This window comes from Quadrisphaera sp. INWT6, from assembly GCF_015390235.1.
Classification (GTDB): domain Bacteria; phylum Actinomycetota; class Actinomycetes; order Actinomycetales; family Quadrisphaeraceae; genus Quadrisphaera.
Map to the genome: position 1 here is coordinate 634,388 of NZ_VUOH01000002.1, position 56,661 is coordinate 691,048.

Genomic DNA, 56,661 nt, shown 5'->3' on the forward strand with positions numbered 1-56,661 from the left:
GTGTGGGTCCGCGACGGCAGCGCCGCCACCGCAGCGCTGCTGGCGGGCTGGGACGGCGAGCGGTGCCGCCTCCTGTGCGAGCCCGCGGCGGCGGGCGCGCGGGCCGACTTCCGCACCGCTGACGGCACGGGCGTCCGCTACCTCGGCTCGTGCCTCCTCCCCGCCGGCCTCGTGGCGCCGCTGGAGCCGGTGCCGTCGGGCCTGTACGAGGTGCTCTGGCGCGGCCTCGACGCCGCGGGCGCGCTCGACCTGGCCGTGGTGGAGCCCGGCGGGTCCGTCGACTGCGGCACCCCCGCCGACTACCTGCGCGCCAACCTCGCCGCGACCGGCGGCGGGAGCGCCGTGTCGCCCGGCGCCGTCGTCGAGGGCCGGGTGGAGCGCTGCGTCGTCTGGTCCGGCGCGGTGGTCGAGGCGCACGAGCACCTGGTCGAGGTGGTCCGGGCCGGCACGGCCGCCTCACCGGTCACCGTCGACGCGTCCGGCGCCTCCTCGGCCGCTGGCCCGCTGGCCGCCCGGCGAGGACGCCCTAACCTGCAGGCATGACCTCCTCCAGCGCCGTCCCGGCCTCCGGTGAGCAGCACGAGATCACCGCGGGATCGCTGCGCGCGGTGGTCACCGAGGTGGGCGGCGGCCTGAGGTCGCTCACGGTCGACGGCCGCGACCTCGTCGTGCCCTTCGACGTCGCCGAGCCCCGCCGCCACTACCGCGGGGCGGTGCTCGCCCCCTGGCCCAACCGCACCGGCGACGGCCGGTGGTCCTGGCGCGGCGCCGAGCAGCAGCTCGCCCTCACCGAGCCCGACCGCGGCTGCGCGCTCCACGGCCTCGTCGTGTGGCAGCCGTGGGACCTGGCCGAGCGCTCCGCCGACTCGGTCACCCTCACCACCCGGGTCTGGCCGCAGGCCGGCTACCCGGGGCTGCTGTCGCTGGCGGTGACCTACCGCCTCGTGGAGGAGGGCCCCGACGCCGGCCTCACCTGGGAGCTCGAGGCGCGCAACGACGGCGCGGAGGCGGCCCCCTACGGCACCTCCGTGCACCCCTACCTCGTGGCCCAGGGCGGCCGCGTCGACGACTGGACCTTCTCCCTCGACGCCGCCGCGACCCTCGCCGTCGACCCCGAGCGCCTCCTGCCCGACGCCGCCGGCACCACCCGGCCCGTCGACGGCACCGACCTGGACTTCCGCGGCGGCGCCCCCCTGCGCGGCCGCGCCGTCGACGACGCCTACACCTCGGTGGGCGCCGGGACGGCCGTGGTGCTCGCCGCCGACGGCCGCGGCGTCGCGATGCACTGGGACCCGACCGACTGCCCGTGGGTGCAGGTGCACACCGCCGACCGCCCCGAGCCGGCCGACGACCGCGCCGGCCTCGCCGTCGAGCCGATGACCTGCCCGCCCGACGCCCTGCGCAGCGGCACCGACCTGCGCGTGCTGGAGCCGGGCGAGACCACCCGCACGTGGTGGCGCATCTCCCCCGTGGCCTCGGCGTGACCGCCGCGCCCCAGCTGCTGGTGGTGATGGGCGTCTCCGGCAGCGGCAAGACGACCGTCGCCCGGATGCTCGCCGGTGACCTGGGCTGGACCTTCGCCGAGGCCGACGAGTTCCACCCCCGGGCCAACATCGAGAAGATGGAGAGCGGCACGCCGCTCACCGACTCCGACCGCTGGCCCTGGCTGGGCGCGCTGCGCGACTGGGCCAGCGAGCGCGCCGACGCCGGCGAGGACGCCGTCGTCACCTGCTCGGCGCTGAAGCGCTCCTACCGCGACCTGCTGCGCGGCTCGCGGGCCCGGGTGCGGTTCGTCCACCTCGACGGGCCGGCCGAGCTGCTGGCCCAGCGCATCGGCGGGCGCACCGGCCACTTCATGCCGAGCTCCCTGCTCGGCTCCCAGCTGGAGACCCTCGAGCGGCTCGAGCCCGACGAGGACGGCGTCGTCGTGTCCATCGAGCTGCCGGCGCAGGAGTGCGCCCGCGCCGCCGTCCGCGCGCTCGGCCTCGAGACCGCGTCCGCGGACCCGAGGTGAGCGCCGCCAGCCCGACGAGCACCGCGGGCGGCGAGGAGGCGGGCGCGGTCGCCGCACCGCCGGACCCGGCCGCGGGGTCGCGCAGCCTGCGGCTGCTCCTGGGCCTGGCCGCGGCGGTCGTCGTCGTCGCCGGTCTGAAGGCGCTGTCCGGCAGCCTCGGGCCGGCGTTCCTGGCGCTCGTGCTGATCATCGTCGTGCACCCGCTGGGGGCGAGCATCCAGCGGCTCGGGCAGCGCCGCTGGGTGCCGGCGTGGCTCGCGACGGGCGCCGGTGTGACGGCCAACCTCGTGGTGGTCTACCTCATCGTGGCGGGGCTCGCGGCCTCGCTGGCGTGGGCGGTGGTCGAGCTGGCCACCACCCTCCCCCAGTACACCTCCCAGCTGTACGACCTGCGCGACTCCACCCTCCAGCTGCTCACGCGGGTCGGCGTCGACCAGACCCAGCTGATCCAGATGGTCAACAGCGCCGACCCGTACCAGCTGCTGGGCTACGCGCAGACCCTCGTGGCCGGGCTGACGTCGGGCCTGACCGACTTCACCTTCATCCTGCTGCTGCTCTTCTTCCTCGCCCTCGACGCCGCGGCCTTCCCGCGCCTGCTGCAGCTGGCCTCGAGCGCGCACTCCGACGCGGTCGAGGCGCTGCGGACCTTCGCGTCCGGCACCCAGCGCTACCTGGTCGTGTCCACGGTGTTCGGCGCCATCGTGGCGGTGCTCGACGTCATCGCGCTGGCCTACCTCGACGTGCCCCTGGCCCTGCTGTGGGGCCTGGTCTCGTTCGTCACCAACTACGTCGCGAACATCGGCTTCCTGCTCGGCGTGGCCCCGCCCGCGCTGCTGGCGCTCCTGGCCAACGGGCCCGAGAACGCCCTGCTCGTCGTCATCGTCTACACGGTCATCAACGTCGTCATCCAGGGGCTCATCCAGCCCAAGATCGTGGGTGACGCCGTCGGCCTGTCGGCGTCGCTGACGTTCCTGTCGGTGGTGTTCTGGGGCTTCGTGCTCGGCGGCCTGGGCGCGCTGCTCGCCGTGCCGCTGAGCCTGCTCACCCGGGCGGTGGTGGTCGACGCCGACCCGCGCAACCGCTGGCTGCTCCCCCTCGTGGCGGGCAGCCCGGGAGGCGTCCCGGTGCGCAGGCCGCCCCGGCGCGAGCGGGTGGCCCGCCTGCTCGGGCGCCACCAGCACCCCGACGACACCGGCGCCCCCGCGCAGGACGACGTCGAGGCGCAGCACCCCGCGGACCACCCCGCCACGCACCCGGCGGAGCGTCCGGCGGGCACCCCCGCGGAGCCGCGCGCCGACCGGGCCGACGAGACCCCCGGCGCCGCGCGCACCCCGGCTCGCGAGACCGCTCCCCAGCCGCCCCGCGGCGACGCGCCCCGGGACTGACGCCCAGACGCGCCGACGCCCGGCGCCCCGCCCCGGCGCACGCGCTCCCCGCTGGCTGGGGGCGGTGGCCGGGGGTGGGGGCTCGGGGCGGAGACCGGGGCTCAGTCGCCCTTCGGGAGGCCCCGGCATCGGCCCCAGGCCTCGGCGGCCTCGCTGGCGGCCGCGACGCCGGCGGTCACCACGAGCACCGACGGCCAGGGGCCGATCTTCCTGGCCAGCGGGTGCGAGCCCCCCATGGCCGCGGTGTAGAGCGCGCCGAGCACGGCGGCGCCCACCGGGCCGGTGGTGCGGGCCCACTGGCGCCCGCACCAGGTGCCGGCGAGGCCGAACAGGCCGCCGCCGACCTCGCGCTTCGTGGCGCGGGCCACGGCGAAGCCGCCGACCAGCCCGACGGCGGCCACGACGGACGGGCGGAGCAGCGTGCGGTGCAGGTCGCTCGACCCGCTCGACGAGGTCACGGAGGTCACTCCCACTCGATGGTGCCCGGCGGCTTGCTGGTGACGTCGAGGACGACGCGGTTGACCTCGGCGACCTCGTTGGTGATGCGCGTCGAGATGCGCGCGAGCACGTCGTACGGCAGGCGGGTCCAGTCGGCCGTCATGGCGTCCTCGCTGCTCACGGGGCGCAGCACGACGGGGTGGCCGTAGGTGCGGCCGTCGCCCTGCACGCCCACGGAGCGGACGTCGGCGAGGAGCACCACGGGGCACTGCCAGATCTCGCCGTCGAGCCCCGCGGCGCTGAGCTCCTCGCGGGCGATGAGGTCGGCGGCGCGGAGCACGTCCAGGCGCTCCTGCGTCACCTCGCCGATGATGCGGATGCCCAGGCCCGGGCCCGGGAAGGGCTGGCGGCCGACGATCTCGGCCGGCAGGCCCAGCTCGGCGCCGACGGCGCGGACCTCGTCCTTGAACAGGGCGCGCAGCGGCTCGACCAGCTCGAACTGCAGGTCGTCGGGCAGGCCGCCCACGTTGTGGTGGCTCTTGATGGTCGCCGCGCCCTGGCCGCCGCCGGACTCCACCACGTCGGGGTAGAGGGTGCCCTGCACGAGGAAGCGCACCTCGCCGCCGTCGCCGTCGGAGGAGGCCTGCGCCTGCTCCACGACCTGGCGCGAGGCAGCCTCGAAGGCGCGGATGAACTCGCGGCCGATCGCCTTGCGCTTGGCCTCGGGCTCGGTGACGCCCGCGAGCGCGGTGAGGAAGGCCTCGGTGGCGTCCCAGACGACGAGGTTCACGCCGGTGGCGGCCACGAAGTCGCGCTCGACCTGCTCGGCCTCGCCGGCGCGCAGCAGCCCGTGGTCGACGAAGACGCAGGTGAGCTGGTCTCCGACGGCCTTCTGCACCAGGGCGGCGGCCACGGCGGAGTCGACGCCGCCGGACAGGCCGCAGATGACGCGGCCGGTGCCCACCTGGGCCCTGACGAGTTCGACCTGCTCCTCGATGATGCTGCCGGCGGTCCAGTCGCCGGCGAGCCCCGCGCCGCGGCGCAGGAAGTTCTCGAGCACCCGCTGGCCGTGGGTGGAGTGGGCCACCTCGGGGTGCCACTGCACGCCGTAGAGGCGGCGCTCGTCGTCCTCGAAAGCGGCCACGTCGGCGCCGGCGCTGCGCGCGGTGACCGTGAAGCCCTCCGGTGCGGCCTTCACGGAGTCGCCGTGGGACATCCACACGTCCTGCTCGGCGGGCTGCCCGTCGAGCAGGGTGCTGCCCTCGGGACGGGCCTGCAGGGCGGTGCCGCCGTACTCGCGCAGACCGGTCTGCGCGACGGTGCCGCCGAGGGCCGAGGCCATCGCCTGGAAGCCGTAGCAGATGCCCAGCACGGGCACGCCGGCGTCGAACAGGGCCGGGTCGACCTGGGGCGCGCCGTCGGCGTACACCGAGCTGGGGCCGCCGGAGAGGATCACCGCGGCCGGGTCCTTCGCGAGGATCTCGGCGACGGAGGCGGTGCTGGGCACCACCTCGGAGTAGGCGTCGGCCTCGCGCACGCGGCGGGCGATGAGCTGGGCGTACTGCGCGCCGTAGTCGATGACGAGCACCGGGCGGTGGCGCTGCTCGGCGGCCACCTCGGCGGGCGGGACGGGCGGGTGCTGGCTCACGAGGGGGCTCCGGGTGACGCGGGGACGGACGGACCGCTGCGGCCGGCGCGGACGTCGGCGACGACGCGGCGCTCGGCCCAGAACGACAGGAGGGGCACGACGCCGCACAGCACCAGCACGAGCAGGCGGCCCATCGGCCAGCGCAGCTTGCTCCACAGGTCGGCCACGGCGATCAGGTACACGAAGTAGACCCAGCCGTGCACGTAGGCGATGAAGTCGAGCGGGGTCGTGCGCTGGTCGAGGAAGCCGTGGCCCAGGTACACGTACTTGTAGAGCAGCTCGACGCAGAGCAGCAGGAGCATGACGCCGGTGGCCAGGGCCATCACGCGGTAGCGGGTCAGCGAGGCGCCGGGGTCGCGGTGGACCCGGGGCGCGGGGCGCGCGGGGCGGGTCGAGCTCATCGGCGCACCCCCTGCACTGGTGACGAGGGGGCCTCGGGGGCCGGGGTCAGGGCGTCGGGCACCTGCTCATCCTCCCAGGCCGCGTCGGCGAGCTCGTCGTGGTGCCGGTCGCGGACGATCTTGACCCACAGCACGAGGGCGAAGACGGCGAAGAGCCACCACTGGAAGGCGTAGGAGAGGTTCTGCGGGTCCAGCCGCGGCGTCGGCGCCTCGCTCGGCACGGGCACCAGCGCCCCCGGTGCGGCGAGCGACCCGGCGTCGGCGACGAGGTAGCCGGTGTACAGCTGGCCGGGCCACGCGTTGACGAGGTCACCGGAGCTGAAGCACCGCCAGCTCGCCGTCGGGCGCGATGCCCTGGGGCTCCTCGGAGACCATCAGGCGCCCCCTCAGGTCGGCCGTCCCGGACGGCGCCGCGGGCAGCTCCTCCCCGGAGGGCAGCTGCCCGAGGAGGACGGGCAGGAGGGCGCCGGTGCCGTCGACCCTCAGGGCGGCGACCACCCAGGAGCCGTCACGGCCGTCCAGGGGCCGGTCGGCCACCTGCTCGAGCGGCAGGTCGGCCCAGGTGCCGGTGACGTCGACGCGCTGGTGGTCGGCGTGGCCGGTGAAGTCGGACGCCGGCTGGAGCACCTCGCCGAGGGCCACGACCTGCTCGGTGGGCGAGACCCGGGCGTGCTCCTCGGAGCGCCCGAGCTGCCACTCCCCCAGCACGGAGAACAGCACGGCGGCGGCGAGCATCACCGCGAGCAGCCCGAGGTTGGCGGGTCGCAGGGCCGTGCGCAGCACCCCTCGAGGGTACGTCGCGCGCGGAGGCGGCCTGGTCCGGCGGCTCCCCGCACCCTAGAGTGGGTGTGCACACCTGTTCCGCAACCTTGTGCACCTGCACGGCCACCGAAGCCCGGACATGTGAGGACGACGATGACCCGCCTGTTCAACGACCCGTCAGCGTTCGCGGAGGACTCCAAGGCGGGGTTCCTCGACGCCTTCTCCTCGTACGTGGTCGACGTCCCCGGTGGCGTCGTCCGCCGGCACCGCACCCGCGAGGGCAAGGTGGCCGTCGTCGTCGGCGGGGGGTCGGGGCACTACCCGGCGTTCGCCGGGATCGTCGGCCCGGGGTACGCCGACGGAGCCGTGATGGGCAACGTCTTCACCTCGCCGTCGGCCGCCGAGGCCGCCGCTGTGGGCCGCGCCGCCTCCGGAGGGGGCGGAGTGCTCCTGACCACCGGCAACTACGCCGGTGACGTGCTGAACTTCACGCTCGCCGTCGGACGGCTGGAGGCGGAGGGGATCCCCGCCCGCTACGTCGCCGTCACGGACGACGTCGCCAGCGAGGGCAAGGGCGCCGACGGCAGGCGGCGCGGCATCGCCGGCGACGTCCCGGTGTTCAAGTGCGCCAGCGCCGCCGCGGAGGAGGGCATGGACCTCGACGGCGTCGAGCGGGTCGCCCTCAAGACCAACGAGCGCACCCGCACCCTCGGCGTCGCCTTCAGCGGCTGCACCCTGCCGGGGGCCGACGGGTCCCTCTTCACGGTGCCCGAGGGGCGGATGAGCGTCGGGCTGGGCATCCACGGCGAGGCGGGCATCGACGAGGTCGACATGCCGACGGCGGCCGAGCTGGCCCGGGTCCTGGTCGAGGGCGTCCTCGGCGGTGCCCCCGAGGGTCTCCCGGTGGAGGGCGCCCGGGTCACGGCCCTGCTGAACGGCCTGGGGAACACGAAGTACGAGGAGCTCTTCGTCGTCTGGAAGGACGTCGCCGCACTGCTGCGCGAGCGGGGCCTGGAGGTCGTGCAGCCCGAGGTCGGCGAGCTGGTGACCAGCCTCGACATGGCCGGGTGCTCACTCACGCTGACCTGGCTCGACGACGAGCTGGAGCGCCTGTGGGGCGCTCCGGCCGACACGCCCGCGTACCGCAAGGGCCGCCCCGCGGCGGTCGAGGGCGGTGCCGAGCGCAGCGACGACGAGGCCGCCGAGCGGGCCGCCGCCCCGCCACTGTCCAGCGGTCCGGCCGACCGAGGCGCCCGCGAGGGCGGTGCGCTGGTGGCGGCAGCTCTGGAGGCGGTGGCCACCCGGATGGCGGAGGCCGAGGACGAGCTGGGCCGCATCGACGCCGTCGCCGGCGACGGCGACCACGGGCGCGGGATGGTCCGGGGCTCCGCCGCCGCGGCGCAGGCCGCCCGGACCGCCGCGGACGGCGGGGCGGGCACCGGCACCGTGCTGCGGGCCGCAGGTGACGAGTGGGCCGCCCGGGCCGGCGGCACCTCCGGCGTCCTGTGGGGCGAGTTCCTCGGAGCGCTGGCCACCCGCGTCGGTGACGACGGCGCGCCCGCCGCCGGGGCTGTGGCTGCGGGCGTGCGCGCCGGGTACGAGCACCTCATGCGGCTCGGCGGCGCGAAGCCCGGGGACAAGACCATGCTCGACGCCCTGGGCCCGTTCTGCGACGCCCTCGACGAGGGCACCGGCGCCGGGCTCCCGCTGCGCGAGGCGTGGCGCCCCGCGGCCGACCGCGCCGTCGAGGCCGCCGCGGCCACGAAGGACCTGCTGCCCAAGGTGGGGCGGGCCCGCCCCCTCGCCGAGCGCAGCAAGGGCACACCGGACGCCGGGGCCACCAGCCTCGGGATGGTCGCCCAGGTGGTGGCCGGCGTCCTCGCCGACCGCTGAAGCACCCGACAGACCCAGGGAGGACGGGCACGTGAGCCAGCAGCTGAGGATCGTCGTCGGCAGCGACGACGCCGGGTACGACTACAAGGAGGTCCTGAAGAAGGACCTCCAGGGCGACGAGCGCGTTGCTGACGTCACCGACGTCGGCGTCGACGCGGCGGGCGGCACGGACTACCCGCACGTCGCCGTCGCGGCGGCCCGCCTCATCCGGGACGGGAAGGCCGACCGCGCCCTGCTGGTGTGCGGGACGGGCCTCGGCGTGGCGATCTCCGCCAACAAGGTGCCGGGCATCCGGGCGGTGACCGCCCACGACAGCTTCTCGGTGGAGCGCTCCGTGCTCAGCAACGACGCCCAGGTGCTGTGCTTCGGCCAGCGCGTCGTGGGCGTCGAGCTGGCGCGGCGCCTGGCGCGCGAGTGGCTGGGCTACACCTTCGACACCTCGAGCGCCTCGGCCGCCAAGGTCGCCGCCATCGGCGAGTACGAGGCCGGCGCCGACGGCGCCGACGCGCAGCAGTCGCTCGAGGACGCCGAGCGAGAGGCCGCGGACGCCGACCGCGCCTGACGTCAGGAGGTGGCGGACACCAGCTGCGCTGCGGTGCTGGTGTCCGTCACCAGCCGGTTGAAGTAGCCCGCACGCGCTCCCGCGAGGATGCCGCCGACCTTCTCCGGCCCGCTGGCCACGGCGACGGTCACCGGGATGCGCTGGAGCAGCTCGAGCGGGGTCGCGATGAGGCGCTCGCTGCCGGGGAACTCCACCGCGACCCCCTCCCGGTCGTAGAAGCGGGAGCAGATGTCTCCGACGGCGCGGTCGAGCGCGGCGCTCTGCGCGGGCACGAAGTGGGGCAGCGACACCCGCTGCTGAGGAGGGGCGCCGATGCCCATCACGGCGGCCTTGGCCGTGCCCCAGGTGTCGACGACCCGGCGGATGCCAGGGTCGTCCAGGAGGCCCTCGCGCAGCGCCGCACCGGGCAGGGCGGGCGCGTACAGGAAGGCGGGGTTGCCGCCCACCGAGGCCGCGAAGGCCCGGATGATCTCGTTGGTCTGGTACCAGGGCTCCGGCTCGAGCTGACCGCCCACCGTGGGCGCCACGAGCACGCCCGGCAGCTGGGGCAGCTCCGCGTGGGCCGCCGCGTAGACCATGCGCCCGCTGGAGACCAGGAGCACGTCTCCCGCGGCGAGGCGGGCGCCCTCCAGGACCGCGGCCAGGGGGCGCGACAGGGCGCCCGACAGGACGCCGTGCGGCGAGTCGGCGGGGACGTCGGGGTAGAGGTGCACCTCGTGCAGCCCGAGGGCGTCGGCCACAGCGGCGGCGAGGTCGCGGTCGGGTCCGGCGTCGGGGTGGCGCACCTCGATCGAGACGATGCCCCGGCGCCGCGCCTCGGCCAGCAGCCGGCTGACGGTGGCGCGGCTGGTGCGCAGCCGCTGGGCGATCTCGGCCTGGGTCGCCTCCTGGAGGTAGTACTCCACGGCGACGCTGTAGAGGAGGTGGTCGGGGCTCCGGCCCGCGCCCTCCGTCGCCCCAGCGCTCACAGCTGACGATCCTGGCACGCCGTCGCCGTGAACGGGAGACCAGATCGTGATGAACAGGTGCACAGGCGTGCTGGACATCCGTGCACGACGGACCTAGGGTCCTCGTCGAGAGGGCAGCGAGGACGCCGCCCCGGACGACGAGGAGGTCGTGATGGCGACAGGAACCATGCAGGCGGTCGTCTGCCACGGCCCTGAGGACTACCGCCTGGAGCAGGTGCCCGTGCCGGCCCTGCCCGAGGGCGGCGCCCTGGTGCGCGTCGAGGCCGTGGGCATCTGCGCCTCCGACCTCAAGTGCTACCACGGGGCCGCCAAGTTCTGGGGTGACGAGCACCGCCCCGCCTGGGCCGAGAAGGGCCGCATCCCCGGTCACGAGCTGGTCGGGGAGGTCGTGGAGATCTCCGCCGAGGCAGCGGCCCGCTGGGGCGTCGCGGTGGGCGACCGCGTGGTCAGCGAGCAGATCGTCCCCGACTGGGACTGCCGCTACTGCCTGCGCGGCGCCTACCACATGTGCGCCACCCACGACATGTACGGCTTCAAGACCTACGACGGCGGCATGGCCGAGTTCATCGCCTTCCCGCCCAAGGCCCTGGTCCACAAGATCTCCAAGGACCTGCCCCCCGCGCACGCGGCCTTCGCCGAGCCGCTCTCGTGCGCGCTGCACGCCGTGGAGCGCGCCGACATCCAGTTCGAGGACGTCGTCGTCGTCGCCGGCTGCGGACCGATCGGCCTGGGGATGATCGCCGGGGCCAAGGCCAAGGGCGCCGCGAAGGTCGTGGCCCTGGACGCCATCGCCAGCAAGCTCGAGCTGGCCCGGGCAGCCGGGGCCGACGTCGTCCTCGACATCACCAGCGACGACATCTACGCCGCCGTGCGCGACCTCACCGACGGCTTCGGTGCCGACGTGTACCTCGAGGGCACCGGCCACCCCGCGGCGGTGAAGCAGGGCCTCACGCTCCTGCGCAAGCTCGGCACGTACGTCGAGTACGGCGTCTTCGGCTCCGAGGCCAGCGTCGACTGGTCGATCATCAGCGACGACAAGGAGCTCGACGTCCGCGGCGCGCACCTCGGCCCCCACACCTGGCCGAAGGCCGTCCAGATGATCGAGTCCGGCGCCCTGCCCCTGGACCGCATCTGCACCCACCAGCTGCCGCTGTCGCGCTTCCAAGAGGGCCTGGACCTCGTCGCCAGCGGTGCGTCCTCGGTCAAGGTCTCCCTCGTCCCGGACTCCTCCTTCACCGGCTGACCGGCGCTGGCGCACACCGCCTGCAGACCCGTCGTCCGGCCGCTCGGCCGGACGACGGCCCCGCCCTGCCCCGCTCCGCCCCGGCCGCCCGCAGCGAGCCCCACCAGCACCGAACCCATCCCGAGCAGATCCCGAGGAGGCCGCGCCATGAGCACCGCCACACCGCCGGCGACATCCCCGGCCGCGCCCGCAGCCCCGCGCCGCCGCCCGACCGCCCCGCGCTCTCGCGGGCGCCTGGTCGTCACCGCTGCCGTGCTCGTGGTCCTGGCCGCTGCCGCCCTGAGCACGAAGGTCGTGCCGAACGACTCCGAGCTGCTCGTCGGACCCGCGGCCTTCGACGCCGCGGCCTACGGCGAGGAGCGCTTCGGCGAGGTGCAGGCCTACGCCACCGAGAAGGCGGTCCCCGCCGCCGAGCTCGCCACCGCCCTGCAGGCGGACCCCCAGGCGGCCACGCAGTACGGCGTCGCCAGCAGCAGCGGCATCGGAGCCGTCGTCCCGGTCAGCCTCACCGGGACCGTCGGCGCTCCGGACCAGACCGGCCTGCCGGTGGTCACGGTCCCCGGCGTCCCGGAGGGCTTCCTCGTGCACGTGCAGCTGGGCCCGGCGGTCAACGGCACGGACCTGCGCGACGTCACGGGCGACGTCTCGCTCAACGACTTCGAGAACCAGATCCAGTACCAGGACGCCGGCGCCGCCCTCAACGACCAGCTGAAGGCGCAGGTCCTCGCCCCCTACGCCGGACAGGACCTGACGGGGCGCACGATCACCGCGGTCGGGGTGGTCACGCTGATCAACCCCCAGAGCTGGAGCGTGACGCCCGTCTCCCTCGAGGTGCAGCCGTGACGGCCGCGGCGCCCGTCGCCGACGAGGTCGTGCTGCAGGCGCGCGACGTCGTGAAGACGTACGGCGCCACGCGCGCGCTCAAGGGCGTCGCCTTCGACGTCCACCGCGGCCGGGTGACGACGCTGTTCGGCGAGAACGGCGCGGGCAAGTCGACGCTGATGAAGATCCTGTCCGGGGTCACCCAGCCGACGTCGGGCCAGATCGTGCTGGACGGCGAGCCGGTGGACATCACCAGCACCGTCGACGCCCGCGAGCGCGGCATCTCGATCATCCACCAGGAGCTCAGCCTCGCGCCGAACCTCAGCGTGCGCGACAACCTCTTCATGGGCCGCGAGCTGCGCGGCCCGCTGGGGGTCGACTTCGCCGAAGAGACCCGCCAGGCGCGGGAGGTGCTGGCCGGTCTGGGGCAGGCGATCGACCCCGCGACGCCGGTGGCCGACCTGCGCGTCGGGCAGCAGCAGCTGGTGGAGATCGCACGGGCCCTGCTCGTGGACTCCCGCATCCTCATCATGGACGAGCCGACGTCCGCGCTGTCGGCCTCCGAGGTCGAGGTGCTCTTCGGCGTGGTGCGCGACCTCACCGCGAGCGGCGTGTCCATCGTCTACATCTCCCACCACCTCGAGGAGGCCCTCGAGATCACCGACTACGCGGTCGTCCTGCGCGACGGGGCCATCACGGCAGCGGCCCACCGGTCGCAGATCGACCTCGAGTGGGTCGTGCAGCAGATGGTCGGTGACTCCTACGACCTGGGCTCCCCGCCGACCGGGTACGAGCTCACCACCCCGGCCCTCGAGGTGCACGAGCTGAGCGTGCCCGACGTGGAGAACCCTGAGCGCTCCGTCGTCGACCGCGTCTCCCTCACGGTCCGGGCCGGGGAGGTCGTCTGCCTCTACGGGCTCATGGGCGCCGGGCGCACCGAGCTCCTCGAGGCCCTCGCGGGACGGGTGCCCACCACCGGCGGGCGGGTGCTGCTCAAGGGCGAGGACGTCGCCGGCCTCAGCATCGCCCGGCGCATCGAGCGCGGCCTGGGCCTGGTGCCCGAGGACCGCCAGCGCGACGGCCTGGTGCAGACCATGAGCGTCGGGCAGAACCTCTCGCTCGCCTCGCTGCGCTCCTTCGTCCGCGGCGCCGTCGTCTCCCGCCGCGGGGAGCGCGCCGTGGTCGAGGAGGGCATCCGCAGCGTGCGGGTGAAGACGTCCGGCGGTGGAGCGCCGATCGGCTCGCTGTCCGGTGGCAACCAGCAGAAGGTCGTCATCGGCAAGGTCCTCGCCACCCACCCCGACGTCGTCCTTTTGGACGAGCCGAGCCGCGGCATCGACATCGGCGCCAAGGGCGAGGTGTTCCGACTGCTGGCGGAGAAGGCGCGCGAGGGGCTGGCGGTCGTGTACTCGACCTCGGAGCTCAACGAGTGCTTCGCGATCGCCCACCGGATCGTCGTGCTGTCCCGCGGGCGCATCGCTGCGGAGTTCGGCCCCGACGTCCGCAAGGACCAGATCATGGCCGCCTCCGGCGAGGCCGCCACCCACTGAGCGCCGGCGCCGTCGCGCCCCGCCTCCCCTCGCCGTCGAGGAAGGACCCCCATGAGCTCGTCCACCACCACCGCCCCGGCCCGCAGGCGCACCGACCTCGGTGCGCTGCTGCTCGAGGGCCGCGCCTTCCTGGCGCTCGTCGCGATCTTCGTGATCTTCTCCGCGCTCGCGCCGAACGCGTACCCCACCGTCTCCAACGTCCTGGTCATGGCTTCCCACGTGGCGATCTACGCGCTGCTGGCGATGGGCATGCTGCTGGTCATCCTCAACGGCGGCATCGACCTGTCGGTGGGGTCCACGCTGGGGATGGCGGGCATGGTCGCCGGCTTCCTCATGCAGGGCGTGGACCTGTCGCCCTTCGGGATCGCCTCGACCCTCTTCCCACCGGTGTGGGTCGTGGCCCTGGCAGCCATCGGGGTCGGGGCGCTGATCGGCCTGGTGAACGGCGTGCTCGTCGCGCGGTTCGGCGTCGCGCCGTTCGTGGCGACGCTCGGCACCCTCTACGCCGTCCGCGGCCTCGCCAGCCTCATGACCAACGGCCTGACCTACAACTCGTTCGGCGGTGACCAGGCCCTCGGCAACACCGGCTTCGCCTGGCTCGGCTTCAACCGCATCGCGACCGTGCCGATCGGCGTGCTGGTGATGGTCGCCGTGGCCGTCGCCCTGTCCGGGGTGCTGAACCGCTCGGTCTTCGGCCGCTGGCTGTACGCCTCCGGCGGCAACGAGCGCGCCGCGGAGCTGTCGGGGGTGCCCGTCAAGCGCGTCAAGATCTGGGTCTACGTGGTCTCCGGCGTCACGGCCGCGATCGCCGGGCTCATCCTGACCTCCCAGCTCACCTCCGCGGGGCCCACGGCGGGCACGACGTACGAGCTCACCGCCATCGCGGCCGTCGTCATCGGGGGCGCCGCCCTCTCGGGCGGTCGCGGGACCGTGCGCGGCACGCTGCTCGGCGCCTTCGTCATCGGCTTCCTGTCCGACGGGCTCGTGATCGTCGGCGTCTCCGTCTACTGGCAGACCGTCTTCACCGGCGCCGTCATCGTCGCGGCCGTGCTCCTGAACTCGGTCCAGTACCGCGGCGGTCGCCGTGCGTCGGCGCGGAGCGCCGGCGGCGGTGGCGCTCCGGGGGCGCAGCCCGCTCCTCCCGCCCCTCCGAGGTCGCCCACCACCGCCTCCGTCTGAGACCACCACCGCACCACCGCTCGACAGCTCTCCCCCCGGCCCCACCCGCTCAGCGCCGCCGGTGACGTCGGCGCCCCTCGGAAGGAACACCATGAAGCGCAGGTCCGTGCTCGCCCTCGCCAGCAGCGGCGCCCTCGCCCTCGCCCTCACCGCCTGCGGTGGCGGCGCGAGCGACCCGGGCACCTCGGCGAGCGCCGGGGGCTCCGGTGGTGGGAGCGCCGCCGCCGGCGGGCTCATCACGATCATCGTGAACGACCCCTCGAACCCGTACTGGGCCGCGGAGGGCGACTCCGCCAAGGCCGCCGCCGAGGAGCTCGGCTACACGGCCACCGTGGCCGCCCACCGCGGTGACACGAACACCGAGAGCCAGCTCGTCGACACCGCCATCTCGAACGGCTCGAAGGCGCTGCTGCTCGACCCCGCGAACGCCGACGGCTCCGTGGGCGCCGTGCAGAAGGCCGACGCCGCCGGCATCCCGGTCTTCCTCATCAACGCCGAGATCAACCAGACCGGCATCGCCAAGGCCCAGCTGGTCTCCAACAACGCCCAGGGCGCAGCTCTCGGGGCCCAGCAGTGGGCGCAGCTGGTGGGCCAGGACGGCCAGTACGCCGAGCTGCTGGGCGCGCCCAGCGACAACAACGCCGCGACGCGCTCCAACGGCTACCAGACCGTCCTGTCGCAGTACCCGGGTCTGAAGGAGGTCGCCGAGCAGGTCGCCAACTGGGACCGCACCGAGGGCCACGACAAGATGCAGGCGATGCTGCAGGGCAACCCCGGCATCAACGCCGTGATCTCCGGCAACGACGAGATGGCGCTCGGGGCGATCGCGGCGCTGCAGGAGTCCGGGCAGATCGTGCAGATGAAGGCGATCGGCGGCTTCGACGGCTCCCCCGACGCGGTCGACGCCATCAAGGCCGGCACGCTGTCGTACACCGTGCTCCAGCCGGTGGTGACCTTCTCCCAGGAGGCGGTCAAGCAGGCCGACACCTTCCTGAAGACCGGTGAGACCGGTGTCAGCGAGGAGAAGCAGGCCTTCGACTGCATCCTCATCACCAAGGACAACGTCGACCAGTACACGGCGCCCTTCACGATGTCGCAGTGACCTCCGCCTGAGGCACTGCGGGGCCGGTGGTCCCCCTCCCTGGAGGCGGACCACCGGCCCCGCGGCGTCCTGGTACCCACGATGTACCGTCCCGGACGTGGACGAGGTGGTGCTGGGCGTCGACCTCGGCACCTCCTCGTCGAAAGCGGTCCTGACCACGCCGGACGGCGCCGTCGTCGCCCGCGCCCAGCGGGACCACCGCGTCAGCCTCCCCCGCCCCGGCTGGGCCGAGGTCGACGCCGAGGCGGTCTGGTGGAGCGAGGTCGTCTCGCTGTGCCGGGAGCTGGTGGGGTCGGCAGCGGGAGTCGGCGCGCCGAGGGTCGCCGCCGTGGCCGTCAGCGGCGTCGGTCCCTGCCTCGTGGTGGTCGACGCCGCCGGCAGGCCCTTGCGCCCCGCGGTGCTGTACGGCATCGACACCCGGGCGCAGTCCCAGATCGAGCGGCTGACGCTCCGGTACGGACCGGAGGCCCTGCTGGCGCGCTGCGGCAAGGCGCTCAGCAGCCAGGCCGTCGGCCCCAAGCTGGCTTGGGTCCGCGACGAGGAGCCGGAGCTCTACGCCCGCGCCGCCCGCTGGCACGGCTCGAGCAGCTGGGTGGTCGAGCAGCTCACCGGTGAGCACGTCCAGGACCACGCCACCGCCAGCCAGTGCGACCCCCTCTACGACCTGCCGGCTCGCGACTGGGCCCGCGACTGGGCGCACGAGGTGGCCCCGGGGCTGCCCCTGCCGCGCCTGGCCTGGCCCGCCGAGGTGGTGGGCACCGTCACCGCCGCCGCTGCCGCTGCCACCGGGCTGGCACCCGGGACGCCCGTCGTGGCCGGGACGGTCGACGCCTGGGCCGAGGCGCACAGCGCCGGGGTGCGCTCCCCCGGTGACACGATGCTCATGTACGGCTCGACGGCCTTCGTGCTGCAGGTCGTCGACGGCCTGCGCTCCGGGCCCGGCGTCTGGGCCACGAGCGGCACGGACCCCGGTCAGTACACGCTGTCCGGGGGGACGGCGACGGCGGGTGCCCTCACGGAGTGGGTGCGGGACCTGACCGGCCGGGCGCCCTGGCCGGAGCTCCTCTCGGAAGCGGCAGCGGTGCCCCCCGGGGCGGAGGGCCTGCTGGTGCTGCCGCACTTCGCCGGGGAGCGCACGCCCCTGTACGACCCGCAGGCCCGCGGGGTGCTCGCCGGTCTGACGCTGCGCCACGGACGGGGCCACCTCGTGCGCGCCGCCTACGAGGGGACCGCCCTGGCGATCGACCAGGTGCTCGACGCCGTCAGCGAGGTCGGGGGTCCTCCTGGACGCCTCGTGGCCGTGGGCGGCGGCACCCGGAGCCAGCTGTGGCTGCAGGTGGTCAGCGACGTGACCGGGCTGGTGCAGCACGTGCCCCGGGAGACCGTGGGCGCCTGCTACGGCGGCGCGCTGCTCGCAGCCACGGGAGCGGGCCTGGTACCACCCGGGACGGACTGGTCCCACCCCGAGCGGACGGTGGAGCCGGTGCCGGCGAACGTCGAGCGCTACCGGGAGCTGACCGAGGTCTACGCCGATCTGCAGGTGGCCAGCCGGGACGCGGTGCACCGGCTGGCCACGAGCGGCTGAGCCCCCTCGCGGGGCCCCGTCAGTCGTCGTCCTCGTCGACCCAGTCCAGGGTGCGCTGCACGGCCTTGCCCCACTTGCGGTAGTACCGGTCCGCCACCGCGCGATCCATCGAGGGCTCCCACCTCTTGTCCTCGGCCCACTGCGCGGTCAGCTCGTCCTCGTCGGCCCAGAAGCCCACGGCCAGGCCCGCCGCGTACGCCGCGCCCAGCGCCGTCGTCTCGGCGATCTTCGGGCGGACCACCGGCACGCCCAGCACGTCGGCCTGGAACTGCATCAGCAGCTCGTTGGCGATCATCCCGCCGTCCACGCGGAGCTCGGTGAGGTCGACGCCGGAGTCGGCGTTCATCGCCTCCAGCACCTCGCGGGTCTGGTAGGCCGTGGCCTCCAGCACCGCGCGGGCCAGGTGCCCGCGGTTGACGTAGCGGGTCAGCCCGACGATGGCGCCGCGGGCGTCGGAGCGCCAGTGCGGGGCGAACAGCCCCGAGAACGCCGGCACGAAGTAGGCGCCGCCGTTGTCGTCGACCGACCTCGCCACCGCCTCGATCTCCGCGGCCCCGCCGATCAGGCGCAGGTTGTCGCGCACCCACTGCACCAGCGAGCCGGTGACCGCGATGGAGCCCTCCAGCGCGTACACCGGCTTCCGGTCGCCGATCTGGTAGCAGAGCGTGGTGAGCAGGCCGTTCTTCGACGGCACGGCCTCCTCACCGGTGTTGAGCAGCATGAAGTTGCCGGTGCCGTAGGTGTTCTTGGCCATGCCCTTGGTGAAGCAGACCTGCCCGAAGGTCGCGGCCTGCTGGTCGCCCAGGGACCCCGCGATCGGCACCCCGGCCAGCAGCCCCTGCGCGCGCGCCTTGCCGTACACCTCCGAGTTGGACACGATCCGCGGCAGCATCGAGGTGGGGATGCCCATCTCGGCGGCGATGTCCTCGTCCCAGCTCAGGGTGCGGTAGTCCATGAGCATCGTGCGGGAGGCGTTGGAGACGTCGGTGATGTGGAGGCCGCCGTCGACGCCGCCGGTCATGTTCCAGATCAGCCAGGTCTCGATGGTGCCCATGACCAGGTCACCCGACTCGGCCTTCTCGCGGGCGCCGTCGACGTTGTCGAGGATCCACTTCACCTTGGGCCCGGCGAAGTAGGTGGCCAGCGGCAGGCCGACCCTGTCCTTGTAGCGCTCCGCTCCCCCGCCGAGCTCGCCCAGCTCGCGCACGATCCTGTCGGTGCGGGTGTCCTGCCAGACGATCGCGTTGTAGACGGGCCTGCCGGTGGTCCTGTCCCACACGACCGCGGTCTCGCGCTGGTTGGTGATGCCGACGGCGGCGATGTCGCCGGCGCTGACGTTGCCCTTGCCCAGGGCCTGCCCGACGACCTCGCGGGTGTTCGACCAGATCTCCTCGGGGTCGTGCTCGACCCAGCCCGCTCTCGGGAAGATCTGCTGGTGCTCCTTCTGACCGACGGAGACGACCTTCCCGTCGTGGTCGAAGAGCATGCAGCGGGTGCTGGTGGTGCCCTGGTCGATGGCGGCGATGACACTGGCCACGTCGTTCCTCCGGTGCGTCGTTGCAGGTGGTGGGTTGCAGGTGGTCTAGCAGGTGGTGGTGCGGAGCGCCTCAGAAGACCTGGGAGACCAGGCCGGCGAGCACGCCGCCGATGACGGGCCCGGCGACCGGCACCCAGGCGTAGCCCCAGTCGCTGGAGCCCTTGTGACGGATCGGGAGCAGGGCGTGGGCGATGCGCGGGCCCAGGTCGCGGGCGGGGTTGATGGCGTAGCCCGTGGGCCCGCCGAGCGAGGCGCCGATGGCGACGACGAGCAGCGCCACGTTCAGGGGCCCGACCTCGGTGGGCGTGTTGCCGAACTGGATCACCACGTAGACCAGCGTGAACGTGGCGATCACCTCGGTGACGAGGTTCCAGCCGTAGCTGCGGATCTCCGGCCCGGTGGAGAAGGTGCCCAGCACCACGGCGCCGTCCTCCTCGGCGTCGTAGTGCTTGCGGTAGACCAGCCAGGCGAGCACGGCGCCGATGACCGCACCGACCACCTCCGCCACCAGGTAGGTCACGGTGCTGCCGAAGGTCACCGGCACGTCGGGGGCGTACTCGGAGGCCCCCGAGGCCAGCAGGCCCAGGGTCACCGCGGGGTTGAGGTGGCCACCGGAGCGCCAGGCGGCGAAGACGCCGACGAAGACCGCCAGGCCCCAGCCGAAGCTGACGAGCAGCCAGTCCGCGCCCCTGCCCTTGGTCCGGGCGAGGGTGACGTTGGCGACCACGCCGACGCCGAAGAGGACCAGCAGCGCGGTGCCGAAGACCTCCGAGAAGAAGACGCTGGTGAGTGACACGGGCGGACCTCTCTGTCCGGGGTCCCGCCGGGGGTTCGACGGGGTCGTGCTGGGTCGAGCGTGGTGGGGTCAGCGCCCCCCGGCCACCGGGAGCGGCCGGATCTCCCGGGCGCGCGAGCGGGCGCGCTGGGCGGCGTCGTCGTCGACCTCGACCTCGGCGGCCCGCTCGGCGTCCACGCGCTCGAGGTAGGTGGACACCTCCTCCTCGACCTGCTCGGCGGTCCAGCCGAGCGGACCGGCGAGCAGCTCGGCGGTGGCGCGCGCCGAGGCGGTGCCGCGGTCGGCCTGCTCGTACGACAGGCGCGTGCGGCGGGTGAGCACGTCCTCCAGGTGCAGGGCGCCCTCGTGGGTCGCGGCGTAGACGACCTCCGCGCGCAGGTAGTCGGGCGCGCCCTCCAGGGGCTCCCCCAGGGACGGGTCCGCGTCGACCAGCGCGAGCAGCTCGTCGACCAGGGCGCCGTAGCGGTGGAGCAGGTGCACCACCCGCTCCTCGCTCCAGCCGCGGGCCGCGGCCAGGCGGTGGCGCTGGTTCCAGCGGACGGCGTAGCCGTCGGCGCCGGCCAGCGGCAGCTCGTCGGTGAGGGAGGCGGGCGGGGCCCCGGCCGGGTCGCCCGGGGCGCGGTCGGCCAGGGCGACGTCGACGACGTCGCGGGCCATCACCCGGTACGTCGTGTACTTCCCGCCGGCGATGACGGTCAGGCCCGGGCGCACGGTCGCCGTGGTGTGCTCGCGCGAGACCTTCGTGGTGGCCGACCCGTCGGAGGAGACCGGCTGGATCAGCGGCCGCAGGCCCGTGTAGACGCCCATGACGTCGTCGCGGGTGAGCGGGCGGCGCAGCACGCCGTTGGCCTGCTCCAGCAGGTAGTCGACGTCGGCGCCGCTGGCCACCGGGTGGTCCTTGGACAGGTCCCAGGGGGTGTCCGTGGTGCCGATGACCCAGTGGGTCGGCCACGGGATGATGAAGAGCACGCTCTTCGCGGTCTTGAGGATGAAGCCGTCGTCACCGGCCACGGCGTCGCGCGGGACGACGACGTGCACGCCCTTGGACGCCCTCACCTGCAGGCCCTGCGCGCGGAAGAGCTCCTGCGTCTCCTCGGTCCAGACGCCGGTGGCGCCGATGACGTGCCGGGCGCGGACGACGAGCTCGCGCCCGCTCTCCAGGTCCACGGCGGTGACGCCCGCGACGCGGCCGTCCTCCTCCAGGTAGCCGGTGACGGTGACCCGGCTGGCGGCCGCGACGCCGTGGCCGGCGGCGGTGCGGACCAGCACCTCGACCAGGCGGGCGTCGTCGACCTTGGCGTCGTAGTAGCGGATCGCGCCGACGGCGGCGTCGGGGCGCAGCGAGGGCGCCACCCGGGCCAGGGCGCGGTGCGACAGGTGCCGGTGCAGCGGCACCCCGCGCCCGCCGACGCGGCCGAGCACCCCGGCGAGCACGTCGTACAGCGCGATGCCGGCGCCCACGTAGGCGCGCTCCCACACCCGGTGCTGCAGGGGGTAGAGGAACGGCACCGGGTGGACGAGGTGCGGGGCGAGGCGGCCGACGAGCAGCCCGCGCTCGTGCAGGGCCTCGCGGACGAGGGCGAAGTCGAGCATCTCCAGGTAGCGCAGCCCGCCGTGCACCAGCTTGCTGGCCCGGCTGGAGGTGCCCGAGGCCCAGTCGCGCTGCTCCAGCAGCCCGACGGACAGGCCGCGGCTCGCGGCGTCGAGGGCGGCCCCGGCGCCGGTCACGCCGCCGCCGACGACCAGGACGTCGAGCTGCTCCGAGGCCAGCCGGTCGAGGGCGCGGTCGCGCGCGTCGCGGGACAGGGCGGTGGCTGAGGGACGGGGGGTGGGACGGGGGGTGGTGTGCGCTGCGGTCACGGAGGACGCCCATCTGTCGTGGCTGTCGTGCGGCCGTCCACCTGCGGCGGCCCGTCGCTCGGACACCTCGAGACTTCCCCCGGCGGCCCGGACCGGGCAACCTGGTGCACGGACGTGCAGAGCGGGGCACCCGGGCCGGGTGGTGCGCGAGGAGGAGGCTGGCGGGGTGCCTGACGGCGAGCGCGTGGAGCGCGTGGCGAGGAGCTACTACGTCGACGGGGAGACGATGGAGGCCATCGCGGTCCGCGAGGGGGTGTCCCGCTCGACCGTCTCGCGCCTCCTCGACGCCGCCCGCTCGACCGGCGTGGTGTCGATCCGGGTGAACCCCGTGCACGGACGTGCAGCGGCGATGGCGCGCGAGCTGCAGCAGCGGCACGGCGTCGCGGCACGGGTGGTGCCCCTGCCCGACGGCGCCGGCCCCGACGAGAGGCTGCAGCTCGTGGCCGAGGCGACGGGCCGGCTGCTCGACGAGGTGGTGGCCGCCGGCACCGTGGTGGGCGTCGCCTGGGGCACCACGACCGGCGCCGTGAGCCGCCACCTGCTGGCCCGCCCCCTGCCCGACGTCCAGGTGGTGCAGCTCAACGGCGCGATGAACACGCACAGCAGCGGCGTCGGGTACGGCAGCGACGTGCTGGGGCGGTTCGCGGCGGCGTGGGGCGGGCAGGTGCACCACTTCCCGGTGCCGGCGTTCTTCGACCACCCCGAGACCCGGCAGGCGATGTGGCGCGAGCGCAGCGTGCGCCGCGTGCTGGGGCTGCAGCAGGCCGCCGGCGTCGCGCTCTTCGGCGTCGGGGCCCTCGGCGGGGCGGTCCCGAGCCGGGTGTGGGCCGAGGGCTACCTCACCCCCCGCGACCGCGCGGCGCTGACGGCGTCGGGGGTGGTCGGCGACGTCTGCACCGTCTTCCTGCGCGCTGACGGCTCCTGGGAGGGGCTGGACCTCAACGCCCGCTCCTCCGGGCTGCCGCCTCCCGTGCTGCGCCGCGTCCCGCGCCGCGTGTGCGCCGTGACCGGCGAGGACAAGGTGGCCGCCCTCTCCGCGGCCCTGGCTGCGGGGCTCGTCAGCGACCTGGTGCTCGACGAGCTCGCGGCCCACGAGCTGCTCGCCCGCCGGGGGCCGGTGCGCGGCACTGCGGGGGCCCAGCGCCGGGCCTAGGCTGGCGCACCACGGCGCGGCTCCGGCCCGGCCTGGGCGCGGGTGCCGGCGGATGAGCTCGAGCGTGGAGGAGCGATCGTCATGACGGCTGCGTCGCAGATGAGCACCCTGGGTCCGGAGCACCGCGAGCGCGCGTGGGAGGCCCTCGGCGCGGCCCCCTTCGACGTGCTCGTCATCGGCGGGGGCGTGACCGGCGCGGGCGTGGCCCTCGACGCCGCGACCCGCGGTCTGCGGACGGCGGTCGTGGAGCAGCGCGACTGGGCCTCCGGCACGTCGTCGCGCTCGTCGAAGCTGTTCCACGGGGGCCTGCGCTACCTGGAGCAGCTGAACTTCTCCCTGGTTCGGGAGGCGCTGAAGGAGCGCGAGCTGATGCTCACGCGCCTGGCTCCCCACCTGGTCAAGCCGGTGTCGTTCCTCTACCCGCTCAACCACCGCCTCTGGGAGCGGCCGTACATGGCGGCCGGGCTGACCATGTACGACACGATGGGCGGCGCCCGCTCGGTGCCGGGCTTCAAGAGCCTGACGCGCCGGGGCGCGCTGCGCCTGGCGCCGGGCCTGAAGCCCGACGCGTTCGTCGGGGCCATGCGGTACTACGACGCGCAGGCCGACGACGCCCGCCACACCCTCGCCGTCGTGAGGACGGCGGCGCACTACGGCGCGGTGGTGCGCAACAGCACCGAGGTCGTCTCGCTGCTGCACGAGGGCGACAGGATCGTCGGCGCCACCGTGCGCGACGTCGAGACGGGGGCCACCACCGACGTGCGCTCGACCGTCGTCATCAACTGCACGGGCGTCTGGACCGACGACATGCAGCACCTCGCCGGCGGGCGCGGGCGCTTCCGCGTGCGGGCCTCCAAGGGCGTGCACATCGTGGTCCCGCGCGACAGGTTCGCCTCCGAGACCGGGCTGATCCTGCGGACCGAGAAGTCCGTGCTCTTCTTCATCCCCTGGGGCACCCGGTGGATCATCGGGACGACGGACACGGACTGGTCCCTCGACAGGGCCCACCCGGCCGCCACCCGCGCCGACATCGACTACATCCTCGAGCACGCCAACACGGTCCTGCGCACCCCGCTGACCAGGGAGGACGTCCGCGGCGTCTACGCGGGGCTCCGCCCGCTGCTGGCCGGGGAGTCCGAGGGCACCAGCTCGCTGTCCCGCGAGCACGCCGTGGCGCGCCCCCAGCCGGGCCTGGTCTCGATCGCCGGCGGCAAGTACACGACGTACCGGGTGATGGGCGCCGACGCCGTCGACGCCGCCAAGGCCGACCTCGGCTCGCAGGTGCCGCCCTCGGTCACCGAGCACGTGCCGCTGCTGGGCGCCGACGGCTACCACGCGCTGGTGAACCAGGTGCCGGCCCTGGCGCGCCGCTACGGCGTGCCCGAGCACCGGGTGCAGCACCTCCTCGACCGCTACGGCTCGGAGGCCACGACGCTGCTCGAGATGGGACGCGAGACCCCCGACCTGCTGGAGCCGCTCGAGGGCGCCGAGGACTACCTGCGCGCTGAGGTCGTCTTCGCGGTGACGCACGAGGGAGCGCTGCACCTGGACGACCTGCTCGCCCGCCGCACGCGGATGTCCATCGAGTACGGCCACCGCGGGGTGCGCTCGGCCCGCGCCGTGGCCGACCTCGTGGCCCCGGTGCTGGGGTGGGACGCCGACCGCGTCGAGGCGGAGGTGCGCTCCTACACCGAGCGGGTCGCCGCGGAGCGGGCCAGCCAGGAGCTGCCCGACGACGAGGCCGCCGACGCCGCCCGCCGCGAGGCCCCGGACTCCCGGCCGAGCCTGACCGCCTGAGGTCGCGGCGGCCCGACCGCCCCACCTCGACCGCCGGCCCGGCGCCCTCCCCGGAGGGTGCCGGGTCGCCGTCGTCCCGGGACCGTGCCAGCGTGGTCGGCTCCTCCGGCCGACGGCCGGAGCTCGACGGCGAGCAGGCGAGGAGGCCTCCGCGTGGCAGGCAGCAGCCAGGTGGCACCCGGCACCGCGAGCCCCTCGGGGGGCCTGCCGGTGGGCGACCCCCGCGAGACGCGGCTCGACGGGCTGGGGGTCCCGCACGTCCTGCGGTGGGGCTTCCTCGCCGTCGTCGTCTTCATGACCGGCAACGCCGTGGAGACGAACTTCGTGGCCCCGCACCTCGCCGAGGCGCTGGGCTCCCGGTCCGCGGCGGCGGCCACGATCATCTCGGCCTACGGCCTCGCGGTGCTGGTCGGCTCCTACCTGGCCGGTGCGCTGTCCGACCTGCTCGGTCCCCACCGGGTGATGACGCTCGGGTTCGCGGTCTGGGTCGTGTTCGAGGTCGCGTTCCTGCTCAGCCTGGAGACGGGGAACCTCGCGCTCATCGCCACCAGCTACTTCGTGCGCGGCTTCGGGTACCCGTTGTTCGCCTTCGCGTTCCTGGTGTGGATCAACGCCGTGGCCCCCCGCGAGCGCGCGGGCACCGCCGTGGGCTGGTTCTACGTGATGTTCACCGGCGGCCTGCCCACGCTGGGCTCCCTGGTGGCGATCGCCGCCATCCCCGCCTTCGGGGGCGGCTACGGGGGCGAGACCGGGGCGATGTGGCTGTCGATCGCGCTCGTGGCCGCCGGGTACGCCCTGACGCTGCTGGTGCGGGAGCCGCACGGGCGCCGCCGGCTCGTGCCGGCGGAGGAGAGCGCGGCGCAGGTGCTGACCAGCGGCGTGCGCCTGGCCGCCACCGAGCCGAAGGTGCTGGTCGGCTTCCTGGTCCGCATCATCAACACCGCGCCGCAGTACGGGATGTTCATCATCCTGCCCGGGGTGATCGCCGGGAGCCTCGGCTGGTCGCAGTCGCAGTTCCTGCTGATGAGCAGCTTCGTGTACGCCTCGAACATCGCCTTCAACGCCCTCTTCGGCGCCCTCGGCGACCGGTGGGGCTGGGTGCGCACCGTCCGGTGGTTCGGGGTGCTGGGCTCAGCGGTCGGCCTGCTGCTGTGGTGGTACGTGCCGCACTGGGTGGAGCCCGGCTCCGACGGCGGCTACGTGCTCTCGGTGGCCGCGGGGATGGTGTTCGGCGTCATGCTGGCCGGCTTCGTGCCGCTGGGCGCGATCCTGCCGCAGCTCACCGACCACAAGGGCGCGGCGATGGCCGTGTACACGACGGCTGCGGGCGGGGCCGCGTTCCTCGGGGCCGCCGTGGTGGCCGTCGTGCAGCCCTGGGGCGGTGACGTCGGCACCGTGTGGGCCTTCGTGGTCCTCTACGCGGTCGCGTTCGTGCTGTGCCGCTTCCTGCGCGTGGACCAGCCGCGCGGCGCCCGCCGCTGAGGCGGGCGCCGCTGAGGCGGGCGGCGTCGGGCCCCGGCGGTCAGGTGGGCTGGTAGGGGCTGACGACGACCTCGACGCGCTGGAACTCCTTGAGGTCGGAGTAGCCCGTCGTCGCCATCGCGCGGCGCAGCGCGCCGATGAGGTTGGTGGTGCCGTCGGGCGTGGTGCCCGGGCCGAGGAGGATCTCCTCGAGCGAGCCGACGGTGCCCACGTGCACGCGCTGGCCGCGCGGGAGGTCGCCGTGGTGGGCCTCGGGGCCCCAGTGCCAGCCGCGGCCGGGGGCCTCGGTGGCCCGGGCGAGGGCGGCGCCGAGCATGACGGCGTCCGCGCCGCAGGCGACGGCCTTCACCACGTCGCCCGACAGGCCCATGCCGCCGTCGGCGATGACGTGGACGTACCGGCCGCCGGACTCGTCCAGGTAGTCGCGCCGCGCGGCGGCGACGTCGGCGATGGCCGTGGCCATCGGCGCGTGGATGCCGAGCGCGCCGCGGGTGGTGTGCGCCGCACCCCCGCCGAACCCGACGAGGACGCCGGCGGCACCGGTGCGCATCAGGTGCAGGGCGGCGGTGTAGCTGGCGGCGCCGCCGACGACGACGGGCACCTCCAGCTCGTAGATGAACTGCTTGAGGTTCAGCGGCGCCTCGGCCCCGGCGGCCGCGACGTGCTCGGCGGAGACGGTGGTGCCGCGGATGACGAAGAGGTCGACCCCGGCGTCGACGACGGTCTTCCACAGCTGCGCGGTGCGCTGCGGGGAGAGGGCGCCGGCCACGACGACGCCCGCGTCGCGCACCTGCTTGAGGCGCTGGGCCACGAGCTCGGGGTCGATCGGGGCGCTGTAGGCGCGCTGCAGGCGGCGGGTGGCCTCGGCCACCTCGGCGCGGGTGCCGCCGCGCAGCTCGGAGATCTCGTCGAGGAGGGGCTCGGGGTCCTCGTGGCGGGTCCACAGGCCCTCCAGGTCGAGCACCCCCAGGCCGCCGAGGCGCCCGATGGCGACGGCGGTCTCGGGCGAGACCACCGAGTCCATCGGGGCCGAGATCACGGGCATCGCGAACTGGTAGGCGTCGATCTGCCACGACACGCTCATGAGCTCGGGGTCGCGGGTGCGACGGCTGGGGACGACGGCGATGTCGTCCAGGCTGTACGCGCGCCGGCCGCGCTTGCCGCGACCGATCTCGACCTCGTAGCTCATGTGCGCTCCTCGCGACCGGTCAGCGACCGCTGTAGTTGGGGGCCTCGAGGACCATCTGGACGTCGTGCGGGTGGCTCTCCTTGAGCCCCGCCGACGTGATCTGCACGAACCGGCCGCGCTCCTTGAGCTCGGGCACGGTCGCGGCGCCGGTGTAGAACATCGACTGCCGCAGGCCCCCGACCAGCTGGTGGGCGACGGCGGCCAGCGGGCCCCGGTAGGGCACCTGGCCCTCGATGCCCTCGGGCACGAACTGCTCGGCGGCGGCCACGTCGTTCTGGAAGTAGCGGTCCTTCGAGAAGCCCCGGCCCCCGGCGCGCGTCTGCTGCGCGCCCAGGGAGCCCATGCCCCGGTAGGACTTGTACTGCTTGCCGTTGATGAAGACCAGCTCGCCGGGGCTCTCGGCGCAGCCGGCCAGCAGGGAGCCGAGCATCACGGTGTCGGCGCCGGCCACGAGGGCCTTGGCGATGTCCCCGGAGTACTGCAGGCCGCCGTCGCCGATGACCGGGACGCCGGCCGGGCGGCACGCGGCCGCGGCCTCGGAGATGGCGGTGACCTGCGGGACGCCGACGCCGGCGACCACGCGGGTGGTGCAGATCGAGCCCGGCCCGACGCCGACCTTCACGCCGTCGACGCCGGCCTCGACCAGCGCGGCGGCGGCGGCGCGGGTCGCGACGTTGCCGCCGACCACGTCGACGTGCGCGGCGGACGGCTCGGCCTTCAGCGCGGCGACCATCTCCAGCACCGCCCGGGAGTGCCCGTGGGCCATGTCGACGACGAGCACGTCGACACCGGCCTCGACCAGGAGCATCGCGCGCTTCCAGGCGCCGTCGAAGACGCCCATCGCGGCGGCGACGCGCAGCCGGCCGGCCTCGTCCTTGGTGGCCAGGGGGTACTGCTCGCGCTTGGTGAAGTCCTTGACGGTGATCAGGCCCTTGAGGCGGCCCTCGCCGTCGACCAGCGGCAGCTTCTCGACCTTGTGCTTGGCCAGGAGCGCCATCGCGTCCTCGCCGGAGGTGCCCACGGGCGCGGTCACCAGCGGCATCCGCGTCATGACCTCCCCGGCGGTGCGGGTGCGGTCGGTCTCGAACCGCAGGTCGCGGTTGGTGACGATGCCCACCAGGTGGGAGCCCTCGTCGACGACGGGGACGCCGGAGATGCGGTAGCGGGCGCACAGCGCGTCGACCTCGTCGAGGGTGGCCTCCGGGCCGCAGACCACGGGGTCGGTCACCATGCCGGACTCGGAGCGCTTCACCAGGTCGACCTGGGTGGCCTGCTCCTCGGGCGAGAGGTTGCGGTGGAGCACGCCGAGGCCGCCCTGGCGCGCCATGGCGATGGCCATGCGCGACTCGGTGACGGTGTCCATCGCCGAGCTGAGGAGGGGGACGGCGACCTCCACGCGCCTGGAGACGCGGGAGGCGGTGTTCGCGGCACTGGGGACGACGTCGCTCTGCCCCGGCAGGAGCAGCACGTCGTCGAAGGTCAGGCCGAGGCCGTCGAGCGGGAGGGTGGAAGCACCGAGGACGCCGGTCACCCCCTGATCGTACGGGGGGTGACCGGCGTCCTCGGACGGGCGCCGCGGGCGCCGGAGGCGCTGGGGAGCCCCGAGCGGGTCAGTGCACCATGCCCAGGCGGAAGCCCTTGGCCACGGCCTGGGCGCGGTCCGCGGCGTCGAGCTTGCGGAAGAGCCGGCGGGCGTGGGTCTTCACGGTGTCCTCGGACAGGAAGAGCTGCTTGCCGATCTCGGCGTTGCTGCGGCCCTCGCCCATGCCGGTGAGCACCTGGAGCTCGCGCTCGGTGAGCGCCGGGGCGGCCCCGGCCTCGGTGCGGCGCGCCCCGCGGCTGCGGCCGCTGGGGTCGCCGATGGCGCCGATCACGGCGGCGACCAGCTCGGAGCGGGTGGCGTCCTTGACCACGTAGCCGCGGGCGCCGGCGGCGACCGCGCGGGCCACGCCCTCGACGTCCTCGGCCACGGTCAGCATCAGCACGCCGGCGCCGGGGTGGCGGGCGAGCAGGCGACGCGCGGCCTCGACGCCGCCGATGCCGGGCATGCGCACGTCCATCAGCACCAGGGCGGGGCGCTCGGCCGTCCAGCGGGTGAGCACCTCCTCCCCCGAGCTCGCGCCGACGACGCGGCCGACACCGGCCACCCCCGCCACCGCGCGCCGCAGGTTCTCCCTGACCAGCGGGGAGTCGTCGCAGACCATCACCGTCGCCACCGCAGACACCGTCGCCACCTCCGTGTGCGCCGACCCGTGCGGTCGGCTGTCCTGGAGGTGTCATCGGCACGGATCGGGCCGACCTGAGAGCTGGGACCGCTCCGTCGACCGGCTGTCGACCGGCTGTCGACCGGCTGCCTACGGCTCCGTGGCCTCCTGGAGCACCTCGAGCGCCTCCGACAGGGTCGGGGCGCGCAGGGCGGGCCTGCCCTCGGGGACGTGCGCCCAGGCCCACCCGGGGCCGGACAGGACCAGGCGCACCGGGTGGCGCAGCCTCGGGAGCGGACCGAGCTGGGCGGCGGCGTCGGCCACGCCGTGCTCGGCGTGCAGCAGCACGGCCGCGGGCCCGGTGCGGCGGACGGCGGCGGCGACGGCCTCGCGCGGCAGGCCGGGGGCCAGCACCCACGGGCGCACCCCGCCGGCGGCGACGGCGGCGGCCAGGACGTGCAGGGGCATCGGGTCGGACTCGCCCTCGGCGGCGGCGAGCAGGACGACGGCCGTGGTCCGCTCCGGCGGGCGCCGCAGCGCGCGCAGCGCCTCCATGGCGGCGGCGGTGAGCAGGACGCCGGCGTCGACGCCCGCTCCGGTGGCCTCCCAGCGGCGGGCCAGGGCGCGCCGCGCGGGCTCCACCACCTGCTCCCAGGCGCCCACGGGCCCCCGGGAGGCGCAGGCGGCCATGACGGCCGCGGCCGCTCCGGGCGCGTCACCGGCGAGGACCGCGCGCTGCAGGGGGTCCTGGCCGGCCGGTGACGGCCGGCGCGTCAGGGGGGTGCGGTCGGCCGGGAGCACGGCGCTCCACGCCGCGAGGCCGCCGGCGGCCGGCGGTGCGGGCTCCTCGTCGTCGGGGTCGGGCCCGTCGTCGTCGGCGTCGAGGGGGGCGGGGACCGGGGACGACTCGTGCAGGTCCGCGGCGAGCGCGGAGGCGGCCGCCGAGACGGGCGGCACGCCCTCCAGGGTGAGGCGGCGCATCACCACGAGGCGGGCGAGGTCCTCGGGGCTGTAGCGGCGGTGCGACCCGACCTCGTGCTCGCTGGGGCCCAGGCCGTAGCGGCGGGCCCAGGTCCGCAGCGTCGCGGGGGCGACCCCGAGGCGCCGGGCGGCGGCGGCCACGCCCAGCGACACGCCGGCTGCGGCGTGGTCGGGAGGCGGCACCTGATCAGTGTGGAGGCCGGGCGCGGGCCGTGCCAGTCGCTCCCGCCGCCGGCGGGGCCATCAGGGGGACGTTCGCGGGAGACGTGTGGAGGGGCTCGCGCAGGGGTGGCGGCGAGCGGAGGCACAGGCACCACCCGGATGGAGCAGCCCCAGGTCCTTGAACAACCCCTGAAGCGGTTGTAGTGTCTTCAACAAGAGCTCCGCACCACCCGGTGCAGCCGCTCTGAACAGGCAGTACCCCGCCGCGGCCGGATCCACACACGCCTGCGCGCAGGACCACCCGCCAGAGCTCTGCACCACCCGTGCACCACGCCTGAACACCGGAGGACCACCCCATGGCTGAGATCTCCCGCCTCCCCGGCCCCGTCGCCGACATCTGGGAGTGGCAGCTCCAGGGCGCCTGCCGCGAGCACGACACCGACCTCTTCTTCCACCCCGAGGGCGAGCGCGGCCCGGCCCGCCGCAACCGCGACGCCGCCGCCGTGGCCGTCTGCTCGGCCTGCCCGGTCGTGCAGGAGTGCCGCCAGCACGCGCTGACCGTCCGCGAGCCCTACGGCGTGTGGGGCGCGCTGACCGAGGACGACCGCGAGCGCATCTACGCCGCGCAGCGCTCCCGCCGCACCCCCAACCCGGTGGTCGCCGAGACGACGCTCCGCATCGCCGACGCGGTCTGACCGCTCCAGCACCCTTCGAGGAAGCCCCTGGACCCACGGGTCCGGGGGCTTCCTGCCGTTCCGCCCCACCCGCGACGATCACGCACGTGAGCGTCATGTGCGCCACCCGCCCTCGGCGACCGGGTGGCGCGCAGCCGCACGATCGTCACGGGGGTCCGCTCGGGGCCGGGTGCAGCAGAGCCCCCGGACCCTGACGGGTCCGGGGGCTCTGCTGCTGGTGAGCGGATCGCTCAGTGGGCGTGCCCGTGGCCGCCGGCGGCCGGGGCCTCCTCCTCGGGCTTGTCGACGACGAGGGTGTCCGTCGTCAGCACCATGGAGGCGATCGAGGCGGCGTTGCGCAGCGCGGAGCGCGTCACCTTCACCGGGTCGATGACGCCCGCGGCGACCAGGTCGACGTACTCGCCGGTCGCGGCGTTGAGCCCGTGGCCGGCGTCGAGGCCGCGCACGCGCTCGACGGCCACGTAGCCCTCGAGGCCGGCGTTCTCGGCGATCCAGCGCAGCGGCTCGGAGGCGGCGCGGCGCACGATCTGCGCACCGGTGGCCTCGTCGCCGGTCAGGCCGAGGGAGTCGATCGCGGAGACGGCCTGGATGAGGGCGGAGCCGCCACCGGCGACGATGCCCTCCTCGATGGCCGCGCGGGTCGCCGAGACGGCGTCCTCGATGCGGTGCTTCTTCTCCTTGAGCTCCACCTCGGTGGCGGCGCCGACCTTGATGACGCAGACGCCGCCGGCCAGCTTGGCCAGGCGCTCCTGCAGCTTCTCGCGGTCCCAGTCGGAGTCGGTGTTCTCGATCTCCGCCTTGACCTGGCGCACGCGGTCGGCCACGGCGTCGGCGTCGCCGCCGCCGTCGATGATCGTCGTGTCGTCCTTGGTGATGACGACGCGGCGGGCCGAGCCGAGGACCTCGAGGCCGACCTGGTCGAGCTTGAGGCCGACCTCGGGGCTGACGACCTGGGCGCCGGTGAGGATCGCGACGTCCTGGAGGATCGCCTTGCGGCGGTCACCGAAGGCCGGGGCCTTCACGGCGGCGGCGGTGAAGGTGCCGCGGATCTTGTTCACCACGAGGGTGGACAGCGCCTCGCCGTCGACGTCCTCGGCGATGATGAACAGCGGCTTGGAGGTCTGCAGGACCTTCTCGAGCAGGGGCAGCAGCTCCTGGACGGAGGAGATCTTGCCGGCCGAGAGCAGCACGTGGGCGTCCTCCAGGACGGCCTCCATGCGCTCGGAGTCGGTGACGAAGTAGGGCGAGATGTAGCCCTTGTCGAACTGCATGCCCTCGGTGAAGTCGAGCTCGAGGTTCATCGAGGACGACTCCTCGACGGTGATGACGCCGTCCTTGCCGACCTTGTCGAAGGCGTCGGCGAGCAGGTCGCCGACGGAGGAGTCCTGCGCGGAGATCGTGGCGACCTGGGCGATCTCGCCCTTGTCGTCGATCTCGCGGGCGGTGGCGAGCAGCTGCGTCGACACGGCCTCGACGGCCTTGTCGATGCCGCGCTTCAGCCCGGAGGGGCTGGCGCCGGCGGCCACGTTGCGCAGGCCCTCCTTGACCATGGCCTGGGCCAGGACGGTCGCGGTGGTGGTGCCGTCACCGGCGACGTCGTTGGTCTTGGTGGCGACCTCCTTGGCGAGCTGGGCGCCGAGGTTCTCGTACGGGTCGTCGAGCTCGACCTCGCGGGCGATGGTGACGCCGTCGTTCGTGATCGTGGGGGCGCCCCACTTCTTGTCGATGACGACGTTGCGGCCCTTCGGGCCGAGGGTCACCTTGACGGCGTTCGCGAGGGCGTCGACGCCGCGCTCCAGGGCGCGGCGGGCGTTCTCGTCGAACTGCAGCTGCTTGGCCATGTCCTTCTTCCTGGTGGCGTGCTGGTGCTGTGAGCGTGCTGGGACGGCGAACGCCCCGGAGGCCGCCGCCGTGAGGCGGGCGGGCCGCCGGGGCGAGCCGAGTTCAGTGCGTCAGTCGCTCAGGCGACGACGGCGAGCACGTCGCGGGCCGAGAGCACGAGCAGCTCCTGGCCGCCGTACTTCACCTCGGTGCCGCCGTACTTGGAGTAGATGACCTTGTCGCCGACCTTGACGTCGAGCGGCACGCGGTTGCCGTTGTCGTCGATGCGGCCCGGGCCCACGCTCAGGACCTCGCCCTCCTGGGGCTTCTCCTTCGCGGTGTCCGGGATGACGAGGCCGGATGCGGTGGTCTGCTCGGCGTCGAGGGGCTTGACGACGATGCGGTCCTCGAGCGGCTTGATGGAGACCGACACGGGCGGACCTCCCCTTCGCTGTGGTGTCGCTGTGATGCGAACGGACGGGTGCGGGCGCGCCGCGGGAGCCGGTGCGTCGTCGCGGGTGCCGCTCCGACCTCGGGCGCTGGCACTCTCACGGGGAGAGTGCCAAGAAGGACAGTAGTGAGGCCGTCAGCACTCGGTCAACCCGAGTGCCAGCCCGCTCCCCCGGTCGCCGGGGGTGCTGGGAGGATCGGCGGGTGGACGGGAACAGCGGCGGACCCGGCGCGAGCGGTGCGGGCGGCACCGGCGGCACGGCGGCGGCGAGCATCGCCCCCCTCCTGGCGCCGGACGGCTGGGCGCTGCTGGAGGCGCTGCCGCCCTACCCCGGCCCCGACGCCGCGCTCGGCCTCGGCGCCCGCCTGCGCGCCGAGGGCGCCGAGCCGGCCCTGGTGGCCGCCGCGCTGACGCAGTCGCGGCTGCGCGCGAGGGGCGCGGCCAAGTTCGGCCCGTTCGCCGACGGGATGCTCTTCACCGCCGAGGGCCTGGAGCAGGCCACGCGCCTGGAGGTCGCGGCGCACCACGCCCGGCGCTTCCGCGACGCCGGCTGCACCCGCGTCGCCGACCTGGGCTGCGGCATCGGCGGCGACGCCATGGCGCTGGCGTCCCTCGGCCTGGAGGTCCTCGCCGTCGACCGCGACGAGGCCGCCGCAGCGGTCGCCACCGTGAACCTGCGGCACTGGCCCGAGGCCCGGGTGCGCCGCGCCGACGTCCTCGACGTCCTCCCCCACCTCGGCGCGGGCACCGACCCCGACCTCGCGGGGGTCGACGGCGCGTGGCTCGACCCCGCCCGCCGCACCGCCACCGGCAGGCGGGTGCTCGACCCCGAGCGCGCCTCGCCGCCCTGGAGCGCCGTGCTGGACGTCGCCGCGCGCGTGCCCGCGACGGGCGTGAAGCTCGCCCCGGGCGTCCCGCGCGACATCGCCGCCGCGTCCGGGCGCTCCGCGGAGGTGCAGTGGGTCTCGGTCGACGGCGACGTGGTCGAGGCCGGGTGCTGGTTCGGCCCCCTGGCGCGCCCCGGGGTCACCGCGAGCGCGCTGGTCCTGCGCGGCGGGCCGCGGGGGCGCACGACCACCGTCGTCGACGGCACCGGGATGGAGCCCCCCGCGGCCATCGCCTCGCCCGACGGGGTCGGCGCCTACCTGTACGACCCCGACGGCGCCGTGGTCCGCTCGGGCCTGGTCGGCCGGGTCGCCGAGCTGGTCGACGGCGTGCTGGTCGACCCGACCATCGCCTACGTCACCTCCCCGCGCCTGGTCGAGACGCCGCTGGCGCGCGCGTTCGCCGTCGAGGAGGTGTGGCCGTTCGGCCTCAAGGCCCTGCGGACCCGCCTGCGCGACCGGGGCGTCGGCGCGGTCGAGGTGCTCAAGCGCGGCAGCGCCGTCGACGTCGAGCAGCTGCGCCGCTCGCTGCGCCTGGAGGGCCCCCGCTCGGCGACGCTGGTGCTCACCCGCCTCGCGGGCCAGCAGCACGTGCTGCTCTGCCGCCCCGTCGTCCACGGCTGACCGCCGGGGCGCGCCCGACGGGCGCCGGGCGCCGGCGGTGGCAGGCTCGCGGCCATGAGCGCCCGACGCCGCGTCGTCCTCGACACCGACCTCGGCAGCGACGTCGACGACGCGCTCGCCCTGGCCCTGCTGCTCGGCTCCCCCGAGGTCGACCTGCTGGGCGTCACCACCACCTACGGCGACACGGCGCTGCGGGCCCGCGCGACGTCCCGCCTGCTGGAGCTGGCCGGGGTCCCGGGGCCGGGCGAGCCGGGCGGCCTGCCGGTGCGGGCCGGTGCCGGCGAGCCCCTCAGCGGCGCGGAGGCCTGGTGGGCCGGCCACGAGGGCACGCTCCTCGGCGACCTGTCGACGGCGCCGACCACCGCGGTCTCCGGCCCCGGTGACGCGGCCGACTGGGTCGCGCGGACGGCCGGGGGGGCCCCGGGCGAGGTCGACCTCCTCGCCATCGGCCCCCTCACCGGCGTGGCGGTCGCCCTGCGCCGCCACCCCGGCCTCGCCCGCGAGCTGCGCTCGCTGGTGGTCATGGGCGGCCGCTGGGACGGCGGCGCGGAGGAGGGCGAGCACAACCTCCGCAGCGACGCGGTGGCGGCCGCGGAGGTCCTCACCTGCGGCGCACCGACCCTGGTGGTGGGCCTCGAGGTGACCCAGCAGGTGCAGCTGGGCGCCGACGACGTCGAGCGCATCGCCGCCGCGGGCCCGCTGGGCGCGGCGCTGGCCGCCCAGGTGCACCAGTGGCGCGAGTTCTGGGGCGAGCGCTGGGGCGTCCCCCACGACCCGGTCACCGCGCTGCTGCTGTGCCAGCCCGACCTGCTGGAGCTCGGCCCGCCCGGGCGGGCCGAGGTCGACGACCGCGGGGTGTCCGTCCACGTGCCCGACCCGGCGGGGACGGTGCGGGTGGCCACGGGGGTCGACGCCCCCGGGGCCGCCGCCGCCGTGGTCGAGCGCGTCCTGCGGGGTTGCGCGCGCACCTGAGCACCGTCCGGTGGTAGTTTCGGCCCACCGAAAACGACGCGGAGGTGGGTGGACGTGGCACTGCTCCTGGCGCTCCTGGCGCCGGCCGCCCTGGTGGGCCTCGCGCTCGTCGTCGCCGCCCTGCGCCCGGGCCTGCGCCCCCGGCTGGGCGTGCGGCCCCCGCAGCACCTGCGCGAGCCGGCCGACCTCGAGGTGGCTCTCCGCGACGACGTCGCCGCGCTCTCCCCCGAGTGGGCCACCGCCCTGCGCAGCTGACCGCACTGCCGGGCGCTGTCGGGCGCTGTCGGGCGAGGTTTCGGCCGCACGAACTCCGCGGAGGCATCACCGCAGGTCACAGGGCCTTTTTTCGGGCGACCGAAGTCCTTGGCCCGCTCCCGGCCGACCGGTAGCGTCGTCGACGGCCCCGCAGCGCGGGGTCGCAGACCTCACCGGTGAGCTGGTCGTCGACCACCCCCGGTCCGGCGGCTCGCCGGCCTGCGCCGCGCCGACCGGCGCCGCAGGACGCCCCGCGGAAGGCCCTCCCCCTCGTGCTCTCCACCGTCGTCGTGCTGCTCGCCTGCGCGGTCGTCATCTACCTCGCCTGCGAGTGGTTCACCAACGCCGTCGAGTGGCTCGGGGTGCGCCTCGCCGTGGGGTCGGCGGTCGTGGCGACCGTGCTGGCTGCGGCCGGGACCGCCCTGCCGGAGAGCGTGGTCACCCTCGTCGCCGTGCTGTTCGGGTCCGAGGAGTCCGGCGCCGACGTCGGCGTCGGCTCCGCCCTCGGCGGCCCCCTGGTGGTGGGGAGCATCGCCTACGCCGTCGCGGGCGCGGTGCTGCTGCTGACCGCCCGCTCGCGGCGCGTGCGGGCGGTGAGCGCGGGGCGCGCCCGCGTGGCAGCCGCCAGCCCCGGTGGCGGCTCGCCCGCGGCCGTCGCCGCGGCCCCCGGCCCCGACCCCCTCGCCGGGGTCGACACCCGCGCCCTCGCCCGCGACCAGGCGTGGTTCCTGGGCGCGTTCGTCCTGGCCACCGGCCTGGGCCTGGTGGCCTTCGCCGTGAAGCCGCAGCTGGGCTGGGTCCTCTTCGGTGTCTACGCCCTGTACTGCTGGCGCCAGGTGCGCACGGGTGGGCCCGCCCACGCCAGCGAGGACCTGGAGCCGCTGAGGCTGCAGCGGCGACGGGAGCGCCCGGCCACCTGGGCCGTGGTGGCGCAGGTGGTGCTGTCCCTGGCGGTGGTCTTCGCCGCCTCGCAGGTCTTCGTCGGGCAGCTCGAGGCCCTCGCACCCCAGCTGGGGCTGCCCGCCTCGCTCGTGGCGCTGCTCCTGGCACCGGTCGCCACCGAGCTGCCCGAGGTGCTCAACGCCGTCATCTGGGCGCGCAAGGGCAAGGTCGACCTGGCGCTGGGCAACCTCTCGGGCTCGATGGTCATCCAGGCGACGGTGCCCACGGGCCTGGGCGTGCTCTTCACCAGCTGGCACCTGCAGGGACCCCTGCTGCTGGCCGCGGGCGCCACCGCGCTGTGCGTGGCCTACCTGCTCGTCCTGTTCGCCACCCGCCGGGTGACCCCGGGGCGGCTCGCCGCCGCCGGTGGCTTCTACGCCGCCTTCGCGCTGGCCCTGGGCGTCACCGCCTGAGGCTCCGGGTGCCGCCCCGGCGGGCGGCCCCGGAGGGGCGGCACCCGGGTGCGGCTCAGGCGGGGGTGGCTCCGCGCGCCGTCCCGATGGCCCACACGAACGGCGGCGTCGTGCCGTTGACCGACCAGTCGCCCACGATGCGGCTCTTGTAGATCACCGGGTTGTGCGACGCCACCGTGCGCGCGTTGCGCCAGTGGCGGTCGAGGTCCTTCGCGCGGGACGTGCCCGAGGCTCCGAGGGTGTTGAACAGCAGCGTCGCCGCGCGCGGCACGCTCTCGGACAGCACCACCTGGGCCTGCGCCGTGGCGACCTCGGCGCGGACGTTGGCCGCGCGGTCGGCCTCGGAGTCGCGCAGCTCCGGGCGCGCCGTGTCGGCCGCGCCCTGGACCGCGGCGGCGGCCGCGAGCGCCGTGGCCCGCGCCGCGAACGCGATCGCGGAGATCTCCCCGGCCACGGCCAGCACCTGCGGGTCCTCGCGCACCACCGCGGCCAGGCCGTGGCTGTACGAGCGGGTGCGGCTGCGGACCTCGTGGGCGGTGTCGCGCTCGACGGCCGCGGCGATCCCGGCGTGCACCGCCAGCAGCACGAGCTGGTACAGCGCCGTCTGGTAGCGGAACCTGTCGTCGAAGGCGGCGACGTCGTCGTCCTCCACCAGGGCGCCGTCGAGCTCGAGGGTGCCGGTGCCCGTCAGCTGCTGGCCGAAGCCGTCCCAGTCGTCGCTGACCCGCACGCCGGGCTGGTCGAGCCGCACCAGCGCGGTCACCGTGCCGGCGGCGGCGTCGCCCGCGGCCTGCGCGGCGAGGGTCGCCTCGTCGGTGAGCTGGGCGACGACGTCGCTCCACCCGGCGTAGATCGTGCCGGTCGTGTAGTACTTGCGGCCCGTGATGCGCCAGCGGCCGTCCTCGCCGCGGGTCACCTTGGTCTGCTGGCCGCCGAGCTCGGTGCCGCCGGTCTCGCTCCAGGCGTTGCCGGCCCACTCCCCCGCGACGATGCGTGCGAACCACGCGTCGCGGTAGGGGCCCTCGGGCAGCGACAGCAGGTGCTCCACCCAGGCCAGGTGCCCGCGGAAGACCTGCGGCAGGTTGGAGTCGGCGGCCGCCAGGTCGACGAGCAGCTCGGTGGTGGCCACGAGGTCGAGGCCGTCACCGCCGTGCTCGACCGGCACCCGGAGCCGCAGGAAGCCCGCGTCCACCAGCTCGGCGACCTGGGCGCGGGGCAGCTCGTGGTCGAGCTCGCGCTGCACCACGCCGGTGGCCGCGCGGTCGAGGACCGGCTGCAGGCGCTCGCGGGCCGCGGCGAGGCGCTCAGCGGGGCCGGCCGCGGGGGCGGCGCTGGAGGTGCTGGTCAGGTCGAGCGTGCTGCTCATCGGGTCTCTCCTCGGTCGCGGACGTCGTGGACGCGCGTGCGCCGAGGAGACGGCACGGAGGGAGGCTGCGCCGTTGCCCCTGCTGGCGCAGCGGGCCAGGTCTTCTCCCGGGGCACCCCACGACGCGGGGTTGCCGGCCAGCGAGCCGGGGCTCCGCGCTGGCACTCATGACCTGCCGCGGAGGCTAGCGGCTGCCCCTGACCGGTGTCGAGGGGCAGCCGCGCCGCGGCCTCGAGGGGGTCAGGCGCGCAGCTGCGCCGCCATCGGGCAGCTGAACGGGTCGCCGGCGCGCAGCCCCACCTCGTTGAGGTGGCTGATGATCGCGCGGTAGGAGCCGACCAGCGTGGTCTCGGTGTAGGGGATGCCGTGGGTGGCGCAGAACTCGCGCACCATCGGCTGCACCTTGCGCAGGTTGGGGCGCGGCATGCTCGGGAAGAGGTGGTGCTCGACCTGGCGGTTCAGGCCGCCCATGACGAAGTCGACGACGACGCCGCCGCTGATGTTGCGCGAGGTGAGCACCTGGCGGCGCAGGAAGTCGAGCTTGGCCCCGCGCTCGATGATCGGCATGCCGACGTGGTTCGGCGCGAACGCCCCGCCCATGCAGACGCCGAAGACCGCGAGGTGCACGCCGACGAAGGCGGCCGCCTTGCCCGGGCCCATCGTCAGCAGCAGGACGCCCAGGTAGGTGCTCCAGTGCACCGCGAGGAACACGACGTCGACCCAGCGGCCCTTGACCGGGGAGCGGCGGGCCAGCGCCTTGACGCTGTCGACGTGGAGGTTGGCGCCCGAGAGCAGCAGCAGCGGGAGGAAGAACCAGCCCTGCTTGCGGGTCACGGCCGCCCACAGGCCGCGGCGGCGCCCCGCCTCCTCGTCGTGGAAGGCGACGACGAGCGACTCGATGTCGGTGTCCTTGCCCACCTGGTTGGGGGCGGCGTGGTGGCGGGAGTGCTTGTTCATCCACCAGCCGTAGCTGAGGCCGGCGCACAGGCCGGCGAAGACCCGCGCCGCCCACTCGTTGCGCGCGGACGACTCGAACACCTGGCGGTGCGCGCCGTCGTGCCCCAGGAAGGCGAACTGGGTGCACAGCACCCCGAGCGCACCCGCCAGCAGCAGCTGCCACCACGAGTCGCCGAGGAGGACGACCCCGGCGACCAGGGCTGCGGCGGCGAGGACGGCGATGCTCGTCCGGACCGCGTAGTAGCCGCGGCGGCGGCCGAGGAGCCCGGCCTCCTTGACCTTCTTGGAGAGCTCGGCGTAGGCGCTGACGGCTCGGTCGCGCTCCCGGACCCGCGGCGCGGCGGGTGCGGGGAGGTCGGTGGCGGCCTGGACGGGCTGAGCGGTGATGACGGCTCCCGCGGTGTCGACGGCCTCACCCACGGACGTGGCTGTTGGCCGGGCCCCGCCGGGGGCGGCAGCGCCCGACCAATGTCTCACGCCGACCTGGGCCCGCGCTGAAGACCCGGCGCAGACCTGGTCCGCACGATGAGACCGGCGATCAGACCACGACGGTGGTCACCGGGAGGCCGGGGTCGGTGGCCAGCCCGAGCGGCGAGGGCCCCAGGCCGGCAGCGACCGCCAGCGAGCCCAGGGCCGCGACCATCGCGCCGTTGTCCGTGCACAGCCGCAGCGGCGGCACCCGCAGGACGACCCCCGCGGCCTCGCACCGCTCGGCGAGCAGCCCCCGGACGCGGGAGTTCGCAGCGACACCACCACCGAGCAGCAGGACGTCGACGCCGCGCTCGCGGCACGCGGCGACGGCCTTGCGCGCCAGCACGTCGGCGACGGCCTCCTGGAACGAGGCGGCCACGTCGGCCACGAAGGCGGGGGCGGTGACGTCGCCCCCGGCGCGCCGGTGCGCCTCCACCTCGCGGGAGACGGCGGTCTTGAGGCCCGAGAAGGAGAAGTCGTGCGGGTGGCGGCGCAGGTCGTGCGCCGCGGTGAGCCCGCGGGGGAAGGCGAACGCCCTCGGGTCGCCGGACTCGGCGGCGCGCTGCACGTGCGGGCCGCCCGGGTAGGGCAGGCCCAGGAGGCGGGCGACCTTGTCGAAGGCCTCGCCCGCGGCGTCGTCGAGGGTCTGCCCCAGCAGCTCCACGCGCAGGTCCCGCGCGTCGCCGGAGGGGCTTCGGACGTCGAGCAGCTCGGTGTGCCCGCCCGACACCAGCAGCGCCAGGCTGCGCTCGGGGAGCGCCCCGGAGACCAGGACGTCGACGGCGACGTGCGCCACCAGGTGGTTCACCCCGAGCAGGGGGACGTCGAGGGCGAGGGCGAGGGCCTTCGCGGCGGCCACGCCCACCAGGAGCGCCCCGGCGAGGCCCGGTCCGGCCGTGACGGCCACCACGTCGACGTCGGCGAGGGTGAGGCCCGCGTCCTCGCAGGCCCGGCGCAGCGTGGGCAGCAGCGCCTCGAGGTGGGCCCGGCTGGCGATCTCGGGGACGACGCCGCCGAAGCGGACGTGCTCGTCGACGCTGCTGGCGACGGCGTGGCCCAGCAGCTCGGTCCCGCGGACCAGCGCGACGCCGGTCTCGTCGCAGGAGCTCTCGATCCCCAGCACCAGCGGCTCGCTCACGGCACCAGCCTAGGCAGCGCCCCGGTCAGCCCCGGTCAGCCCCCGTCGGCCCTGGTCAGACCCGTCAGCCGGCGGCGCAGCACGAGCGCGTCGACGTCCTCGGGCTGGTAGTAGCGGCGCCGCACGCCGACGCGCTCGAAGCCGCGAGCGGCGTACAGCGCCTTCGCGGGCTCGTTGTCGGCGCGCACCTCCAGCAGCACCGACGCCGCACCGCCGCTCCGGGCGGCGTCGACGAGCGCGTCGAGCAGGAGGCCGCCCAGGCCGCGGCGCTGCGCGCCGGGGGCGACGGCGAGGGTCTGCACGTCGGCGTCGGGCCCCGCGACGGCGAGGCCCGCGTACCCGAGGAGCGCCTCGGTGGGGGCCCCGCCGCCGCCGTCACGGGCCTCGACGGCCACGAGGTAGGTGCGCCCCGGCGCCGCCAGCTCCGACCAGAAGAGCTCGGCGCTCCAGGCGCTGGCGCCGAAGAGCTCCGCCTCCACCGGCAGCAGCGCCTCGACGTCCCACCAGCGCAGCGGCCGGAGCCCCACCACCGCGCCCGCAGCCGCCCCGGTCACCGGCCCGCGAGCGCCGCGGGGACCACCGCGTCGGGGCGGCGCAGGTACAGGGGCTGGGGGGCCAGCAGCTCTCCCCCGCGCTCGAGGCGGCGGGCGACGAGGGCGCCCAGCACGCCGGGGTCGGGGTCGGTCGGGAGGGCGGCTCCGTCGGAGGGCGGCCCGCTGGGTGCGCCGTCGGCCGGGCCGGGGAGCGCCTCGCGGTAGAGCTCGGCGCCGCGGCCGACGGCGGGCAGCCCCTCGGTGGGCACGTCGCCCGGGGCGGCGACGGCCGGGCCGCCGGTGCGGCGCCAGCCGCTGAGGGGGTCGCTCGCGTCGTCGACGGCGATGCGGGCCCAGTGGACCTCCTTGCGGCGGGCGTCGGCGGCGACGACGAAGCCACCCGCGAGCGAACCCCGACCGGCGGCCAGGGCGGTGGCGGCGAGCGCGTCGAGGCTGCCGACGCCGTGGACGGGGACGCCCAGCGCCTCCCCGAGGACCAGGGCGGTGGCCACCCCGACGCGCAGGCCGGTGAACGGGGCGGGGCCGACCCCGACGGCGACGGCCCCGAGCTCGCGGCGGTCGACGCCCGCGGCGGCGAGCACGGCGCTGATGGCGGGGGCGAGCAGCTCGCCGTGGCGGCGCGGGTCGTGGTGCTGCTCCGCCGCCAGGAGGCGCTCGCCGTCGAGGAGCGCGGCACCGACGGAGGAGGAGGTGTCCAGGGCCAGGATCAGCACGGACGGAGCCTAGGCGCAGTGGCGCGGGACTCCCCGGGGTGTGCGCTGCGCCGCTCGGGCGACCCGGCGCGAAGTGCTTGCATGCTGCATGCAGTCTCGCTATCTTCCTTGCTTGTGACATCCATCGACCACCGCCCGGGTGCGCCCTCCGCGGCGCACACCCCCGCCGCGGTGGCGCTCGTGGAGGAGTTCTCCTCCCTCATGCGCGTCGTCCACCTCTACAAGGCCCAGTCGACCCAGCGGTCCGCGCGCGGCCTGCTCTTCCCCATCGGCCACCACGGGCCGCTGCGCACGACGGCGCTGGCCGAGCTCGTGCACACCGACACCTCCACCACCAGCCGGCAGGTCGCCGAGCTGGTCGCCGAGGGCCTCGTCGAGCGGGAGGTCGACCCCGCCGACCGCCGCGCCTCGCTCGTCGGCCTCACCGCCGCCGGCCGCGCCGCGATCGCGGCGATCCGCGCCGAGCGCGCCGACCAGTTCGCCGTCGCCCTCGCGAGCTGGGCTCCCGAGGAGATCTCCACCTTCGCCGCCGACGTGCGGCGCTTCCACCAGGCGCTCGCCGCCGCGGTGCTCACGCCGTGCGGTGCCCCCGCCGCGCAGAGCAGCTCCCCGAACAGCTCCCCGAACAGCTCCCCGAACAGCCAGGAGTCCTGATGTCCGCCTCCGCCGCCGCGCCCCGCGCGGGCAGCGCCCCCACCGGGGCGTTCACGCACCGCCAGATCATGACGGTCCTGTCCGGCCTCCTGCTCGGCATGTTCCTCGCCGCGCTCGACCAGACGGTCGTCTCCACGGCCATCCGCACCATCGCGGACGACCTGCAGGGCTACTCGCTGCAGGCGTGGGCCACCACGGCCTTCCTCATCACCTCGACGATCACCACGCCGCTGTACGGCAAGCTCTCCGACATCTACGGGCGCAAGCCGTTCTACCTCTTCGCCATCGGCGTCTTCGTGATCGGCTCCGTGGCCTGCGCCTTCGCGTGGTCGATGTACTCGCTGGCCGCGTTCCGCGCCCTCCAGGGCGTCGGCGCCGGCGGCCTCATGAGCCTCGCGTTCGCGATCCTCGGCGACATCGTGCCGCCGCGGGAGCGCTCCAAGTACCAGGCCTTCTTCATGGCCGTCTTCGGCTCCTCGAGCGTGCTCGGTCCGGTCATCGGCGGCGTGCTCGCCGGCCAGGACCAGCTGCTCGGCATGGCCGGCTGGCGCTGGATCTTCTTCGTCAACGTGCCCTTCGGCATCGCCGCGTTCCTCGTCGTGATGCGCGTGCTGCACATCCCGCACGTCCGCCGCGACCACCGCATCGACTGGATGGGCGCCACCGCGCTCGTCGTCGCCCTCGTGCCGATGCTGATCGTCGCCGAGCAGGGCCGCGAGTGGGGCTGGGGCTCCACCAGCGCCGTGGTCTGCTACGTCCTCGCGGTGCTCGGCGTGGTCGGGTTCGTCGTGGCCGAGCGGGTCATGGGCGACGAGGCGCTGCTGCCGCCGCGCATGTTCGGCGAGCGCACCTTCTCGGTCGGCATCACCTCGAGCTTCATCGTCGGCATGGGCATGTTCGGCGGGATGCTGCTGCTCCCGCAGTACCTGCAGGTGGTCAAGGGCTCCTCGCCCACCGTCGCCGGCCTGCAGACCCTCCCGCTGATGCTCGGCATCATGAGCGCCGCCGCCGTCTCCGGCCGGATCACCAGCCGCACCGGGCGCTACAAGGTCTTCCCGGTCATCGGCACCGCGGTGCTCGCCGTGGCCCTGTTCCTGTTCTCCTTCGTGGGCGCCGACACGCCCCTGCTCACGACGATGGCGATCATGCTGCTCTTCGGCATGGGCCTCGGGCTCAACATGCAGTCGGTCATCCTGGCCGTGCAGAACGCCGTCAGCCCCCGCGACATGGGCGTGGCCACCTCCTCGGTGACCTTCTTCCGCCAGATGGGCGGCACCCTGGGCGCGGCAGTCTTCCTGTCGCTGCTGTTCAGCCTCGTGGTGGGCCGCATCGCCACCGCGTTCGGCGAGGCGCAGGGCACCTCGGAGTTCCAGCAGGCCCTCGCGGCGAACCCCGACCAGGCCCAGACCCTCGCCGGGGTCACCTCGGGCGGCGGCTCGCTGAACGACACCTCGTTCCTCAACGGCCTCGACGCCGCCCTGGCCCACCCGTTCCGGGTCGGCTTCTCCTCCGCGATGGACTCGATCTTCCTCATCGCGGCGGGCGTCATGGTCATCGGCTTCCTGGTCACGCTGTTCCTGCCGGAGAAGCCGCTGCGCACCACGGCCGGCGTCCAGGCGCAGGCCGAGGAGTCGGGCGAGCCCGTCGCCGACGGTGCTGCGGCCGCCGTGGCCGCTGCGGCCCCGACCTCCACGACCCCCGTGGTCGAGGACGACGACGACCGCCGGGTCGGCGCCTCGCGCTGACGCCGCCTCCGGTCACCGCCTGGTGATCATGCAGAAGACCCGCACACCGGGCTCCCGGGTGCGGGTCTTCTGCATGATCACCGGGGGTGCCTCAGGAGCCGGGCAGCTCCACGCCCTCCCAGCGGGTGCCGACGCCGCGCAGCACCGCGCGCCGTCCCTCGCCCTCCTCGGCGGTGGCCGGGCGCTCGAGCTCCACCACCAGGCGGTCGGCCGCCAGCTGCTCCACCAGGCCCGTGCCCCACTCGACCACGGTGACCGACTCCTCCAGGGAGGCGTCCAGGTCGAGGTCGTCGACCTCCTCGGCGGACCCCAGGCGGTAGGCGTCGACGTGCACGAGCGCCGGCCCGCCCACCAGCGAGGGGTGGACGCGCGACAGCACGAACGTCGGCGAGGTCACGGGGCCGCGCACCCCGAGGCCGTCGCCCAGGCCCTGGGTCAGGGTCGTCTTGCCGGCCCCGAGGTCGCCCACGAGCACCACGAGGTCGCCGGGGCGCAGCAGGGCGGCCAGGGCGCGCCCCAGGTCGTGCATGGCCTCCGCCGTCGGCACCGCGAGGGCGCTCGTCCCCACCTGCTGGCTCACCGGCGGTCCTCCTGCTCGTCGTGGTGGTCGTGCTGCTGCTCGGGCTGGTCGGGCTGCTCGGGCTGGTCGGGGTCGGGCGGGACGCCCGCGGTGCCGGTGTAGCGCCGGGGCAGCCGCCCGGAGACGCGGGCCACCACCTCGTAGCCGATGGTGCCGGCGGCGTGCGCCCAGTCGTCGGCGGTGGGGCCGCCGAGGGCGCCGTCGCCGAAGAGCTCGACCAGGTCGCCGGGCTGCGCGCGGTCGGCCCCCGGCAGCCCGCCCAGGTCGACCACGAACTGGTCCATGCACACCCGGCCGGCGACGGTGGTGCGCCCGCCGGCCACCGCGACCGGACCGGCCCCGCTGGCGGCGCGCGGCACGCCGTCGGCGTACCCCAGCGGCACCAGGCCGAGGCGCGTGGCGGTCGGGGTCGTGTAGGTGTGCCCGTAGGAGACGCCCTGCCCGGCCTCCACGTCCTTGACGAGCGCGAGGCGGGTCCGCAGGGCCATGGCGGGGCGCAGCCCGAGCTGGGCGGACGTGCCGACGGCCGTGCCAGGGGAGAGGCCGTAGAGCACGATGCCGGGACGCACCAGGTCGAGGTGGGTGGCCGGGTCGGTGAGGACGGCGGCGGAGTTGGCCAGGTGGCGCAGCGCGAACCGCGCCCCGAGCCCCTCCGCCACCTCGACGGCGCGGGCGAGGGCGAGCCGCTGGCGCTCGACCGAGGGGTCTCCGGGGACGTCCGCGCAGGCCAGGTGCGACCACGCGGCCACCAGCTCCAGGTGGCCCTCGGCCCGGGCGTCGAGCGCTGAGCGCACGACACCGGGCCAGTCCTCGGCGGTGGCTCCGCCGCGGGCCATGCCGGTGTCGACCTCGAGGTGCACCCGCGCGCGGGTCCCGGCGCGGCGGGCGGCCGCGGCCAGCTCCCCGACCCCGCCGGCCGACGACGCCGAGAGGTCGACGCCCGCGGCGACGGCCGCGTCGAGGTCCTGCCCCGGGGCCCACAGCCACGCCAGCACGCGCTCCTGCACCCCGCCGGCGCGCAGGGCCAGCGCCTCGCCGAGCTGGGCGACCCCCAGCCACGTGGCGCCCCCCGCGAGCGCGGCGCGCGCGGCGGGCAGCAGGCCGTGCCCGTAGGCGTCGGCCTTGACCACGGCCATCACCGCCGCCGGTGCGACGCGCGCGGCGATCGCGGCGGTGTTGGCGGCGATCGCGTCGAGGTCGACGACGAGCTCGCCGGTCCAGCGGGGGTCCCACCGCGCGGCGTCGTCGGGCAGGTCGGTCACGGCCACTCCCCCGTGGTCAGCAGGTGCGCGACGACGCCGGGCACGGCCCGGGAGACCGCCTCGGCGTGCAGCGGGCCCCCGGCGCTCGCCGCGACGGCGGCCCGGCCGTGGACGGCGGTGGCGAGCGACCCGGCGTCGAGCGGGTCCAGGCCGGCGGCGAGCAGCACGCCCGCCACCCCTGCGAGCACGTCACCGGCTCCGGCGGTGCCCAGCCAGCCCGGGCCGTCGGTCTGGGCGCGCACCCTCGGGCGTCCGCCCCGCCCGCTCGCCCCGGGGGCGCCGGGCGGCTCGACGACGAGCGTGGTGGAGCCCTTGAGCAGCACGGTGGCACCGGTCGCCTCCGCGGCGGTGCGGGCGTGGGCGAGGGGGCGGGCCTGCACCGCGGACCGCTCGACCGGAGAGGTGTCGAGGTCGGTCAGGAGGCGGGCCAGCTCGCCGGCGTGCGGGGTGAGCAGCACCGGGCTGCGGGCCGGGTCGAGCGGCCCGTGCTCGCGGACCCGGGCCACCAGCGCCGGCAGCGCGCCGGCGTCGAGCAGGCACGGCACGCCGTCGTCGACCGCCGCGCGCAGCACCTCGGCGACGGCGGGGGCCTGCGCGTCGTCGTCGGGGTCGACGCCGGAGCCGGCTGCCCAGGCCTGCACGCGACCGGCCCCGGGCACCACCTCGGGCAGGTGCTGGCGCACCAGCTCCGTGGGCCGCGGCGGCCCGGAGTAGCGGACCATCCCCGCGCCGGAGCGCACGGCGGCGCCGGTGCACAGGAGCGCCGCTCCGGTGTAGGTGTCACCGCCGGCGACGACGCCCAGGACGCCGCGGGAGTACTTGTCGTCGCCCGGGCCGGGCACCGGCCACAGCGCGGCGGCCTGCGCGGCATCGAGCTCGCTGACGGCGGGCTCGCCCAGCGCGCGGGGGTCGAGGCCGATGTCCACGACCACGAGGCGCCCCGCGGTGGCGCCGGCGGCGGGCGGGAGCAGCAGCGCCGGCTTGGCCGAGCCGAGGGCGACCGTGAGGTCGGCGTGGACGCACGGCCCGTCGGGCAGCTCCCCGGTCTCGGGGTCGACGCCGCTGGGCAGGTCGACGGAGACGACGAGCGCGCCCGAGGGCACCGCGGCGACCAGCGCGGCGGCCCGCTGGTCCAGACCGGGACGGGCCCCGACGCCGAGGAGGCCGTCGACGACGACGTCGGCGCCTTCCAGCGCGCGGCGGGCGGCGTCCGCGTCGTCGGGGGCGACCACCCGGCCGCCGGCCGCGAGGAGGGCGGCCAGGCCGCCGGCGTGCACCCGGTCCGAGGAGCGCAGGGCGGTGGTGCTCGCACCGCGCGCGGCCAGCCGCGCCCCGGCGTGCAGGGCGTCGCCGCCGTTGCTGCCGGGGCCGACGAGCAGCACCACCCGTGCGCCGTAGACGCCCCGCGCGGCACCGGCGCCGCCCCGGCGCAGCTCGCCGGCGACGACGGCCGCGACGCCCGCGGCCGCGCGCGTCATCAGGCGGTCGCTGCCCGCGGCCAGCTCGGGGTCGGCGGCGTGCTCGGCGCGGCGCACGGCCGCGACGTCGTGGGCGTCGGTCACGAGCCGCCAGCCTGCCCCAGGGCCTCGGCGACCACGACCGCGGAGGCCACCCCCGCGTCGTGCGTGAGGGACACGTGCCAGGAGGTGACCCCCAGCGCCTCGGCGGCGGCCGCGACCGAGCCGGTGACCCGCAGCACGGGGCGCCCCCCCGGCCCGCGGAGCACCTCGGCGTCGTGCCAGGCCAGGCCCGCGGGGGCCCCGAGGGCCTTGGCGACGGCCTCCTTGGCCGCGAACCTGGCGGCCAGGGACTCCAGCGGCAGGTCGCGCTCCGCGGCGGTGAACAGCCTCGTCCGCAGCGCCGGGGTGCGCTCCAGGGTGCGCCCGAACCTCTCGACACCGACCACGTCGATGCCCAGCCCCACGATCACCGGCCGATCATCCCAGGGTCCTCGGCGCGCTCACTCGACGGTGACGGACTTGGCCAGGTTGCGGGGCTGGTCGACGTCCAGGCCCTTGGCGCTGGCCACCTCCATGGCGAACACCTGCAGCGGCACCACGGTGACCAGCGGCGCCATGAGGGTCGGCACCCGCGGCACGCGGATGACGAGGTCGGCCGAGCCCAGCACCGCGTCGTCGCCGTCCTCGGCGATGACGATGGTGCGCGCGCCGCGGGCGCGCACCTCCTGGGCGTTGGAGACGACCTTCGCGTGCAGCGAGTCGCGGCTGTCGGGCGAGGGCACGATGACGAACACCGGCTGCCCCTCCTCGACCAGCGCGATCGGGCCGTGCTTGAGCTCGCCAGCGGCGAAGCCCTCCGCGTGCAGGTAGGCCAGCTCCTTGAGCTTCAGGGCCCCCTCGAGCGCCACCGGGAAGCCCACGTGGCGGCCCAGGAAGAGCACCGACTTCGCGTCCACCAGCTCGCGGGCGAGCTCCCGGACCTCCTCGGTGCGGTCGAGCACGGTCTGCACGGCCTCCGGCATCGCGTGCAGCTGGCGCAGCACCGTGCGGACCTCGTCGGCGAACATGTTGCCGCGCAGCTGCGCGAGGAACAGGCCCAGCAGGTAGCAGGCCGTGATCTGCGCGAGGAACGCCTTGGTGGAGGCGACGGCCACCTCGGGCCCGGCGTGCGTGTAGAGGGCGGCGTCGGCCTCGCGCGGGATGGTCGAGCCCTGCGTGTTGCAGATGGCGAGCACCTTGGCGCCCTGCTCGCGCGCGTGGCGCACGGCCATGACGACGTCCATCGACTCCCCCGACTGGGAGATGGCGACGACGAGCGTCCGCTCGGTGAGCACCGGGTCGCGGTAGCGGAACTCGCTGGCGAGCTCGACCTCCACCGGGATGCGGCACCAGTGCTCGACGGCGTACTTGGCGACGTGGCCGGCGTAGGCGGAGGTGCCGCACGCGATGACGATGATCTTGTCGGTGCGGCGCAGGACGGCGGTGTCCATGCGCAGCTCGTCGAGGACCAGGGCGCCGCTGGCGTCGGTGCGGCCGAGGAGCGTGTCGGCCACGGCCTTCGGCTGCTCGTGGATCTCCTTGTCCATGTACCAGTCGTAGCCGCCCTTCTCGGCGGCGGCGGCGTCCCAGTCGACGGAGAAGGCCCGCGGGGTGACGGGCGCGCCGTCGAAGGTGGTCACGACGACGTCGTCGGCCGTGATGCGCACGACCTGGTCCTGGCCGAGCTCCAGGGCGGAGCGGGTGCGCCCGATGAAGGCGGCCACGTCGGACCCGAGGTAGTTGGCCCCCTCGCCCAGGCCCACCACGAGCGGGGAGTTGCGTCGGGCGCCGACGACGACGCCGGGGGCGTCGACGTGGACGGCCAGCAGCGTGAAGGCGCCCTCCAGCTCGCGGCACACCCGGCGCATCGCCTCGGCGAGGGCCTCGCCCGCGTCCGCCGGGCCGCCGTCCGCCCCGACCTCCGCCAGGGCCGCGGCGGCCGCGCGCCCCAGGAGGTGGGCGGTGACCTCGGTGTCGGTCTGGGAGGCGAACTCGACGCCCTCGGCCTGGAGGTCGGCCTTGAGGGTGGCGTAGTTCTCGATGATGCCGTTGTGGATGACGGCCAGGCGGCCGTCGGCGCTGGTGTGCGGGTGGGCGTTGGCGTCCGTGGGACCGCCGTGGGTGGCCCAGCGCGTGTGGCCGATCGCGGTGGACGACGCGGGCAGCGGCTCGGCGTCCAGCGCCTCGACCAGGCGCGCCAGGCGCCCGGCGCGCTTGGTGGTGCTCAGGGAGCGCTCCGAGCCGTCCTCGCCGCCGGTGACCAGCGCGACGCCCGCGCTGTCGTACCCGCGGTACTCCAGGCGCCGCAGGCCCTCGAGGACCGCGGCGAGCGCCTCGCCGCCGGAGTCGGGGCCCGCCCCGCCCTCCAGCACGCTGCTCCGACCGGTGGACGCAGGACCCGCGTAGCCCACGATGCCGCACATGCCCCCGAGGCTACGGGGCGCCCGGACGGCATGATGACGCTCCGTGGAACCAGCGACGACGCGCACCGGCGCCCTGGCCGCCGTGGCGCGGGCGGGCGGCTCCCCCTTCGTCGACCTGGACCGCAGCGCCTGGAGCCGCCTGCGGGCCTCCACCCCGATGGTGCTCGACGCCGCTGACCTGGAGCGCGTGCGCGGCCTCGGCGAGCGGATCGACCTGCGCGAGGTCGAGGAGGTGTACCTCCCGCTGTCGCGCCTGCTCAACCTGTACGCCGCGGGGGTGCAGCGCATGCACGCCGTGACCTCGACCTTCCTCGACGGGGGCCTGCAGGACGGCCGGGGCCCGGCGCCGCGCACGCCGTTCGTCATCGGGGTCGCCGGCTCGGTGGCCGTGGGCAAGTCCACGGCCGCGCGCCTGCTGCGAGAGCTGCTCTCGCACTGGCCCGACACCCCCGGGTGGAGCTGGTCACCACCGACGGGTTCCTGCTGCCCAACGCCGAGCTGGAGCGCCGCGGGCTGCTCGGCCGCAAGGGGTTCCCGGAGTCCTACGACCGGCGGGCGCTGCTGCGCTTCGTCACGGCCGTGAAGTCGGGGGCCCCGGAGGTGCGGGCGCCGCTGTACTCCCACCTCGTCTACGACATCGTCCCGGGCGCCGAGGTGGTGGTGCGCCAGCCCGACGTCCTCATCGTCGAGGGGCTGAACGTGCTGCAGCCGGCGCGGCCGCGGCACGACGGTCGCACGGGCCTGGCCGTGAGCGACTTCTTCGACGTCTCGCTCTACGTCGACGCCCGCACCGAGGACGTCGCGGGCTGGTACGAGGAGCGCTTCCTGCGCCTGCGGGAGACGGCGTTCGCCCGGCCCGAGTCGTACTTCCGCCGCTACGCGGACCTCAGCGACGACCAGGCCCGCTCGCGCGCCCGGCAGATCTGGCAGGAGATCAACGAGCCGAACCTGCGGGAGAACGTGCTGCCCACCCGGGGCCGCGCCACGATCGTGCTGCGCAAGGCCGCCGACCACTCGGTCACGCGGGTGCGGCTGCGCAAGCTCTGAGCAGGCGCCGGCCGTCCGCCCGCGGGGCCGGGCCTGCGACCGGGGTCAGAGCGCGAGGCGGGCGGAGACGACGCCGGCCAGGCGGGCCGCGACGGCCTCGGCCTGTGCGACCTCGCCGGCCTCGACCATGACGCGCACGAGGGGCTCCGTGCCCGAGGGGCGCAGGAGCACCCGTCCGGTGGTGCCGAGCTCGGCCTCCGCGGCGGCCACCGCCTCGGCGACCCCGGCGTCGGAGGAGGCGCGCGACCTGTCGACGCCCTTGACGTTGACGAGCACCTGCGGCAGCCGCTGGACCACGCCGACGACGTCGGCCAGGGGCCGGCCCAGCTCGGCGACGCGCGCCAGCAGGTGCAGCGCCGTCAGGACGCCGTCGCCGGTGGTCTGGTGGTCGAGCATCACCACGTGGCCGGACTGCTCCCCGCCGAGGGAGTAGCCGCCCTCGCGCATGGCCTCGAGCACGTAGCGGTCGCCCACGCCGGTCTGCAGCACCTGCACGCCGCGGGACCGCATGGCGAGCAGGAGGCCCAGGTTGCTCATCACCGTGGCCACGAGGGTGTCGCCGTGGAGCTGGCCGCGGTCGGCGAGCGCCAGCGCCAGCGCGCCCATGATCTGGTCGCCGTCGACCACGGCGCCGGCCGCGTCGACGGCGAGGCAGCGGTCCGCGTCGCCGTCGAAGGCGATGCCGGCGTCCGCGCCCTCGGCGAGCACGGCGGCCTGCAGGGGCTCCAGGTGGGTGGACCCGACACCGTCGTTGGTGTTGAGCCCGTCGGGGCTGGCCCCGATGACGACGACCTCGGCGCCCGCGCGGCGCAGCGCCTCCGGACCGACCGACCAGGCGGCGCCGTGGGCGCAGTCGACGACGACCTTCAGCCCCTCCAGGCGGTGCGGCAGCGTCGAGAGCAGGTGCTCGACGTAGCGGCCCCCGGCACCGGCGTCGGCGGTGACCCGCCCGACGCCGGCGCCCGTGGGGCGCGCCCACGTCTCGCGCAGGCGCCCCTCGATGGCGTCCTCCACCTCGTCGGGCAGCTTGTGGCCGCCCCGGGCGAAGAACTTGATGCCGTTGTCCGGCACCGGGTTGTGAGACGCCGAGAGCACCACCCCGAGGTCGGCGCCGGTGGCGGCGACCAGGTGGGCGATGCCCGGCGTCGGCAGGACGCCCACGTCCACGACGTCGACCCCTGCGCTGGCGAGGCCGGCCACGACGGCTGCGGAGAGGAACTCCCCGGAGGCCCGGGGGTCCCGCCCCACGACGGCGCGAGGCCGGTGCCCGGAGAAGGCACCGGCGTCGGCCAGGACGTGGGCCGCCGCGACCGAGAGGTCGAGAGCGAGCTCTGCAGTGACGTCGACGTTCGCGAGTCCGCGGACGCCGTCCGTTCCGAAGTACCGACCCATGTCAGCTCGTGGTCCAGCCCGGGCTGCGCTGCCGCAGCCCGGAGAGCCGGATCAGCGCTTGCTGTACTGGGGAGCCTTGCGGGCCTTCTTGAGGCCGGCCTTCTTGCGCTCCTTGATCCGCGCGTCGCGGGTCAAGAAGCCGGCCTTCTTCAGCAGGGCGCGGTTGGCCTCGAGGTCGATGCCGTTGAGCGCCCGGGCGATGCCGAGGCGCAGCGCGCCGGCCTGGCCCGAGGAGCCGCCGCCGTCGATGCGGGCGATGACGTCGAAGCGGCCCTCGACCTCGGTGACCCGGAACGGCTCGTTCACCATCTGCTGGTGGACCTTGTTCGGGAAGTACGCGTCGAGCGTGCGGCCGTTGATCGTCCACTGGCCGGAGCCGGGGACGAGGCGCACGCGGGCCACGGCCTCCTTGCGGCGGCCGGTGGCCCCGCCCGGAGCGGTGATGCTCGAGCCGCCGCCGGCGATGCCGGGGGTCGTCGTCGAGTAGGAGCTGAACTCGTCGTCGAAGCCCTCGGTGGAGTCGGCGTCGACGCCCTCCACGAGGTCGGTGTCGTCCGTGTTGACGGTGTCGGTGCTCAACGGAGGTCCTCCTGCGCCCTTACTGGGCGACCTGGTTCAGGGTGTAGGGCGTGGGCTGCTGCGCGGAGTGCGGGTGCTCCGGGCCGGCGTAGACCTTGAGCTTGCCGATGGCCTGGCGGCCCAGCGCGTTGCGCGGGATCATGCCGCGGATCGCGCGCTCGACGGCGCGCTCCGGGTCACGGGCCAGCAGGTCGGTGTAGCGCTCCGACTTCAGACCGCCCGGGTAGCCCGAGTGGCGGTAGACGCGCTTCTGCTCGGACTTGCTGCCCGTCAGCACGACCTTGTCGGCGTTGATGATGATCACGAAGTCGCCCGTGTCGACGTGCGGCGCGAAGACCGGCTTGTGCTTGCCGCGCAGCAGGTTCGCGGTCTGGCTCGCCAGACGTCCCAGGACGACGTCCGAGGCGTCGATGACGTGCCAGGCGCGCTGGACCTCGCCGGGCTTGGGGGTGTACGTGCGCACGCTCGGACCTTCGCTCGTTCGACAGTGGTTCGCCAGGGTGGATCGGTGGTGCTCGCTGGTTCAGCGGTGTGCGGCTCACCTGGCCGCGCCGGAGGCGTTGTCACCCTCCACGGCGCAGACGGAGCGCACGACGTCCAGCACAGTACTCGGCGGCGGTGGGCCGGGTCAAAACGCCTCCCCGGCACCCCGCCGCCGCTCCCCGCGCCCCGGGCGCCCCGCGGGCGTCGCGGGGTCGGCCCAGGTCCGTTCAGGCCCGCGCGGCGGGGTCCTCGACGTCCGGCACCACGTGCACCGCGGCCTCCTCGGCGGAGGCGGCGCCCCCGTCCACCCCGGCGTCGCTCGCCACGGCGCTCTTCTCGCGGTCCTCGCCGGCTCCCTGGTCGGGCTCGACGAGGCGGCCCGCGCGCGCGTCGCCGACCTCGTCGTCGAGCAGCTCCCCCTCGGCGCCGCCGCCGGCCGGCTGGTCGGCGGGCAGCTCGAGGTCGTCGGCGTCGCCCGCACCCTCCTCGCCGGCAGCGGCGGCGGGTGCGTCCTCGCCGTAGGCCACCGACGCGGCGGGGTCCGGCTCCTCCTCCCGGAGGCGCTCGTCGAGCGGCTCGCCGGCGAGCTCCTCGTCGGCGGTGAGGCCGTAGCGGCCGACCCTCACCTCGCGCTCGTTCGGGGAGTGCCCCTCGTCGAGCAGGGCGCTGGCGTAGGCGTCGTCCTGGGAGTCGGCGAGGGCGGTGACGGGGTCCTGGTCGGGCGTGGTGCCGGGGGTGCTCATGCTCCCGAGGCTGCCACGGCGGGCCTCACGCGTCGCGCTGGAGATCGGCCGCGGGGACCCGCCGCGCGCGCGCCTCGACGACCCGCTGCGCGAGGTGGGCGTCGTCGGGGTAGTCGACCCGCTCGAGCACCAGCCCGTGGGCCGGGGCGACCGCCGCTCCCCCGTCGCGGACGCCGCGGGCGAGCACCTCGGCGGGCCAGGCGACGGGACGCCGACCGGCGCCCACGGCGAGGGCCGCCCCCACCAGGGCCCGCACCATGGAGTGGCAGAAGGCGTCAGCGGAGACCTCCGCCACGAGCAGCCCGGCCTCCCCGGCCGGGGCGTCGTCGGCGACGCGCCCCCAGCGGTACCGCAGGAGCGTCCTGGTGGTCGTGGCGCCCTCGCGGGGGCGGCAGTAGGCGGAGAAGTCGTGCAGCCCCTCCAGGGCCCTGCTGGCGGCGTCCATGGCCTCGACGTCGAGGCGGTCCCGGCCTCCGCCGGCGTGCCCGGCGGCCACGACGTCGTGGCGGCGCAGCGGCGACGGCCCTCCCGGGGCGTCGCTCACCCGGTAGGCGTAGTGGCGCCGCAGCGCCGCGAAGCGGGCGTCGAAGCCCGCCGGCGCCTCCGCCGCGCGGGACACGACGACGTCGCGCTCGAGGACCCCGGCGAGGCGGGCCACGGCCGCGACCCCGGGGCTGCGCGCCGACCGCCCGGGCAGCGCCTCCCAGGCGCCGCGGGGGACGTCGACGTGGACGACCTGCCCGCGGGCGTGGACACCGGCGTCGGTGCGGCCGGCGACCACCGTCGTGGGGGGCTCCGGCAGCCTCAGCACCCGCGCGAGGGCCGCCTCCAGCTCGCCCTGGACCGTCCTCAGGCCGGGCTGGCGGGCCCACCCCGCGAACCCGCCGCCGTCGTACCCCAGGTCGAGCCTGACCCGGACCGCCGCCTCCTGCACGGGTCGACCCTGCCACGAGCCCCCGGACGCGCAGGACCCCCGCACCCGGGGTCGGGTGCGGGGGTCCTGGTGCGCTGCGGTCAGGCCTTGGGGGCCTCGTCGGCCTTCGCGGCGTCGTCGCCCTCGGCGGGCGCCGAGCCCGCCGCGTCGTCGACCTCGGCCTGCTGGTCGGTGACCGCCGTGGTCTCGCCGGCGGGCGCCGAGGGCGCCGCCTGCGTCGTCGCCTCGTCGGAAGACTCGGCCTGGTCCGCGGGGGCGGCGGCCGGGGCGTCGGTGTTGCCGCGCGCGGCGCGGCCGGTGGCGGCCTCCGCCTCGCGGACGGTGGCGGCGCGGGCGGTCAGCGGCTCCATG

At 75.5% G+C, this 56,661-nt stretch carries 53 protein-coding genes, 1 pseudogene and 1 riboswitch (2 of these 55 only partly in view); of the genes and pseudogenes, 23 read left to right on the forward strand and 31 right to left on the reverse strand.

The window, feature by feature from the left end; genetic code table 11:
* The 4 genes in view from F1641_RS07750 to F1641_RS07765 are tightly spaced (at most 26 nt apart) and all read left to right on the forward strand, a layout consistent with a single transcriptional unit that may run on beyond the window.
* Positions 1 to 543: the 3' portion of a sugar phosphate nucleotidyltransferase gene (locus tag F1641_RS07750; RefSeq protein WP_194904175.1), read on the forward strand. 402 nt of this gene lie to the left of the window's left edge; only the last 543 of its 945 coding nucleotides appear in the window; its start codon lies off the left edge, out of view; the stop codon is at positions 541 to 543.
* Positions 540 to 1,484: an aldose 1-epimerase family protein gene (locus F1641_RS07755; RefSeq protein ID WP_194904177.1), complete on the forward strand. Its 945-nt coding sequence runs from the start codon at positions 540 to 542 to the stop codon at positions 1,482 to 1,484. Before F1641_RS07750 ends, F1641_RS07755 begins: the two co-directional genes overlap by 4 nt.
* Before the next feature lie 26 nt (positions 1,485 to 1,510).
* Entirely contained in the window at positions 1,511 to 2,014 is a 504-nt protein-coding gene (locus F1641_RS07760; protein WP_194904976.1) for a gluconokinase, read from the forward strand.
* Positions 2,011 to 3,399 (forward strand): AI-2E family transporter, encoded by a 1,389-nt coding sequence (locus F1641_RS07765; RefSeq protein WP_194904180.1) that lies wholly within the window; start codon positions 2,011 to 2,013, stop codon positions 3,397 to 3,399. Before F1641_RS07760 ends, F1641_RS07765 begins: the two co-directional genes overlap by 4 nt.
* Positions 3,400 to 3,500: 101 nt before the next feature.
* Here F1641_RS07765 and F1641_RS07770 read toward each other — a convergent pair whose 3' ends face one another.
* From F1641_RS07770 to F1641_RS07790, 5 genes are all read right to left on the reverse strand, one after another.
* Positions 3,501 to 3,800: a hypothetical protein gene (locus F1641_RS07770; protein WP_194904978.1), complete on the reverse strand. Its 300-nt coding sequence runs from the start codon at positions 3,798 to 3,800 to the stop codon at positions 3,501 to 3,503.
* Positions 3,801 to 3,862: 62 nt separating this feature from the next.
* On the reverse strand, positions 3,863 to 5,485 hold the full coding sequence (gene guaA, locus F1641_RS07775) for a glutamine-hydrolyzing GMP synthase (RefSeq protein ID WP_309225467.1): 1,623 nt from the start codon (positions 5,483 to 5,485) through the stop codon (positions 3,863 to 3,865).
* A complete protein-coding gene (locus F1641_RS07780) occupies positions 5,482 to 5,886 on the reverse strand; it encodes a DUF3817 domain-containing protein (RefSeq protein ID WP_194904182.1) in 405 nt (134 codons plus the stop codon). The genes guaA and F1641_RS07780 overlap by 4 nt, the downstream gene beginning before the upstream one ends.
* Complete coding sequence (locus F1641_RS07785; RefSeq protein ID WP_194904184.1) at positions 5,883 to 6,113, reverse strand: hypothetical protein; 231 nt, start codon at positions 6,111 to 6,113, stop codon at positions 5,883 to 5,885. Before F1641_RS07785 ends, F1641_RS07780 begins: the two co-directional genes overlap by 4 nt.
* Positions 6,114 to 6,195: 82 nt before the next feature.
* The gene (locus F1641_RS07790) at positions 6,196 to 6,669 is read right to left on the reverse strand and encodes an SURF1 family protein (RefSeq protein ID WP_194904186.1); all 474 of its coding nucleotides are present in this window, start codon (positions 6,667 to 6,669) and stop codon (positions 6,196 to 6,198) included.
* Positions 6,670 to 6,801: 132 nt separating this feature from the next.
* Between F1641_RS07790 and F1641_RS07795 the strand changes: the two genes are divergently transcribed.
* Together F1641_RS07795 and F1641_RS07800 are read left to right on the forward strand one after the other, a co-directional pair.
* Positions 6,802 to 8,541, forward strand: a complete 1,740-nt coding sequence (locus F1641_RS07795; RefSeq protein WP_194904188.1) for a dihydroxyacetone kinase family protein — start codon at positions 6,802 to 6,804, stop codon at positions 8,539 to 8,541.
* 31 nt (positions 8,542 to 8,572) lie between these two features.
* A complete protein-coding gene (locus tag F1641_RS07800) occupies positions 8,573 to 9,103 on the forward strand; it encodes a ribose-5-phosphate isomerase (protein ID WP_194904189.1) in 531 nt (176 codons plus the stop codon).
* A 2-nt stretch (positions 9,104 to 9,105) separates the two neighbouring features.
* Here F1641_RS07800 and F1641_RS07805 read toward each other — a convergent pair whose 3' ends face one another.
* Positions 9,106 to 10,071: a sugar-binding domain-containing protein gene (locus tag F1641_RS07805; protein WP_309225468.1), complete on the reverse strand. Its 966-nt coding sequence runs from the start codon at positions 10,069 to 10,071 to the stop codon at positions 9,106 to 9,108.
* 151 nt (positions 10,072 to 10,222) lie between these two features.
* Here F1641_RS07805 and F1641_RS07810 point away from each other — a divergent pair, with 151 nt between their 5' ends.
* From F1641_RS07810 to F1641_RS07835, 6 genes are all read left to right on the forward strand, one after another.
* Entirely contained in the window at positions 10,223 to 11,314 is a 1,092-nt protein-coding gene (locus F1641_RS07810) for a zinc-binding dehydrogenase (protein WP_206690758.1), read from the forward strand.
* A 147-nt stretch (positions 11,315 to 11,461) separates the two neighbouring features.
* Entirely contained in the window at positions 11,462 to 12,157 is a 696-nt protein-coding gene (locus F1641_RS07815) for a DUF2291 family protein (protein WP_194904193.1), read from the forward strand.
* Positions 12,154 to 13,686 (forward strand): sugar ABC transporter ATP-binding protein, encoded by a 1,533-nt coding sequence (locus tag F1641_RS07820; protein WP_194904196.1) that lies wholly within the window; start codon positions 12,154 to 12,156, stop codon positions 13,684 to 13,686. The genes F1641_RS07815 and F1641_RS07820 overlap by 4 nt, the downstream gene beginning before the upstream one ends.
* Before the next feature lie 51 nt (positions 13,687 to 13,737).
* Complete coding sequence (locus F1641_RS07825; protein ID WP_194904199.1) at positions 13,738 to 14,865, forward strand: ABC transporter permease; 1,128 nt, start codon at positions 13,738 to 13,740, stop codon at positions 14,863 to 14,865.
* 91 nt (positions 14,866 to 14,956) lie between these two features.
* Positions 14,957 to 15,967: a D-ribose ABC transporter substrate-binding protein gene (locus F1641_RS07830; protein WP_194904204.1), complete on the forward strand. Its 1,011-nt coding sequence runs from the start codon at positions 14,957 to 14,959 to the stop codon at positions 15,965 to 15,967.
* 97 nt (positions 15,968 to 16,064) lie between these two features.
* On the forward strand, positions 16,065 to 17,552 hold the full coding sequence (locus F1641_RS07835) for an FGGY-family carbohydrate kinase (RefSeq protein ID WP_206690760.1): 1,488 nt from the start codon (positions 16,065 to 16,067) through the stop codon (positions 17,550 to 17,552).
* A gap of 19 nt (positions 17,553 to 17,571) precedes the next feature.
* On the opposite strand, the gene glpK is transcribed toward F1641_RS07835, so the two are convergent.
* From glpK to F1641_RS07850, 3 genes are all read right to left on the reverse strand, one after another.
* Positions 17,572 to 19,089, reverse strand: coding sequence for a glycerol kinase GlpK (gene glpK / locus F1641_RS07840; protein ID WP_194904216.1), 1,518 nt, complete (start codon positions 19,087 to 19,089; stop codon positions 17,572 to 17,574).
* A gap of 70 nt (positions 19,090 to 19,159) precedes the next feature.
* The gene (locus F1641_RS07845) at positions 19,160 to 19,885 is read right to left on the reverse strand and encodes an MIP/aquaporin family protein (protein WP_194904219.1); all 726 of its coding nucleotides are present in this window, start codon (positions 19,883 to 19,885) and stop codon (positions 19,160 to 19,162) included.
* A gap of 69 nt (positions 19,886 to 19,954) precedes the next feature.
* Complete coding sequence (locus F1641_RS07850) at positions 19,955 to 21,691, reverse strand: glycerol-3-phosphate dehydrogenase/oxidase (protein WP_206690909.1); 1,737 nt, start codon at positions 21,689 to 21,691, stop codon at positions 19,955 to 19,957.
* A 220-nt stretch (positions 21,692 to 21,911) separates the two neighbouring features.
* Between F1641_RS07850 and F1641_RS07855 the strand changes: the two genes are divergently transcribed.
* The 3 genes from F1641_RS07855 to F1641_RS07865 all read left to right on the forward strand — a co-directional run bounded on the left by F1641_RS07855 (position 21,912) and on the right by F1641_RS07865 (position 26,177).
* On the forward strand, positions 21,912 to 22,898 hold the full coding sequence (locus F1641_RS07855) for a sugar-binding transcriptional regulator (RefSeq protein ID WP_206690762.1): 987 nt from the start codon (positions 21,912 to 21,914) through the stop codon (positions 22,896 to 22,898).
* A gap of 81 nt (positions 22,899 to 22,979) precedes the next feature.
* Positions 22,980 to 24,695, forward strand: a complete 1,716-nt coding sequence (locus F1641_RS07860; protein WP_194904223.1) for a glycerol-3-phosphate dehydrogenase/oxidase — start codon at positions 22,980 to 22,982, stop codon at positions 24,693 to 24,695.
* Between the two features lie 153 nt (positions 24,696 to 24,848).
* Positions 24,849 to 26,177 (forward strand): RbtT/DalT/CsbX family MFS transporter, encoded by a 1,329-nt coding sequence (locus F1641_RS07865; RefSeq protein ID WP_206690764.1) that lies wholly within the window; start codon positions 24,849 to 24,851, stop codon positions 26,175 to 26,177.
* 40 nt (positions 26,178 to 26,217) lie between these two features.
* Here the strand turns inward: F1641_RS07865 and F1641_RS07870 are convergent, their stop codons facing one another.
* From F1641_RS07870 to F1641_RS07885, 4 genes are all read right to left on the reverse strand, one after another.
* Positions 26,218 to 27,366, reverse strand: a complete 1,149-nt coding sequence (locus F1641_RS07870; RefSeq protein WP_194904226.1) for a GuaB3 family IMP dehydrogenase-related protein — start codon at positions 27,364 to 27,366, stop codon at positions 26,218 to 26,220.
* Positions 27,367 to 27,385: 19 nt separating this feature from the next.
* On the reverse strand, positions 27,386 to 28,897 hold the full coding sequence (gene guaB / locus F1641_RS07875) for an IMP dehydrogenase (RefSeq protein WP_194904228.1): 1,512 nt from the start codon (positions 28,895 to 28,897) through the stop codon (positions 27,386 to 27,388).
* Between the two features lie 79 nt (positions 28,898 to 28,976).
* A complete protein-coding gene (locus F1641_RS07880; protein WP_194904990.1) occupies positions 28,977 to 29,582 on the reverse strand; it encodes a response regulator transcription factor in 606 nt (201 codons plus the stop codon).
* A gap of 138 nt (positions 29,583 to 29,720) precedes the next feature.
* The gene (locus tag F1641_RS07885; RefSeq protein WP_194904230.1) at positions 29,721 to 30,734 is read right to left on the reverse strand and encodes a MerR family transcriptional regulator; all 1,014 of its coding nucleotides are present in this window, start codon (positions 30,732 to 30,734) and stop codon (positions 29,721 to 29,723) included.
* A gap of 335 nt (positions 30,735 to 31,069) precedes the next feature.
* On the opposite strand from F1641_RS07885, the gene F1641_RS07890 reads away from it, so the two are divergent.
* Positions 31,070 to 31,408: a WhiB family transcriptional regulator gene (locus F1641_RS07890; RefSeq protein ID WP_194904232.1), complete on the forward strand. Its 339-nt coding sequence runs from the start codon at positions 31,070 to 31,072 to the stop codon at positions 31,406 to 31,408.
* Between the two features lie 230 nt (positions 31,409 to 31,638).
* On the opposite strand, the gene groL is transcribed toward F1641_RS07890, so the two are convergent.
* Positions 31,639 to 33,249 (reverse strand): chaperonin GroEL, encoded by a 1,611-nt coding sequence (gene groL / locus F1641_RS07895; protein ID WP_194904234.1) that lies wholly within the window; start codon positions 33,247 to 33,249, stop codon positions 31,639 to 31,641.
* A 119-nt stretch (positions 33,250 to 33,368) separates the two neighbouring features.
* Positions 33,369 to 33,662: a co-chaperone GroES gene (gene groES / locus F1641_RS07900; RefSeq protein WP_139709973.1), complete on the reverse strand. Its 294-nt coding sequence runs from the start codon at positions 33,660 to 33,662 to the stop codon at positions 33,369 to 33,371.
* A 221-nt stretch (positions 33,663 to 33,883) separates the two neighbouring features.
* On the opposite strand from groES, the gene F1641_RS07905 reads away from it, so the two are divergent.
* The 4 genes from F1641_RS07905 to F1641_RS07920 all read left to right on the forward strand — a co-directional run bounded on the left by F1641_RS07905 (position 33,884) and on the right by F1641_RS07920 (position 37,770).
* The gene (locus F1641_RS07905; RefSeq protein WP_309225469.1) at positions 33,884 to 35,188 is read left to right on the forward strand and encodes an SAM-dependent methyltransferase; all 1,305 of its coding nucleotides are present in this window, start codon (positions 33,884 to 33,886) and stop codon (positions 35,186 to 35,188) included.
* Between the two features lie 54 nt (positions 35,189 to 35,242).
* Positions 35,243 to 36,160 carry a nucleoside hydrolase gene (locus F1641_RS07910; protein ID WP_194904236.1) on the forward strand — a complete coding sequence of 306 codons (918 nt, stop codon included), beginning with the start codon at positions 35,243 to 35,245 and terminating at the stop codon, positions 36,158 to 36,160.
* Positions 36,161 to 36,214: 54 nt separating this feature from the next.
* Positions 36,215 to 36,415: a hypothetical protein gene (locus tag F1641_RS07915; protein WP_194904237.1), complete on the forward strand. Its 201-nt coding sequence runs from the start codon at positions 36,215 to 36,217 to the stop codon at positions 36,413 to 36,415.
* 272 nt (positions 36,416 to 36,687) lie between these two features.
* The gene (locus F1641_RS07920; RefSeq protein WP_194904238.1) at positions 36,688 to 37,770 is read left to right on the forward strand and encodes a sodium:calcium antiporter; all 1,083 of its coding nucleotides are present in this window, start codon (positions 36,688 to 36,690) and stop codon (positions 37,768 to 37,770) included.
* A 55-nt stretch (positions 37,771 to 37,825) separates the two neighbouring features.
* Here F1641_RS07920 and F1641_RS07925 read toward each other — a convergent pair whose 3' ends face one another.
* From F1641_RS07925 to tsaB, 5 genes are all read right to left on the reverse strand, one after another.
* Positions 37,826 to 39,136: an acyl-CoA dehydrogenase family protein gene (locus F1641_RS07925; protein ID WP_194904241.1), complete on the reverse strand. Its 1,311-nt coding sequence runs from the start codon at positions 39,134 to 39,136 to the stop codon at positions 37,826 to 37,828.
* Between the two features lie 64 nt (positions 39,137 to 39,200).
* Positions 39,201 to 39,309, reverse strand: a riboswitch (SAM riboswitch).
* A gap of 67 nt (positions 39,310 to 39,376) precedes the next feature.
* Positions 39,377 to 40,513 (reverse strand): acyl-CoA desaturase, encoded by a 1,137-nt coding sequence (locus F1641_RS07930; RefSeq protein ID WP_309225470.1) that lies wholly within the window; start codon positions 40,511 to 40,513, stop codon positions 39,377 to 39,379.
* Positions 40,514 to 40,631: 118 nt separating this feature from the next.
* On the reverse strand, positions 40,632 to 41,702 hold the full coding sequence (tsaD, locus tag F1641_RS07935; protein ID WP_194904242.1) for a tRNA (adenosine(37)-N6)-threonylcarbamoyltransferase complex transferase subunit TsaD: 1,071 nt from the start codon (positions 41,700 to 41,702) through the stop codon (positions 40,632 to 40,634).
* Positions 41,703 to 41,737: 35 nt separating this feature from the next.
* Positions 41,738 to 42,256 (reverse strand): ribosomal protein S18-alanine N-acetyltransferase, encoded by a 519-nt coding sequence (rimI, locus tag F1641_RS07940; protein WP_194904244.1) that lies wholly within the window; start codon positions 42,254 to 42,256, stop codon positions 41,738 to 41,740.
* Positions 42,253 to 42,969, reverse strand: a complete 717-nt coding sequence (tsaB, locus tag F1641_RS07945; protein ID WP_194904246.1) for a tRNA (adenosine(37)-N6)-threonylcarbamoyltransferase complex dimerization subunit type 1 TsaB — start codon at positions 42,967 to 42,969, stop codon at positions 42,253 to 42,255. Before tsaB ends, rimI begins: the two co-directional genes overlap by 4 nt.
* Before the next feature lie 114 nt (positions 42,970 to 43,083).
* Here tsaB and F1641_RS07950 point away from each other — a divergent pair, with 114 nt between their 5' ends.
* Positions 43,084 to 43,623, forward strand: coding sequence for a MarR family winged helix-turn-helix transcriptional regulator (locus tag F1641_RS07950; protein ID WP_194904248.1), 540 nt, complete (start codon positions 43,084 to 43,086; stop codon positions 43,621 to 43,623).
* Positions 43,623 to 45,368, forward strand: a complete 1,746-nt coding sequence (locus F1641_RS07955; protein WP_194904250.1) for an MDR family MFS transporter — start codon at positions 43,623 to 43,625, stop codon at positions 45,366 to 45,368. The genes F1641_RS07950 and F1641_RS07955 overlap by 1 nt, the downstream gene beginning before the upstream one ends.
* 91 nt (positions 45,369 to 45,459) lie before the next feature.
* On the opposite strand, the gene tsaE is transcribed toward F1641_RS07955, so the two are convergent.
* Genes tsaE through glmS form a run of 5 tightly spaced genes read right to left on the reverse strand, consistent with a single transcriptional unit; the run spans position 45,460 to position 51,132 of the window.
* Positions 45,460 to 45,948 carry a tRNA (adenosine(37)-N6)-threonylcarbamoyltransferase complex ATPase subunit type 1 TsaE gene (gene tsaE / locus F1641_RS07960; protein WP_309225471.1) on the reverse strand — a complete coding sequence of 163 codons (489 nt, stop codon included), beginning with the start codon at positions 45,946 to 45,948 and terminating at the stop codon, positions 45,460 to 45,462.
* The gene (gene alr / locus F1641_RS07965) at positions 45,945 to 47,210 is read right to left on the reverse strand and encodes an alanine racemase (RefSeq protein ID WP_219729513.1); all 1,266 of its coding nucleotides are present in this window, start codon (positions 47,208 to 47,210) and stop codon (positions 45,945 to 45,947) included. Before alr ends, tsaE begins: the two co-directional genes overlap by 4 nt.
* Entirely contained in the window at positions 47,207 to 48,772 is a 1,566-nt protein-coding gene (locus tag F1641_RS07970) for a bifunctional ADP-dependent NAD(P)H-hydrate dehydratase/NAD(P)H-hydrate epimerase (protein WP_206690765.1), read from the reverse strand. Before F1641_RS07970 ends, alr begins: the two co-directional genes overlap by 4 nt.
* Positions 48,769 to 49,140, reverse strand: a complete 372-nt coding sequence (locus F1641_RS07975; RefSeq protein ID WP_194904252.1) for a holo-ACP synthase — start codon at positions 49,138 to 49,140, stop codon at positions 48,769 to 48,771. Before F1641_RS07975 ends, F1641_RS07970 begins: the two co-directional genes overlap by 4 nt.
* Positions 49,141 to 49,170: 30 nt before the next feature.
* On the reverse strand, positions 49,171 to 51,132 hold the full coding sequence (glmS, locus tag F1641_RS07980; protein WP_194904254.1) for a glutamine--fructose-6-phosphate transaminase (isomerizing): 1,962 nt from the start codon (positions 51,130 to 51,132) through the stop codon (positions 49,171 to 49,173).
* 157 nt (positions 51,133 to 51,289) lie between these two features.
* On the opposite strand from glmS, the pseudogene coaA reads away from it, so the two are divergent.
* A pseudogene (gene coaA / locus F1641_RS23775) lies at positions 51,290 to 52,179 on the forward strand (type I pantothenate kinase).
* Positions 52,180 to 52,224: 45 nt separating this feature from the next.
* On the opposite strand, the gene glmM reads toward coaA, so the two are convergent.
* The 6 genes from glmM to rplQ all read right to left on the reverse strand — a co-directional run.
* Positions 52,225 to 53,571 carry a phosphoglucosamine mutase gene (glmM, locus tag F1641_RS07990; RefSeq protein WP_194904255.1) on the reverse strand — a complete coding sequence of 449 codons (1,347 nt, stop codon included), beginning with the start codon at positions 53,569 to 53,571 and terminating at the stop codon, positions 52,225 to 52,227.
* A 51-nt stretch (positions 53,572 to 53,622) separates the two neighbouring features.
* Positions 53,623 to 54,111: a 30S ribosomal protein S9 gene (gene rpsI / locus F1641_RS07995; RefSeq protein ID WP_375541475.1), complete on the reverse strand. Its 489-nt coding sequence runs from the start codon at positions 54,109 to 54,111 to the stop codon at positions 53,623 to 53,625.
* A 58-nt stretch (positions 54,112 to 54,169) separates the two neighbouring features.
* Positions 54,170 to 54,613 carry a 50S ribosomal protein L13 gene (gene rplM, locus F1641_RS08000; protein WP_194904259.1) on the reverse strand — a complete coding sequence of 148 codons (444 nt, stop codon included), beginning with the start codon at positions 54,611 to 54,613 and terminating at the stop codon, positions 54,170 to 54,172.
* A gap of 247 nt (positions 54,614 to 54,860) precedes the next feature.
* The gene (locus tag F1641_RS08005) at positions 54,861 to 55,376 is read right to left on the reverse strand and encodes a DUF5709 domain-containing protein (RefSeq protein ID WP_194904261.1); all 516 of its coding nucleotides are present in this window, start codon (positions 55,374 to 55,376) and stop codon (positions 54,861 to 54,863) included.
* A gap of 25 nt (positions 55,377 to 55,401) precedes the next feature.
* Positions 55,402 to 56,310 carry a tRNA pseudouridine(38-40) synthase TruA gene (locus F1641_RS08010; RefSeq protein ID WP_194904263.1) on the reverse strand — a complete coding sequence of 303 codons (909 nt, stop codon included), beginning with the start codon at positions 56,308 to 56,310 and terminating at the stop codon, positions 55,402 to 55,404.
* An 80-nt stretch (positions 56,311 to 56,390) separates the two neighbouring features.
* Positions 56,391 to 56,661: the 3' end of a 50S ribosomal protein L17 gene (rplQ, locus tag F1641_RS08015; RefSeq protein WP_194904265.1), read on the reverse strand. Its footprint extends 347 nt past the window's final position; the window shows 271 of its 618 coding nt (coding positions 348–618); the start codon falls outside the window, past its right edge; the stop codon is at positions 56,391 to 56,393.

What these genes read in the sequence shown, in the direction of transcription:
- F1641_RS07955 (WP_194904250.1), top strand. Translation starts at nt 43,623, where the DNA reads ATGTCCGCCTCCGCCGCCGCGCCCCGCGCGGGCAGCGCCCCCACCGGG.
- F1641_RS07755 (WP_194904177.1), top strand. Translation starts at nt 540, where the DNA reads ATGACCTCCTCCAGCGCCGTCCCGGCCTCCGGTGAGCAGCACGAGATC.
- F1641_RS08005 (WP_194904261.1), bottom strand. Translation starts at nt 55,376, where the DNA reads ATGAGCACCCCCGGCACCACGCCCGACCAGGACCCCGTCACCGCCCTC.
- F1641_RS07860 (WP_194904223.1), top strand. Translation starts at nt 22,980, where the DNA reads ATGACGGCTGCGTCGCAGATGAGCACCCTGGGTCCGGAGCACCGCGAG.
- F1641_RS07795 (WP_194904188.1), top strand. Translation starts at nt 6,802, where the DNA reads ATGACCCGCCTGTTCAACGACCCGTCAGCGTTCGCGGAGGACTCCAAG.
- F1641_RS07815 (WP_194904193.1), top strand. Translation starts at nt 11,462, where the DNA reads ATGAGCACCGCCACACCGCCGGCGACATCCCCGGCCGCGCCCGCAGCC.
- F1641_RS07780 (WP_194904182.1), bottom strand. Translation starts at nt 5,886, where the DNA reads ATGAGCTCGACCCGCCCCGCGCGCCCCGCGCCCCGGGTCCACCGCGAC.
- F1641_RS07925 (WP_194904241.1), bottom strand. Translation starts at nt 39,136, where the DNA reads ATGAGCAGCACGCTCGACCTGACCAGCACCTCCAGCGCCGCCCCCGCG.
- glmS (WP_194904254.1), bottom strand. Translation starts at nt 51,132, where the DNA reads ATGTGCGGCATCGTGGGCTACGCGGGTCCTGCGTCCACCGGTCGGAGC.
- F1641_RS07830 (WP_194904204.1), top strand. Translation starts at nt 14,957, where the DNA reads ATGAAGCGCAGGTCCGTGCTCGCCCTCGCCAGCAGCGGCGCCCTCGCC.
- F1641_RS07810 (WP_206690758.1), top strand. Translation starts at nt 10,223, where the DNA reads ATGGCGACAGGAACCATGCAGGCGGTCGTCTGCCACGGCCCTGAGGAC.
- F1641_RS07910 (WP_194904236.1), top strand. Translation starts at nt 35,243, where the DNA reads ATGAGCGCCCGACGCCGCGTCGTCCTCGACACCGACCTCGGCAGCGAC.
- glmM (WP_194904255.1), bottom strand. Translation starts at nt 53,571, where the DNA reads ATGGGTCGGTACTTCGGAACGGACGGCGTCCGCGGACTCGCGAACGTC.
- groL (WP_194904234.1), bottom strand. Translation starts at nt 33,249, where the DNA reads ATGGCCAAGCAGCTGCAGTTCGACGAGAACGCCCGCCGCGCCCTGGAG.
- F1641_RS07870 (WP_194904226.1), bottom strand. Translation starts at nt 27,366, where the DNA reads ATGAGCTACGAGGTCGAGATCGGTCGCGGCAAGCGCGGCCGGCGCGCG.
- F1641_RS07760 (WP_194904976.1), top strand. Translation starts at nt 1,511, where the DNA reads ATGGGCGTCTCCGGCAGCGGCAAGACGACCGTCGCCCGGATGCTCGCC.
- F1641_RS07890 (WP_194904232.1), top strand. Translation starts at nt 31,070, where the DNA reads ATGGCTGAGATCTCCCGCCTCCCCGGCCCCGTCGCCGACATCTGGGAG.
- F1641_RS07825 (WP_194904199.1), top strand. Translation starts at nt 13,738, where the DNA reads ATGAGCTCGTCCACCACCACCGCCCCGGCCCGCAGGCGCACCGACCTC.